The sequence below is a fragment of the Rhizobium sp. A22-96 genome (assembly GCF_053521805.1).
The window spans coordinates 451,359-509,029 of the sequence record NZ_JBNWDQ010000006.1 but is presented as its reverse complement, the minus strand read 5'-3'; the positions used below and the strand labels follow the sequence as shown (position 1 = coordinate 509,029).

The window sequence follows — 57,671 nt, the reverse complement described above, 5'->3', positions numbered from 1 at the left end:
GCAGGCCAGACGGCATTTGTTCGGGATGGCCATGCTCGTCGAGAACGGACCGAACGGTGGCGTTGACGCACGATCTTGCTTCGTCATCGTCAAAGGCCGTCGCCAGATCCAGGAGGATATCAGACAATCCCAGGACACCGTGGCACAGAGTGATATCCGAGCCCTGCGTGGCTCGGCGTTGAACAATGAAGGCTTGCGTCGTCTTCATCGCGATGCGAGCCATGCGCTCGTGATACGCTGCGCGTTCCGGATCAAGTTCCCGGGCATAGAGATGGGCCAATCCAATCCCTGGTGCTCCGTGGCACCACGCACCTCTGAACGTGCCAACGATCTTCCCATCGCGCTTCGAGTGCTCATATCGCGTGTCGATCCAGTTTCCTTCATCCGGGTTGAACAGCGCATCCTCAAAAGAAAAGGCCCCGCGGGCATGCTTGAGAAATGTCTCGTTGCCGGTTGCGCGATAAGCTCTCAATAGACCCAGCGCGAGCCCGGAAGCTCCGTGCGAGAAGCCGCTGAGCGGTGGCAATTCAAGCTCGACGCCATGAACCTTCTCGGGCGCCCAGAGGCAGATTTCATCATCTTTCCACTGCGCTTTGTCGACGATCTCTTGAGCACAATCGGATGCAAGTCCCAGGAATGCGCGTTGCTTCAGCACGTCGGCCAGATAAACGAGTGCGGGGATCGCACCTGCATTGCCGCCGATGACATCGAGGGAGTGATGAACGGACAATCCGCCCATGATCCTGTTTGTCAGGAAGAGGAATTCGTCCATGACGATGGTACGAAACTGCTGTGTATGGGACAGGATCTGTACGCCTGCATAAAGCAGGCCCAAACAGCCGGCATAGAAGGAAATCGGCGATGCGGGAAAATGGTTCTGCCGCATGTAGTTGACCGAACGCAGCCAGGCGGCGACGGCCGTTCTCTCATATCGCGCATCACCCGTCTCGGCGTAAAGCGCATCGAGATAAAGTGCGGTTCCCGCTGAGCCGGAATAGAGCTCCGGGCTCAAGGCTGCAGTTCTGCGCGAGTAACCCGCGATTTCCCTATCCTCGATGTCTCTGCGTCCCAGCCAGTTGCAGGCGAGTTCATCATCGCTCCAGTAGGCGGTGCGAACCAGCTGGTCGCCAATGCGGATCGCCGCATCCAGCAACTGGTCACGCGCAAGCGGCTCTGCCATGACCTTGGCAAATTGATTCATGTCAGTTTCTCCCAGACGGATGTTGCGGAGGCCAATGCTGCTTCGTACTGGGCCAGGTTGTTCTGGCGTGCATAGGGCCGCAGACTATCGAGCCCGGAGCGTTCGAAGCTCGCGTAAACCGATTGAGCCACCTGGTGCGTTTCGACCGGAGACGGGTTATCCAGAAGAGCGCCGGCCAGCAGCGTCGCGCGTGAAATGCCAAAGCTGGAGCCATCATCGGGATCCTCGGCAAAAGCCAGCCCCTTGGCGAGACGCCGTGCAAACAGAGGCACGCCATCCTTGAGGAGGGGGTCTATGACCCCATGCGTTGCCATGATCTCCGGTAGGGCCTCGGCCATTTGACAGGCACGCAAATAGAGCACGCCCGCGTCTGACCTGTTGTAGCCTGCCGGGTCGGCTATGACCTTGGTTCTGAAGTGAATGCGTCTTTGGTTCAGGCGGCGCGTGATTTCTGAGAGATACGGCTCAGCCGCTGTCGGCGTCAAATTGAAGTAGAAGCGAAGGAGCGGACCGCAGTCAGCGGGAATATCCAGGCGCGAGGCGTTGCCAAAAGCCATGTAGAAAGCCGGCATCATTTGGCGCGCTTCCTTGGGGATCCGAACGTAGCAGGATTGATCCTCCGAGCCTGCGGGAAGCCTCGGAACCACATCTTCTGGCCGAACCCAATACAGGATGCCATCCTTTCGAACGATCAGCTTGCTGCTTCCCTGTTCCTGCCCGAGCAGAAACCAGCCCTCCTGGAATGTGCCGGTTCCGTTATTCGCCTTTGAAAGTGAGGGAATGAAGTCGTTGGGGTCTAGGTTGGGACTGACGGGCGAGGGGGATGTCGCGGAATAAAGATTGTTATAAATATCCGTCATCAGGATGGTGCGGAAGCGCTCGATACCGGCATCAGCCGCATCCGGCCCGGCCGTCAGCTCCACTCCACGGGTCGGATCGAATACGCGAAGCTTGCTGATGTCTCGAACGATGCCGTTAAGCTCATATTCGGTGTCGGACAGAACTCGAACCGCGGTCAAAACCCTCAAAATATCGGGATGTACCAACTGGGACGTCATCAATGGATCCTCCCAAGTTCAATGCCGAACAGGCCGGAAGCGGCTTCCGTCGGCTTTTCGAGAATGCTCTTTGCAATGCCGAGTAGAATTCGGGCGATCGGCGGGATCTCATCGAATTTCGCTGCAATTTCGTAGCTCGTCTGAAAGATCCTGATCGCCGAGAAGATCACGACCTTGCCTAGCAACCGGGCTTCTTCGTCAGCGTTCTGGCCGCCATGAGCTATATAGCGATGCCAAAAGGTCTGCAGGCAGGGCTTGAGCCTCGTGATTGGGAAACCAGCGTTTCGGACCATGTCTTCGGGCGTCGCCATATCCGGCATGGAAATGGTCCACCAGAAGATAAAGTCCTGGAAAACCCCGGCAATATCCCAGGCCTTGTCGCCCTGCTGCACCAGTTCCCAATCGACGATGCGGATCTTGTCCGAGCCGATGTCCTCCAGATTGGGATCCGGTTGAACGAGAAAATTGTCCAGCTTCACATCGCCATGAATAACGCTGTTGATTTCCCAGGTTTTGGCCGCCGCTTCCCAGCGAAGCATGACATCGCTCATCGCCTGCAACTCGCGCAGATAGGCGAGGCCACCTGGGCGTATGTAGCCAAGGACATTCGGACTAGGCTTGTTCAGTTTGAAACCGAACGGCAGGTCGGTTGAGAGAAAGGCGATCTTGCCGTTGCCGCTTGTAACAGGCTGTTCAAATTCCCGGTGCAGCTCGGCCAACAGCCTCCCGACCTCTGAAATCGTACGCAGCGGAAGCCTGTCTGCGCCGCGCTGCTTATAGTAGCGCCAGAGAGGGATTGCCTCCCGGTAGAAGTCCAGGACCAGAAGCCCTTGCTCAAGGTTGGTATGGCGCACCGTCGCACAATCGACGCGAAAGGCCGGGCTTTCTCTCTCAAGGAACTCATAGAATCGTATTTCGGCCCTTAAAGTTTCGGCGCTTTCAGAATCTGGATCTGAAGGCTGCTTGATCAGGTAGTTCTCGGCCCTGTTCGTGGTCACCTGGATGTTGCGGTTGCGCCTGGTGAGGGTGGTCGCCTCAAAATCCCCGTACAAAATGGATGCTTTGGATATCAGGCCGAGTGAATCCAGCAGTTTGTCGATGGTATCAATCGAATACATTTGGTTAGGACCTCCAGGAGAGTTCAGGCCGCTTACGAGGCGTTCGCGAAGTAAGGACCCGATCGCGAGCGCAGGTGCCGAGTAGCGGGCAAAGAGCTGGTGGCAGCAAGCGTTGGGCTGGTGGAGAAAGCCCCGCGGCTTTCTCCACCGCAGTTTGGTCGATCAGGTTGAGCAGCCAGTCGTTGCAAGAATGATCCAGCAGCAATCATTGGCCTTGTTCGCCTGAGGTGCCGCGCTATGCAGTTTGGCGGTCGCCGCATCCGTGGAGCAGCCGGTGGTCGCCAGAACGATCCAGCAGCAATCATCGGCGACGCTCTGCCGGAGCGCCGACGAGGATTCGGCGGTCGCCGCGTCCGTCGAGCAACCGGTGGTCGCCAGGATAATCCAGCAGCAGCCGTTCGGCGCAGGCGATTTGGCTGCGGCGAAATCGGCAGTAGAGCATCCTGTGGTGGCCACAAGAATCCAGCAACAATCTTTGGTGGTCATATTGAGCACTCCCTATTGAGTTGTGGAACGATGGAAAGGCCATTGCCTTCACGACAAGACCTCAAGGCGTTTGATGGGCTTCGCGGTGCGGCAGGCTTTGTGATAAGCGGCTGCCATCCCGTGTCCCCATCAGCTCAGCGGCTCCAATGCGGAGGGGCCGCGCCAATCGTCAGTGGTTCTGACGTCAGGTCGAATGATTACCAATTGATTTTACTGGTAAATCGCCGTCGGTCCGATCGTCCTGAACAATGTGCGATCGGATGGAAACACCTGGCCGTGATTGTATCGTGATTTTTTTGTTTCGCGTGGCCCAGCCCCAGCGATCACTTCGCGCTGGGCCAGTTCCTGGCGAAATCAGCAACTGGCCGTTGGATGCTTGACCGCGAGCTCTTGGGCTTAGCGAGTGATCCCGAAATCCCGATCTCGCGCCACGTGAGTGATACTGATAGCGCTTAAGCTCTTCTGAACAAGACCGGCGGAACGATCATGCCAAGTGGGATTTGGCAGTGAGCGCAACCCAAGCTGCTTCAATGATATAGCGATACCAAGGCAGATGTGCTGACCCAGCTCGACGGCATTGGCGTCGAGTGCGGGACATAAGGTTGCCGTCATCGTCGATGGTCCATCGATTATTTTAATGTCGGACGCGTGTTTTGGCAGTCCGGATATCTGGCACGCCCACAAGCTCTCTCAATAGGGATCAGCGTTATAAATCTGTCCGGCAGAAGTATCGGGTTTATGAAATGGACGGGATGTCGCGGTAGCGATTGACAGCCCGGTGATCTGGGTCAGCAGCGAGATCCGTTGCTCGTGGCAAGTCGTCTCGCCGGTAGCTACCCGCAGCCTGTGGATTTACGGACCGGTTAGGGCAAATAGAATGCAAAGGCTGCGATATCTGGTTGCAGTCGGCGGGGTCTAAAAACGGCGGCTGGCGGTCATGAGCGAGCTTCCACGGTCGTAGCCACATCCTCCGTCCGCCTTGAGAAATAATTGGCGATCAGCGCGCCCGAGATATTGTGCCAAACGCTGAATATCGCGCTGGGTACGGCGGCAATGGGCGAGAAGTAGGCCGTCGCAAGGGCGGCGCCGAGACCGCTGTTCTGCATGCCCACCTCGATCGCCAGCGCCTTGCGCTTCGGCAATGAAAGGCCGAAAAGCTTGGCGGCAAAATAGCCGAACAAGTAGCCAAAGCCATTGTGCAGGACGACGATCACGAAGATCAGGAGGCCAGATTGGGCAATCGCGCCCTTGCTGGCGCCGACCACTGCCGCGACGATGAGAACGATACCAACGACGCTGACGATCGGCAGCAACGGCATCGCACCTTTGACAACGCCGGGAATGAGCTTCTGGAAGATGAACCCCAGGGCCAGAGGCAGCAGGATGACCTGCACGATGCTGATGAACATGGATAGCGGATCGACCGGCAGGTATTGGCTTGCAAACATCCAGACCAGGAACGGCGTGACAATCGGCGCAGCGAGCGTGGTGACGCTGGTGCAGGCGACGCTCAATGCCACGTCGCCCTTGGCAAGGTAAGTCATGACGTTACTCGAAGTCCCGCCCGGGCAACATCCGACGAGAATGACGCCGGCGGCGACTTCCGGCGGCATCGGGATAATTCTTGTGAGGATAACCGCGATCGTCGGCATGATCAGAAAATGCGCGAAGACGCCGATGGCCACTTCGAACGGGCGTTTCAGCAGCTCCCGAAAATCGTCGATCGACAATGTCAGGCCCATGCCGAACATGATGATCCCGAGCAGCCAGACGATGTAAGGTGCAACATGCTTGAACACATCAGGCAGGAAGAAGCCGAGAACGGCAAACACGATGACCCAGAGCGCGAAGGTCCTGCCTACGAAGGTGGAAAAAGATGCAAGTGCTTTCATGGTATCCTCACAGTGGTCGTTTCCGCTTTATTCCCGTGAGGCAGGCTGTCAAGCGGCCTGAGACCGGGACCGGTTCCGCGCGCGAAATTTGGATGAGGCGATGCTTTTCTGCATATGCCGGCTAAGTTCCCATTCAAGAGATTCACGGGCCACGTTTCGTTCGGCTTTCGCGGCTTCGTCCGCACGTTGAACTAACGGGTGCAGTCGCTGGCCGAAGCGATGGAGGAAGTTTCCCGTTGCATGTGATCGCATCCAGCGGACTTGGTGCGGTAAAGCGGCAGATCCACGCATCGTGAAGCTTGCCATGATGTCGTTTTTCCAAAGGTCCGGCATAAAAGCCTCTTGAAGAAAATCGTTTTTCTGATACGACTCCCCGACATCAGAGGGAGGCATCATGAGCCGCAATATCATTCTCGTCGATCCGCTGCCGCGGACTGTCGATCTCATTATGGAGCCGAGCGTCAAGGCGAGGCTGCATCAACTCGGTGATGTCGTTATCTCCGAGGATCGGCAGATGCCTGCCGATCAGGTCGATGAACTTCTTCCTGATACCGTGTTGATTTTCGGCCAGACCGACATGCCGAAGGAACGTCTTGATCGCGCGCCGAGACTGAAGGCGATCATCAATGTCGAATCCAACTTCATGCCCAATATCGACTATCAGGCCTGTGTTGAGCGGGGCATCTGGGTCATTACGCCGGCGTCTGCCTTTGCGTCACCCGTTGCGGAATCCTCTCTGGCCATGGCCTTGGATCTGGCTCGCGGCATTACGCAGGCTGATCGGGATTTTCGCCAGGGCATCGAGCAGTATGGTCTTGCGGGCAACACAGATACCTTCCGCTTTGCCGGTGCGTCCGTCGGCATCGTCGGTTTCGGAGATCTTGGGCGCCAGCTGCGAGAACTGATCCGGCCGTTCCGCAATCATGTCCGGGTTTTCGATCCCTGGCTGCCGAATGAGATCATCGAGCGGGCCGACTGCGTTCCGGTCGGACTGGACGAGGTTCTTTCGCAGAGCCAGGTGGTTTTCGTCTTTGCAAGCGTGACGAGCGAGAATGAAGGTTTCATCGGTGCGCGCGAATTTGCCATGATGAAGCCGGGGGCTGCCTTCCTGTTGATGAGCCGCGCCGCTGTCGTCGACTTTCCGGCGATGTTGGCCGCCGCTGCTTCCGGGCATATTCGCGTCGCGACAGACGTGTTTCCCGAGGAGCCCGTTGCGGCTGATGATCCGGTTCGCTCTACGCCGGGACTTCTCTTGTCCGCGCACAGGACGGGCGGCACGCAGGATGCGCTATATGCGCTTGGCTCCATGGCGGTCGCGGATGCCGAGCTGATCATGAAGGGCCTGCCGCCGCAGCTTTGCCGGCGAGCCGATCCCGCCACGGCAGCTCGACTGAAGTCGAAGCCGGTGTCGGTGACCTGAGTAAGGGAATTTATATTTTAGAAAATCGATTTTCTAGATCGGGGAATGGTCCCCAAACCCGGTGTTGGATACCGGGCGCGGCGAAGCCGTGATTTATCGGAGGAGAATGATCATGAACAGGATGAAGCTTTTTGCCGCGGCCGCAATCGCGGCGACCGCACTTTTTAGCAGCGTTCAGGCCCAGGCCGCCGACTATGCCGTCATCTTGAAGACGCTCGCCAATCCCTATTGGCAGGACGTCCAGAAGGGCGTGCAGGCGAAGGCCAAGGAGCTCGGCGTTGAGGTCGACATCTTCGCGTCGCCGTCGGAAGACGATACGCAGGCACAGCTGCAGCTGTTCGAAGATGTCCTGAACCGCAACTACAAGGGCGTCGCGTTCGCGCCGATCTCGTCGGTGAACCTCGTGCAGCCGGCAGCGAAGGCCTACAAGGCCGGAATCGCGCTCGTCAATATCGATGAGCAGATCGACATGGCGGCTCTCAAGCAGGCGGGCGGCAATGTCGAAGCCTTCATCACCACCGACAATGTTGCCGTTGGCAAGAAGGGCGCCGACTTCATCATCGGCAAGCTCGGCTCTGCCGGTGGTGAAGTTGCCATTATCGAAGGCAAGGCGGGTGTCGCCTCGGGTGAAGCCCGCAAGAGCGGGGCCACTCAGGCCTTCCAGAGCGCAAAGGGTGTCAAGCTGGTCGCGAGCCAGCCGGCCGATTGGGACCGCCTCAAGGCCCTCGATGTGGCCAGCAACATCCTGCAGTCTTCGCCGGATCTGAAGGCATTCTATTGCGCCAACGATACGATGGCGCTCGGCGTCGTTCAGGCCGTGCAGAATGCCGGCAAGGCGGGCCAGGTCATTGTTGTTGGAACTGACGGTGCGCCGGAAGCAAGAGATTCCGTCAATGCCGGTCGTCTGACGGCGACGGTTGCCCAGGATCCGCAGAAGCTCGGCGCAGACGGTCTCGAACTTGTCGTCGCAGCCGCCAAGAAGGGTTCGCTGACGCCGGTCGATACGCAGGCAAAGCAGGTCGCCGTCGACTCCGTGCTCGTCACCAAATAACGCCAGGCCGCCGCGGACTAAACCAACCGCGGCGGCATCTCTCCCGTAAGGAGTATGGCCATGGAGAATGGCGAAAAGACCTTGAAAACTTCGATCGTCAGGATGAGAGGGATTGAGAAGTCCTTCGGCGGCATTCGCGCGCTGAAGGGTGTCGATCTCGATATCCATGCAGGAGAAGTTCATGTCGTGCTCGGTGAGAACGGCGCGGGCAAATCCACCCTGATGAAAGTGCTGTCCGGCATCTATCAGCCGACCGCCGGGACGATCGAGATTGACGGTAACCCGTTCTCGCAGTTGACACCGGCGGATGCCTCGGAAGCCGGCATCTCCATCATCTATCAGGAACTAAGCGTCATCAACGAGCTCTCGGCTCTCGAGAACCTGTTCGTCGGGCGCCTTCGCACCAAGCGGCGTTTCGGTTTTCCGATGATCGACTGGAAGAGAATGGAGACGGAAGCCCGGGCCATTCTCTCGCAGCTTGGTCTCGACATAAATCTTCGGCGACCCGTCGCCGAGCTTCCGATCGCTCATCGGCAAATACTCGAGATCGCCAAGTCGCTGATGGGCAAGGTCCGGGTTTTGGTCATGGACGAGCCGACCTCGTCGTTGACCAAAATCGAGGTCGACCGCTTGCTCGATCTCGTTCGCAAGCTTCGGGAGCAGGGCATGGCGATCCTGTTCATTTCGCATAAATTCGATGAAGTACGTGCCATCGGCGATCGCTTCTCGGTCTTGAAAGATGGCAGTTCCAACGGCACCGGCCTGATCGCCGAGCACACGAATGACGACCTGATCCGCATGATGGTGGGTCGCGTCGTACAGCAGAAATTCCTTTCGTCCCATCCAATCGATCGAACCGGGTCGCCGGTGCTTGAGGTGCGCAATGTCACTTCCGCCGATCGCAAACGCGTCAGGGATGTCAGTTTCGACGTCCATCATGGTGAGGTCTTCGGTTTTGCCGGGCTGATCGGGTCCGGTCGGACGGAATTGATGAATTGCCTGTTCGGCGCCGAAAAGCGAGCGTCCGGATCCATCGTTCTCAATGGGCGGGATATCACTCCGCGTAACCCTTTGAGGGCGCTGAAGAGCGGCATGGCCTATATCACCGAAAGCCGCAGGCAGACCGGCTTCATGCCCAACTTCACGATCATGGAAAACACCGTCGTGTCCGCGCGCGTCAAGGCATCTCCGCTGCGCGGCGCTCTGGGGCTTGTCTCGTCGCGGGCCGACAGGGCGCTTGCCGAGCGCGAAAGCAAGCGACTGGCCGTCAAGGCCCGGTCCGTCGACCAGCTCGTAACGGAACTGTCGGGAGGCAACCAGCAAAAGGTGCTGGTTGGCAAGTGGATGGCGACGAACCCCGAGGTCTTCATCTTCGATGAACCGACACGCGGGATCGATGTCGGTGCCAAGGCAGAAATCTACGCGATCATTCGAAAGCTGGCTGACGAGGGCAAGGCCGTCATCGTCGTTTCCTCCGAGCTGCCTGAGATTCTTGCCGTCTGCGACCGGATCGCGGTGTTTCGCGCCGGCTCGATCGGCGGCCTCGTCGAGGGCGCCACCGCCAATGAGGAAATGCTTCTACAATATGCAATCGGAGGAGTTGCCTGATGGGCCGCCTTGAAAAATTCTGGGAGACCTACGGTACTCTCTGCATACTCATCGTCATCCTTGTGCTTTTCAGCATCCTGTCGCCGGCGTACTTCCTGCGCAAGGATAATCTGGTGCAGATCGTTCTCCAGAGCTCGATCACGATCCTTCTTGCCCTGGGTGAGTTTTTCCCGATCCTGATCGCCGGCATCGATCTTTCCGTCGGCTCCATCCTGGCACTTGCGGGTATCGTGACAGGCAAGCTGCTGCTGATGGGTTTCGATCCCTGGCTTGCCGTGCTGATCGGCGGCGCTGGCGTCGGCATTCTGCTTGGAGCCATCAACGGCCTTCTGGTCAATTTTACCGGATTGCATCCTTTCATCATCACGCTCGGCACCAATGCCATCTTCCGTGGCGTCACCTTGATCATCTCAGGTGCAACGCCGGTCTTCGGCTTCCCCTATGCCTTCACGGACGCGCTGACAGGCTCGCTATTCTACGTTCCGGTGCCGATCATCGTTGCGCTCGCAATGGCGCTGATCCTCTGGTGGATGACCCGGCAGACCCGTCTTGGAAGGAACATATACGCGGTCGGTGGAAACAAGGAGGCGGCGTTCTTTTCGGGGATAGACGTCAAGTTCCATACGCTGATGGTTTTCATGATCTCGGGGCTTTGTGCTGGGCTTGCCGGCGTTCTCAGCACCGCACGCCTCGGCGCGGCGGAGCCTGCTGCGGGAACCGGTTTCGAGACCTTCGCCATCGCCTCGGCCATCATCGGCGGAACGAGCTTCTTTGGTGGCAAAGGGAAAATTCCCTCCGTCGTCATCGGCGGCCTCATCATCGGCACGATCAGCAACGGCCTCAATCTTCTGCGTGTTCCGACTTTCTACCAGCTCGTGGTCATGGGTGGCCTGATCATCCTTGCGGTCTCGCTGGACCGGCTGATCGGTACGCGCCGCTGACGCCGTCTTTGATGCCGGGATAGGGATCGTTATGATCGGAGGAATCAACGAGAATGGCGAGAGTGAACATGGCAAATAGCGGCGCGAAGAAGGCTCCGACGATCAAGGACGTGGCGGCTCTTGCCGGCGTCGCTCCTGGCACGGTTTCGAACGTCCTCACCGGAAAGAAGCTGGTGGCGGAGCCTTTGCGCAAAGCTGTGTTCGATGCCATCGCAACTCTCGACTACCGGCCCAATCACCTCGCCTCCAGCCTTCGATTCGGGAAAACGAAAACCATCGGGATCGTCGTCCCGGACCTGACCAACCCGTTCTTTTCCGGGCTGGTCAAGGAGCTTGAACTTCGGGCCCTGAAATCGGGATTTCAAACCCTGTTGATGAGCAGCCACGAAGAGGTCGCGGAAGAGAAGGAGAGGATAAAGGCGCTCGTGTCTCGCCAGGTCGATGGTTTGATCATCTCGTCGAGCGGCGATTCAATCGATCCGTCCCCGAATTCCAGCATCAACGGCGTGCCGACGGTCCTCGTCGACCGCGCTTTTACGGTCGAGGGGTTCGATACTGTGTCCGCGGACAATGAACAGGCTGCATTGACGGGAACACAGCATCTCATCGATCTCGGCCACAAACGCATAACCTTTCTGGCGACGGCACTTGGCCTCGGCAACATGGAGGAGCGTGTATCGGGCTACCGCAAGGCGATGGCTGCGGCAGGTTTACCGGACGCCAATGTCGTCTATGGAGGGCTGACGATCGAGAGCTGCCGGAGTGCGCTGGAGCAGGAGCTGAGGCGCGCGGATCGGCCGACCGCGATCTTCGCCTCCGCCTATGTGGCGACGCTCGGAGCAGCCAAGGCGATCAGGGCGGTCGATCTGGCGTTTCCGAACGACGTATCCTTGCTCGGCTTTGACGACTCCGATTGGATGACCGTTTTGCGACCCTATGTCAGCACGATCGAGCAGCCCTTGGAGGAACTCAGCGAGGCTTGCTGGGAGATGCTGCAACGGCGCATGAAGAAGCGCGACAGTCCGATGGCGCACAAGCGTGTCACCTGCGCCTTGAGAGCGCGTGAATCCACCCGCAGGGTTGTTCGCAAGCCTGTTCAACCTCCACCCGAAAACTAGCTGTACACGCCGATGACCGTGCGCAGCGACGGCCCTTGGCGATCGCCTTCAAAAGGATATGAGATGACAAGAATTCGACTGGGCATGGTCGGTGGTGGCAGGGGTTCATTTATCGGTGGTGTTCATCGCATCGCCGCACGGATGGATGGATTATACGACGTCGTTGCCGGCGTCTTTTCCTCGGATGCCGAACGCAACAAGGGTTCGGCCGAAGATATCGGCGTTGAAGCCTCGCGTGCCTACGGCAGCATCGAGGACATGATCCGCGGCGAGCAGGCAAGGGTTGATGGCATAGAGGCGGTCGTCATCGCGACGCCGAACCATCTCCATTTCGAAGCCGCCAAGGCGTGCCTCGAGGCGGGCCTGCACGTCATCTGCGACAAGCCGGTCACCGCGACGCTCGAAGACGCGATCGAACTTGAAAAGATTGTTGGCCGGACAGGCAAGCACTTCTTCCTGACGCATAATTATACCGGCTACCCGATGGTCCGTCAGATGCGTGACATGGTCGCCGCCGGTGAGTTGGGAGAGATCAGAACCCTTCATGCCGAATATGTTCAGGATTGGCTGACGGAGCCGATGGAGCATCGCGGGGCAAAGGGCGCAGAGTGGCGCACTGACCCTTCGAAATCCGGCGCAGGCGGATCGATCGGCGATATCGGCACCCACGCCTACAATCTATCCAGTTTTGTGCTGGGTCGCCGCCCCTCGCATCTTCTGGCTGATCTCTCGTCCTTCGTTCCCGGACGTCGGCTTGACGATAACGCATCGATCCTTCTGCGCTACGAGAATGGCGCCAAGGGCACGATGTGGGTGAGCCAGGTTGCGGTCGGCAACGAGAACCACTTCACGTTCCGGGTTTACGGCTCCAAGGGCGGCCTCGAATGGGAGCAGGAAGATCCGAACCGGCTCTGGTTTACGCAATATGGCAAGCCGAAGCAGCTCCTCACCCGAGGCGGCGCGCAGGCGACCTCCGGCAATACGGACTCGATCCGGATACCTGCCGGCCATCCCGAAGGTTTCCTTGAGGCCTTCGCCAATCTCTATCGTGACGCGGCGCTGGTGCTTCGTGGCAAGGCGACCGACAGGAAGCTCTCGCTCCCCGGCATAAGAGAAGGCGTGCAGGGGTTGGAGTTTGTTGACGCCTGCGTTCGGTCGTCGTCGGCGAACGGTGCATGGGTGGACGTGCTCGCATGACGCTGCCGGCAGATACGACATCGCGAGCGATCGTTTCGCTCCATGACGCAATACAGGAAAAGAAGATATGACTGTACAGGGGTTTGGCATTCACGCCGCCATGTGGACAATGACCTGGGACCGCGCCGGCGCGGAGCGGGCGATTGTCGGTGCGGCAAAACACAAGGTGGATCTGATCGAGATTCCCCTGCTTGACACGCCTTCCGTCGACGCACGGCATACGCGCGCACTGCTGGATCGGCATGGCATCCGCGCGGCCTGCTCGCTTGTGTTACCACAGCCGGCCTGGGCATCTATTCGCCCGGATGCGGCGATTGCGCATCTCACGGCCGCGATGGACAAGGCAGCTGAAATGGGCGGCGAGGCCCTAACGGGCGTCACCTATGGCGGCACGAACGAGCGCACGGGTTTTCCGCCGACGCAGGGCGAGTACGATAATCTTACGCGTGCGCTGGAAACCGCCGCCAGACATGCGAAGAAGCTCGGTATCCAGTTGGGTGTCGAGGCCGTCAACCGCTATGAAAGCCATCTGATCAATTCGGCCGAGCAGGCCGTTGCGCTGGTCGAGCGTATCGGCATGGACAATGTCTTCGTTCATCTGGACACGTTCCACATGAACATTGAGGAGAAGGGCGCCGCCAACGGCATTATCGTTGCACGCGACCACCTCAAATACATGCATATGTCCGAGAGCGATCGAGGAACGCCGGGTGCCGGCAACGTCCCTTGGGATTCGATCTTCACGGCACTTTCGGCCATCGGCTTCAAGGGCGCGCTGACGCTCGAAAGCTTCGTGAGCATGCCGGCTGAAATGGCGGGCGACATCTCGACCTGGCGTCCGGTAGCCCGCGATGCGGAAGAGGTTTTGGATCATGGTCTTGGGTTCTTGCGCGGCAAGGCTGCGCAATTTGGCTTGAGCTGACAGCGGCAGGATCGGAGTTGCTTTGACCACATTAGAAGAAAATGCCCGCGAGATCGCCGAGATCGCCACGCAACGGTTTACAGCCGGCGGCGGCCGGAGAGTGCTCGTCGCCATCGCCGGTGCGCCGGGTTCCGGTAAGTCTGCGGTTGCCGAGCGCATCGTTGAGCTGATCGCCGGCAATCACGACATCAGCGCGGCTTTGTTCCCGATGGATGGCTATCACTATGACGACGCCGTTCTCAAGCAGATGGGCCGCCTTGCCTATAAGGGCGCCATCGACACGTTCGATGCGCATGGCCTGCGCCACATGCTCAATCGCCTGAAGGCGAATGAAGACGATCTCGTCGCGGTGCCTGTGTTCGATCGATCGATCGAGATTTCCCGGGCCGGCGGCAGGCTCATTCCGAAGTCAACGGATATCATCGTCTGTGAAGGAAACTACTTGCTGGCTCGGCAGGCTCCCTGGGACAGGCTGAAGGACATCTTCGACTTCACCGTCTTCGTCGATGTTGGCGAGGCGGAGCTGCGCGAAAGATTGCAGGCTCGATGGCGCAGCTATGGCCTCGATCCGAGCGAGATCGACCGCAAGGTCGAGGAGAACGATTTGCCGAACGGACGCGCGATCATGCAGGGAAGCGCTGATCCCGACCTCCGTATCGACAACAATTGAGCCATCCGGCTGATCGCAGCTGAGGCGATCCACCGACACATCAACACCGCAACCCGGAAAACGAAGGTTTCCGGGAAGCAAGATCTTTTGTGCAAAAACTAGGAGCATTACCATGAACAAATTGGGTGTACACGCCTTGGTCTGGGAAAAGGGCTGGAGCCACGACGAATGCGAACGGGCGATCGCCAAATCGGCCGAGGTCGGATACGACTTCATCGAAGCACCGGCGCTCGATCCAAGCTCCATCGATATCGACTTCACGCGCCGGGCGCTGGAAAAGCATGGCATCGGCATCAACTTCTCGCTCGGCCTTGATGCCGATACGGATATTTCGAGCGGCGATATCGAGAAGGGCAAGCGCGGCAAGGCAAAGCTTGTGGAAGCGCTGACGCTTGCGCGCGATGCCGGCGCAACGCATGTCTGCGGAATTCTGCACTCCGCATTCCAGAAGAGCAGCGTTCCGACGACGGCGGCCGGCGTTGCCATGTCTGTCGACATTCTGGGACAGGTCGCGGAAATCGCCGCAAAGAGCGGCATCACGCTCGGTCTCGAAGTGGTGAACCGCTACGAATCCAACGTTCTCAACACCGCCTCGCAGGGTGTTGAGCTCTGCAAGCGCATCGGCGCCGATAATGTGAAGGTGCACCTCGACGTCTACCATATGAACATCGAGGAATCCGATGTTCCCTCCGCGATCAAGGATACCGGCAGCTATCTCGGATATTTCCACACTGGTGACTCCCACCGTGGCTATCTCGGCTCCGGCACGATCGACTTGGCCGGCGTATTCCGCGCGCTCGTCGCCTCCGGCTATACCGGTCCGATTACCTTCGAAAGCTTCTCGTCCCGCGTCGTGGGCCAGCCGCTGGAAGGCATTCTCGGCATCTGGCGCAATCTCTGGGAAGACGGCTACGATCTGGCGTCCCACGCGCTCATGTACACGCGCGCCCAGCTGAAGTCTGCGACGGAAACACTTCGCCAAGTAGAACGGAGCCGGCTGCCATAACGGCGCAGACCAATGATTATCCGTTGCGAGGTCGACACTCGCAACGGGCTTTCTTATCGAAACGCGGCGATATCTTAAGGGCGCTAGGCTGAGGGGTGCGCAAGGCGTTGCTATTGGTCAAATGCATTGCCGGACAGGCGTAATCTAGAGGTGACCTCACCATGTTGCCTTGCGTGCTGTACGCGAACGAGCAACATCGACGTCTGTACAGTTTATCCACCTCGCCGGTTGAATTCGGAGCCGATCATGAGCGGCTTCTTGTCGAGCCCCTTTTTCATCAGGACTCCGGTATCCGGGCCGAACATCGCGTAAATCGGCATCAGGCTTGCTCCCAGGGCCGAGCCGCGCGCGCCGAGGACCCCTGCGCTGATAACCGGGGCAATAAGGCCTGGTGGTATCATCTCCGCGAAACAGCGCTTGATCCGTTCGACGGTATCCGCAAGCAGGGCTTGCGGCAGCAATCCGTCAATAACCACGGCTTCGACGTCGACAACCGAGATGCTTCCGATAAGCGCCTGCGCCAATGCATCAGCACAATCCTCTTGCCATTCGGAAACAAGCTTTTGCGCCGCTGCCGGCATGGGATCGAGATCACGGACCCGGGTAATATCGAAACCGTTGAATCTCAGATGATGAACGAGGGTAAAAATAGAAGCGCGGTGGAGCAGGACGTCGAATTTCCCTGGAGGTTTCGGGACGGAATTCAGTGTCGAGTACGTCACCGGAAATGGGCCGAATGCCGCCGTGTTGCCGTTCGGGCCGGTCTGCAAGGTGCCGTCGAGAACAAGGCCGCCGCCGACAAAGGTGCTGAGCGATATGTGCAGGAAATCGGAATATTGCTTGCCCAGGCCATAGACCAGTTCGGCAACCGCTGCCGCAGACGCATCGTTCTCGATCATCACGGGAAGATCCTGGCTTTCGGCGAAATGCGACCTCAGATCGAAGGTACGCCACTCCATCTGCACGTCGGATGGAAAGCCCAGTTCCTCATCCCATCCGCCGATGAAATAGGGCGCCGAGATGCCGATCCCGATGAGGCGCTTCTGACCTTCCCTGCCAAGTTGGGTTCTGAAGCGGGCGATTGCTGCGTCACCAAGTTCCTTGATGCCGACCGGATTGGGGTGATCATATTCGTGTGTCTCGAAGGCAACCGTCTCGCCGGAAAAATCCGTCAGAATCGCATCCATCGCCCGACGCCCGACGTGAAGGCCAATGGAATAGGCTCCGTCTTTCGCAAGCCCATACATCGCAGACGGTTGGCCCTTGCCGCCAAAACGCTTTCCATTTTCAACAAGATAGCCGCCGGCCACGAGGGCATCGACGATCGTCGCGACGGCGGGCGGGGTGAGGTGCGCGAACCTGGCGATTTCTGCTTTCGAGGTTTCGCCAAACCGGCGAACGGCGTCGAGAACGACGCGCTCATTGTAGTGGCGTAACTGAACAGAGTTACTGCCTTTGCCCGCCATTTGCCTGCTCCCACATCTCGAAAACTTGCCCTGATGCGTTCTTTTACGCGCCGCCTGTCGATTGTCAAAAAGACCTTTACGACTGCTCTTGACGGACTTCAACAACAATTATAGTAAACTGCTTTAATAAATACGCCAAAGGGAGCTGGCGTGTCGAAAGAGACTTGGTGAGGACCCACAAATGATTTCCTGCAAGAGCCAGGCCCCGCATTCCCGCAGCGATACCAGCGGTGTTGACCATGCTTGAGGCGGCACCCCTCTCGTCTGTGAGCTCGTTGCCGAACAGCGATGGTGTCGTTGCATCGCTTGCCGGCGTCACGAAGATATTCGGCGGCACGGTCGCCGTGTCCGACGTCACCATCGAGCTTCGGGCGGGGGAAGTCCTTGCTCTGCTTGGAGAGAATGGCGCGGGCAAGAGCACCTGTGTGAAGCTGCTTGCGGGCGTCCACAGGCCTGACACGGGCGCCGTCCTCATTGGTGGCCAGCAAAAGCGGTTTTCGTCGCCGCTTGAAGCGCAGCATTCCGGCGTTGCCGTCATGCACCAGCATCCGGGGCTCTTTCCCGATCTGAGCATTGCCGAAAACCTCTTCATCGGACAGACCGGCACGAAGTGGAAGCTCGACTACAGTGCCATGCAGGCAGAGGCCGCGCGGCTTCTGAGGACTATTGGCCTCGATGCCGACGTTTCCCAGCCTCTTGGCAAGTTGCGGACATCGGAACAGCAGCTGGTGGAAGTCGCCCGCGCCCTGTCGCTCGATGCCCGCGTGCTGATCATGGATGAACCCACAGCCGCCCTGTCGCAGCGCGAGGTCGAGCGTCTATTCGGCGTGGTGGACGGGTTGCGCAAACGCGGCGTCGCCATGATGTTCGTCGGGCACCGGATGGATGAAATCTACCGCGTCGCCGACCGGATTGCCGTTCTGCGCGATGGGCGCCTCGTCGGCACGGAACTGACGGCGGATCTATCCCGCGAGCGTGCCATCCAGATGATGGTCGGGCGGTCGCTTGACGGACTGTATCCGCGCCACACCGCGACACCAGGCAATGTCGTGCTCGAGGTCAACAACCTCACGCGAAAGGGCACCTTCGAAGATATCTCGTTCCAGCTGCGGGCAGGAGAAATCCTCGGCTTTGGCGGCCTCGTCGGAAGCGGTCGCACCGAGATCGCGCGGGTGCTCTTCGGCATTGATCAACCCACGTCAGGCACGATCGCGATCGATGGCAATGCTGTCCGCTTCGGGTCGGCAAGCGCCGCCATGGAGCAAGGTATCGCCTATGTCTCGGAGGATCGTATCGGCCAAAGCCTGGTCATGGATTTCTCGATCCTCAACAATGCCTCGCTGACAGTTCTCGACGAGGCAACCAGCGGCGGGATGATGTCGCGCTCGAAAGAGCTCAAGCTTGCCGAGCCGTTCCTCGATCGGCTGCGTCTTCGTTTCAGCTCCTACGGACAGCCGGTCAGCTCCCTGTCGGGCGGCAATCAGCAGAAGGTCGTCCTGTCAAAATGGCTGGCGACCAAGCCGCGGATCCTCATCCTCGACGAGCCGACACAGGGCATCGATGTCCAGGCCAAGGCGGACGTCCATGCAATGATGGCCGATCTTGCCAGCCAAGGCATGGCGATCATCCTCATCTCGTCGGAGTTGCCCGAATTGCTCGGAATGTCCGACAGGATGATCGTCCTGCGTGAGGGGCACATCTCGGGAAGGTTCGAGCGCGACGAGGCAACGCAGGAAAAGGTCATTGGCGCTGCGACCGACTCCGTCGTTCAGAAGGTCGATGGCGACCTCGTCGCCAAGCCGGTCCATTCGGGCATCGAGCATGTCGAGCTTCAGTCGCAGCAAAGCCTTCTGAGGCAAATATTCTCGCGCCGAGAATTCGGGCTCGTCGCTGCGATGCTTGCGGTGATCATACCCATATCGATCCTGAATATTCGCATGCTGAGCGGCGCGAACCTTTCCGCCTTGGCCATGGATGCCGGTTTGCTGGTGATCGTTGCCATCGCCCAGATGCTGGTGCTGATTACCCGAAGCATCGATCTGTCGGTGGCTGCCATCATCGGCCTTGCCGCCTATGGCGCCGCCTCGACCCTGCATGCCCATCCCGAGATCGGGGTGGCCGGCGGCGTCCTGCTCGCCTGCGGCATCGGCCTGGTCGCAGGCACGGTAAACGGATTGATCATTACCTACGGAAAGGTGCCGGCAATCGTCGTGACGCTGGGGACGATGTCGGTCTTCCGCGGCTTGAACAGCATTTGGGCTGGCGGCACGCAAGTGAGCGCCGATCAGGTTCCGCAATCCTGGCTGGACATGACCAGCGCCAATATCCTCGGTGTCCCGGCGATCCTCCTGATAGCCATCGCCACGCTGCTGGTTGCCGGTTACATCCTCCGCTACACCTCGCTTGGCCGCGAACTTTTTGCGATCGGCTCCAACCCGGATGGTGCCCGGCTGATCGGCATACCCGCCAGGCCGCGAATCCTGCTGGCCTTTGCGGCGGCAGGTCTGCTGGCGGGCTTCGACGGCGCGTTGTGGGCGTCGCGTTACGCCACCGTCGATGCCCGCGTCGCCTATGGCTTCGAACTCACCGTTATCGCAGCCGTCGTCGTCGGCGGTGTCGCGGTGCGCGGCGGTTCGGGGACGGTGCTTGGCGTTGCCGCCGGTGCTCTGCTGCTGCTGGTTATCAATAACGGCCTGACACTGGTGCGCGTCGATCCGCTTTGGCTGCAGGGCGTCTACGGCCTCGTCATTCTTGTCGCCATCGGCATCGACGCCTATGTCGCCCGCCGCGCGTCCCGTGGAGGTGCGCATTCATGACAGACACATCGAAGCACAAGACGGACTTCGTTGCCCGCATCGGCAACTGGGACAATTTCCTTGCCGCCATCACCATCCTTGTCATCCTTTACGCGATTTTTGCCGTGCCGAACTTCGCTTCGACATTCAACATCTCGCAGGCCGTGGCCGGGATTTCCGAACGGGCACTGATCGTCCTGCCGATGGTCTTTCTGATCATTGCCCGTGAGATTGACCTTTCGGTCGGCAGCACGCTTGCGCTCACGAGTGTCGTCTTCGGCTTGCTGACGCAGGCGGAGTTTCCCCTTTACCTGGCTATTCCGCTGACCTTGCTTGCGGGTGCCGCTTGCGGAGCGTTCAACGGAATTCTGGTCACGAAGCTCGGTCTGCCGTCGCTTGTCGTAACCTTGGGTACGATGGCGCTCTTTCGAGGCATCGGCTACATCCTGCTCGGCTCGGACTCGATCAACGATTTCCCGGACAGCTTTCTCGATTTCGGTATCAACACGGTGGGCGATACGCCTGTTCCGTGGACGATCGTGCCCTTCATCTTGCTGGCGCCGCTGTTTGCGATTGCTCTTCAGAAGATGCCGCTCGGACGCCGGATCTACGCCATCGGCGGCAGCCCGGAAGCGGCGCGCTATTCAGGCATCCGCCTAGCCCGCACGGTGCTCGGCCTGTTCATCACCTCCGGTGTCGTCTGTGCAGCAGCGGGCATGGTCTATGCCGCGCGTCTTGCCAATGCCCGCGCCAACAATGCGCTGGGCATCGAGCTTGATGTCATCACCATAGCTCTTCTTGGCGGCATCAGCGTTTTCGGAGGCAAGGGCAAGCTGACGGGTGTGCTCTGGGCGCTCCTGCTGTTTGCCACCATCCGCAATGTGCTAGGCCTGCTGCAGATCGGTGGCGATGCGCAGGGGACCGTCATCGGCCTTCTTCTGATTGTCTCGCTACTCGCCAGCAATGCGGCTGAGCGGATCTTTGCCAGCGTCAGAACCTATTACTTCAAGCCAAAGGCAAACGAGTAGCCTCCGGCGGCTCGTCTGTTCATTCAAGCCGGATTTTAAGAGGAGGAAACCACATGAAATCCAAGATTTTGACATCGATACTTCTTGCCAGCACCCTGATTGCGAGCGTTGCAACGGCAAGCGCGGAGGATTGCGCGAAGGCTCCCGTGACCGTCGGCTTCCTGCCCAAGCTCGACACGGATCCGTACTTCCAGGTCGCGCAGACCGGTGCCGAAGAGGCTGCAGGCGAGATCGGCGGCAAGGCGATCAAGCAGGCGCCTTCGCAGGCAACCGCCGAAGCGCAGATCGACTTCATCAACAATCTGGTGTCACAGAAGGTCGGCGTTATCGCCATCTCAGCCAATGATGCAAATGCCGTTGCCCCTGCTCTTCGCCGCGCCGAAAAGCAGGGCGTCAAGATCGTCTCCTACGATTCTGATGTGGCGACGAACGCACGTACGGTGTTCCTCAATCAGGCCGCCGGCGACAGCCTCGCCGAGATGATGCTGGAGTCTATGGGTCAGCTCATCAACTATGAGGGCGATTTCGCTATCCTGTCCTCCACGCCGACCGCTGCAAACCAGAACGCCTGGATTGCCTTCATGAAGAAGAAGATGGAAGGTGACAAGAAATACGCCAAGATGAAGCTCGTCCAGGTCGCCTACGGCCAGGAGAGCGAGCAGGTCAACCAGCAGCAGGCACTTGGTCTTGCGCAAGCATTCCCCAACCTCAAGGGTATCATCATCCCGGCCGGCATCGGTCTGCCGGCGGCGGCGCGCGCCATGGATCAGGCCGGTCTTCTGGGCAAGATCAAGCTCACCGGCCTTGCACCTGCGACGTTGATCAAAAAGTACATCCAGGATGGCTCCGTCCAGGATATCTGGTGGAACGTCAAGGATCTCGGATATCTGACCTATTATGCGGCTCAGGCCGTCGCGCAATGCAAGGTCACCGGCAAGGAAGGCGAAACATTCACCGCAGGTCGCCTTGGATCGTATAACGTCGGAGCAAAGGGCGAAGTCCTGCTCGGGCCAGCCAAGATCGTGACGCCGGCGAATATCGAAGAATTCAAATTCTGATACGCTTCGGGCAACGCCACTCAGGCGTTGCCCTCTCTTCCATAGAAGGATTTATCATGAAGCCGGTATTGCTCGCGGGCGAGACCTTTCACGTCACGTCGTTTGCCTCTAAGGGCATGGAGGTTGGCGCCTCGTCCCGATACTTAAACGGCGCAACGCGCTATATCGAGGCGCTCGCAGCCCAGGGCATAGATGTCGTTCAGATCGGTGGCGAACGATGCGAGGCAGAATTCCCAAGGTCACTCGAGGCACTCGGTCAATACTCCGCTGTCGTCATCTCGGATGTGGGTGCGCTGTCGCTGCTTTATACGCCAGAAACCAGAACGGGGCAGCGCTCGATCAATCGTCTGGAATTGCTCCGCCACTGGGTGGAGCAGGGAGGGGGCTTGATGATGGCCGGGGGCTACACAGGTTTCCAGGGCATGGATGGTTCCGCAATGTTCCATGGCACGGCCGTTGAAGACTGCATGCCTGTCGAGATCAGCCCCCATCCGGACGGGCTGGAGGCGCCTGAGGGACTTGACCCTTTGATTGTTGACGCCATCCATCCGGTGCTCGCAGGACTGAAGTCTTCAATCCCTTTCGTCCTCGGCATGAACCGTGTTGTTGCAAGGATGAATGTCGAAACGGCGATGCTGATCCATTGCATCAATCGCGGGCGAGAGCTGCCGCTTCTCACCGTACGCGACTATGGCGCCGGACGATCGCTTGCCTGGATGACAGATATCGGTCCTCACTGGCTGTCGGATGAATTCATGCGCTGGGATAGCTATGACATACTGATGGCCAATATGGTTCGTTGGCTCGCCCGCGAAATTTGATCGGGGCACCGATCGTACGGGACGATAACATGCTGGCCAAGAACCGGCGAAGTGCCTTGATAGCTCTCCTGCCATCAGGGTTCTGTACCGTCGCCGCAGGTATTCCCAAGCCTCATTCGGCACTATCGAAAAATTTTTTGGAAATTGTCGGCTCCCGACAATCCCAATCGTCCTGCAGGATAGAGTTGACCGCAATGCGCCGGTGCGGATCTCTGCCCTTATGGAGTCGGTGCGGATGGAGGTACGAATGACTAAAGTAAAGGTTTCTGGGTTCAGTGTCTCGCTTGATGGTTTCGCTGCGGGTATTGACCAGGGTCTGGAGCGCCCGCTTGGTCTGCGAGGCGAGGAGCTTTTTCAGTGGTTTTTCCCGACGCGGGCGTTTCGTCAGATGCTCGGAAAAGGCGACGGAGAAACCGGCCTTGATGACCGGTTCGGCCATCGCGCAATGGAGGGTTTCGGTGCCTTCATCCTCGGCCGCAACATGTTCGGGCCCATTCGCGGCGAATGGCCGGATGATCAATGGAAGGGCTGGTGGGGTGACAATCCGCCTTATCACGCACCGACTTTCATACTGACACACTATCCAAGACCATCAATCGAGATGCTCGGTGGGACGACATTTCACTTTGTCACCGGTGGCATTGAGGAAGCGTTGCAAAAAGCCCGGGAGGCGGCAGGCGCGAAGGACATCAAGATTGGTGGCGGCGCCAACACCGTGAGGCAATATGTTCAGGCCGGCCACGTCGATGAAATTCACCTTGCCTTTTCTCCCGTCGCGCTCGGTCAAGGAGAACCGCTCTTTAGCGGCATTGATCTTCACGCCCTGGGATATCGGACAGTCGAGCATGTTCCGACTGAGCGGGCCACACATATTGTTCTGGCCAAGTAGAAACGGAAATTGATGGGCTGGGCCCTTGTGAGGTGCCGGTTTTTACCGACCATCTCCGGCATCTGCTATTGAGCCGGAGCGGAACCTTGGTGCTCGACCGCTCAAGTCCGGCCCCTACTCCATTCGAATTTGAACACATCAGCCCGCCATACTCTGTTGGGCTGATGTGGAATGCTTGACCTCAATAAACGGATCAGGAGCAGTGCCAAGCGATTGTCTCCCCTTGCTGGTCGGACGTTCGGCATATATATTGGCAAAATGCCTATCAGTTCATCCGAAGCATCTGCACACCAAAACATTCCGATGGATGCACTAAGCGAAGTCTTGCAAGACTTTCGGCTGAGCGGCGTGAACTATGGTCGCTGCGAACTCCGGGATCCTTGGAGCATCGCTTTTCCGCAACAGGCGTTTCTTCGCTTTCACTTTGTCAGCCAGGGCCCGTGCTGGATCCATACCGAAGCAGAGGGTTGGCAGGAATTGCGCAAGGGCGATCTGGTGCTGCTTCCGCAAGGCACCGCTCATCGGCTGGCGAGCGCGCCTGATGTTGTGGGGGATTCGCTCGATGGTTGCCAGGTAACGAACCTTGGGAGCAACGTGTGCGAAGTGGTGCGGGAAGGAACTGGCGCGGCAAGCACCCTTTTCTGCGGCTCCATGGCTTTGGGAGCCTGTGCGCTGAACCCCCTGATCACGCTGATGCCTCCCATCATCAAGGGCTGCGACGTGGCCGGCCATGACCCGATCGTAGGTCCGTTGCTCGCGGCCATGACCGAGGAAGCCGCGCAGCCGCAGATGGGCAGCGCCACGATCCTGTCGCGAATGGCCGACCTGCTGACAGCCCGGCTCATCCGCTGCTGGGTCCATTGCACGGGAGCCTCGACCACAGGCTGGCTTGCCGCCATCCGCGATCCCCATATCGGCCGCGTCCTTGCAGCCATGCACCGAGATCCGGGCCACAACTGGACCCTCGAAAGCCTCGCCGGCTTGGCAGGTCAATCACGTTCGATTTTCGCCGAGCGCTTCAGCGCTGTCCTGGGCGAAGGACCGGCCCGTTATCTCGCGCGTCTTCGCATGCAGCTTGCCGGGGAGCTGTTGGGCCAAAACGGCATGTCGGTCGCCGAGGTCGCGGCTCGTTTGGGCTATGAATCCGAAGCATCCTTCGCTCGCGCGTTCAAACGCATCACCAACGTCTCGCCAGGTGTTGTGCGTCGCACAATTTCCGGACGAACAGACATGAATTTCGGATTTTAAGATACATTTCATCCGGTAAGATTGGTCTATGAAGATATCCAAATCTTGGAGATCTTCGATGACGGATACAACAATACAGCTTGATGGCGCGGCGGAAGACCTTGATGCCATCGCGCCGGTCGCGTGGAGCGCGAAGACATGGTTCGCCGTCCTTTCACTGGCGGCCACCAGTTTTGCGCTGGTGTCTGCGGAATTCTTGCCGGCAGGCCTGCTGACACCGATGGCGCGCGATCTCGGCATCAGCGAGGGAACCGCCGGGCAGGTCGTCACCGCGACGGCTTCCGTCGGCGCCGTGACCGCCTTGTTGAGCAATGTTCTTATCGGCAAATTGAATCGCAAGACGGTGCTGGTCGCCCTCAGCGCCCTGGCAATCGGTTCCAATATCCTGGCAACGGTGGCGACCGATTTCTGGTTGCTATTGTTGGCCCGGGCAGGGCTCGGTATCGCCATCAGCTCCTTCTGGGCACTTTCAGTTGCAGTCGTCGCGAGACTGGTGGGCGCCAATGCAACGGGCCGGGGCATGGCAATCGTCACCCTCGGCGTCTCGCTCGCCACCATCGCTGCGCCGTCGATGGGTGCGTTGATCAGTGACTGGTTGGGCTGGCGCAGCGCCATGGCGATTACTGCGGGACTGGCTGCGATCGCCATGCTGCTGCAACTCCTCAGCCTGCCGACCTTGCCTGCAACGACAAGCAACAGTCTTGCCGATGTCTTCAGACTAACGCGGCGTCGTGGGATTCAGCTCGGTATGCTTGCCATCCTTGTGCTGATGACGGGGCATTTCGCCGGCTCGGTCTATGTCCGCCCCTTCCTCGAGCACGTGACGCTCCTGACGACTGGCCCGATTGCTCTGGCATTGCTCGGATTCGGCATCGCTGCCGTCATCGGCAACATCGCCGGTGGTCGCATGGCCGATACCAATATCCACATGGCCCTCGCAGTCACGTCAGCATTGATGGCACTTGCGGCGCTCGCTCTGGTGCTTTGGGGCGCCCATATCGGCGTTGCGTTCGGCTTCGCTACGCTTTGGGGCTTTGCCTTCGGCATGGCACCTGTGGTGCTGCCGACCAACTTGTCCCGCGCGGCGACAGATGCGCTGGAAGCAGCAGGCAGTCTGATGGTCGTTTCCTTCCAGGTCGCCATCACCATCGGCGCGGTTGTCGGCGGCTATGTCGTGGACACCTATGGCCCAACCGGACCCTTGGCTCTGACCGCCGTGCTCGCCGCAGCGACCCTCGCGCTGGCGCTGGTGCAACCTCGCAGCTGATCTCCGCCTCTGGCGGGGAAACCAGCGTCATCGCAGATTGGACGGTGGCGTCGCCTTAACCGCCTGTTTGAATTGACTTGGTATCGGGCTTTCATGACCGAAACCCCACTTGCCCACTTCAGACGCCACCGGTTTCCCGCTGAGATCATCGCCCATGCCGTATGGCTCTATTATCGGTTCCCGCTCAGCTTCCGTGACATCGAGGATCTGTTGGCGGAGCGCGGCATCAACGTCTCATTCCAGACCGTCTCGGAATGGGCGGTGAAATTCGGCTTGAAATTTGCTCATCAGCTCCGGCGCCGCTCACAAGGCCACTTTTCCGACAAGTGGCATCTCGATGAGATGGTGTGATGATCAAGAGGAAGAAATACTGGCTGTGGCGCGCCGTCGATGCAAATGGTTAGGTCCTCGACGCCCTGCTGCAAAGCCGAAGGAACAAGACAGCCGCCCTGCGTTTGATGCGCAAGCTGCTCAAGGACCAGGGTACCGCCCCGTGCGTGACGGTGACCGACAAGCTGCGTTCCTATTCGGCCGCAAAGTCCCAGTTGATGCCTGGGGTCGAACATCGCTCGCACAAAGGATTGAACAACCGAGCTGAGAATTCTCATCTTGCCGTGCGACGACGCGAGCGACGCATGTTGCGCTTCAAGTCCGCGCGACAATGTCAGCGTTTTGTCTCAACTCATGGCCAGATCGCCAATCTTTTCCTTCTTCACCGGAAATTCTTGTCCGCCGCAGATCATCGCCAGCTTCTCACTCACGCCATCTCGATCTGGCGTGAAATCGCTGGCTCGATCGCCGCCTGAAACACGATACAAATCCTCACCACCCGCTCCAAACCGTTAAGGCGACGCCACCTATTGGCCAATGGGCCAGCGCAAACGGCATTGAGCTTGTTCGGGGTTCTTGAGAGCTTTCGTCTCCTCCAGGTGATTTGATCGGAGCAATGACTCGGCGGTGCACCTCGCACGTTGGGCAAATCGCTCGAATGTTGAGCTGCCCAGTTATCCGGCTCTGCTCCGCTCCCTTTTTTAGTGATGCCCATCAACGATGAGCGCAAACGGCCTGGATCGGCGGGCCTTTGGCCGAAATCGACGGAACTGCGTCGTTGTAGACAATTCCATGGGAACCTATTCTGAGACAACAGGAAGCCAATCATGGAAGAAGACAATGTATCAACTTCACTATTTCCCTGCGAATGCCAATGCAGCTCCGCATATGATTCTCGAAGAGATCGGGAAAGAGTATCAACTTCTCCTGGTCGACAGAGCAGTTGATGCCCAGAAATCCAAGGAATACCTGAAGATAAATCCGAATGGGCGCATTCCCGCGCTGGTGGATGGTGATCTTGTCTTGTTCGAATCCGCTGCGATTGTGCTCTATCTTGCCGATCAGCATCCGGAAGCTGGTCTGGCCCCGGCGATTGGAACTGCGGAGCGGGCCAAATTCTATCAGTGGCTCACTTTCCTGACGAACTCGCTGCAGGAAGAACTGATGATCTGGCAGTATCCGGATCGTCTGGCCGGGACGGATGTGGCCGCTGTCGAAATCGTGACGCGGGGAGCGGAAGCGCGCGCAAGCACCTATCTCGACGTCATCGAACAGCATCTGAAGACGAACGGGCCGTTCTTCCTTTGTGACACATTGAGCGCGGCCGACTTCTATCTCGTCATGCTCTCGCGCTGGGCGCGCCCGATGGCCAAGCCGCCGCGCAGCCGGCCGTCGATTGCCAGGTTGCTTGACAAGCTCACGGCTCTCGCTTCCGTCCGCCGCGCCTATGAGCGTGAAGGCATTACCGACGAAATCTGCTGAAGACCCACAGCACCAACCTGCCGAGTGCGGGCGTCCGTCGCCTGCTCGGGAAAGGATTTGACATGACCGACCAGTTTCATAGCCGCAACATGCCTGAGCGCATGGATCTTCCCTTTGTCGGACTTGCGACATTTGCGGGCCAGCCGGCCTGTACCGATTGGGACAAGCTCGACGGCGCCGATGTTGCCATCCTCGGCGTGCCGATCGACACCGCCTCCAGTTACCGTGTCGGCACGCGCTTCGGGCCGCGCGCCATTCGTGAGATGTCGATGTTCCACGGCTTCGGACCGGACGGTGTCTTCGACTTCGAGGATGAGGTCACCTATGTGACGGCCGACGAGGTCAAGGTCGTCGATGCCGGCGACAGCGATGTCATCTATGCTGACACCCGGCGCAGCCTTGCCAATGCGGAACAGGCGGTGCGTGCGCTGCTCGACGCCAAGACAATGCCCTATATTCTCGGCGGCGATCACGCGATCACCATGGCGACTATTGCCGCCTATTCGAATGAGAAGCCGATCCATATCGTCCATCTCGACGCCCATTTCGACTTTATCGATGGCCGCAACGGCATCACCTGGGGCCACGGCAGCCCGATGCGCCGGGCCTCGGAGATGGCGCATGTGAAGGGCATCACCACGCTCGGCCCGCACAATATGGCTGCGGTCAGCAAGAAGGATTACGAGGCGGCCAAGGCCTATGGCACGAATGTCGTGTCGCTCCGCAAGTTCAGGAACATCGGCGCCGCTGCGGCGCTTGCCCATATTGCCGATGGCGAACGCGTCTATGTCTCGATCGATATCGATAGCTTCGACCCATCGATCGCGCCCGGCACGGCAACCATCAGCCATGGCGGTTTCACCTATTATGAGGCGAAGGATCTGCTGCGCGAGGTTGCCCGGCGCTTCGAGGTCGTCGGCGTCGATTTCGTCGAAGTCTCACCGCCTTATGACCCTTCGGGCATCACCTCGCTTCTGGCGGCCCGCACCAGCCTCGATTTCATCGGCTCGATCTTCCACGAGCGCGCAAAGAGGCGCGGCTGAGCTCGGCTTGCGTCTGGACATCGGCTGCGATTAACCCAGTATGGGCGAGGAGCCGACGTCTGATGCGGGCTGCAAGGAGGATAAAGAATGGTTGTCGAGGCAAGGACGATTGTCATCGTGGTGCCTGACAATGCGCAGTCCCTCGACGTTTCGGGGCCGTTCGACGTGTTTCTCGAGGCTAATCGGCAGGCGCCCGAGAAAGCGAATTATCACATCAGGACCTTGTCTGCGCAACGCGAGCGGACAGTTCGCGCCGGCGGCATATCCCTGGTCACGGACGGATCGATCCATGATGACGATAGCGGGATCGACACACTCCTCATTGCCGGCACGCCCGACTACCAGCAGGCCTATCAAGGCAACGACCTGCACCAATGGCTGAGGCGGCGCATCCCATCGACGCGCCGTCACGGCTCTGTCTGCACTGGCGCGTTCTTCCTCGCGGCGGCTGGGCTGCTGGACGGACATACGGCGACGACGCATTGGCAGCATGCCGCCGACCTTGCCGAGCGTTTCCCAGACGTAAACGTTGTTCCCGATCAGATCTACGTCGAGGACGGCCCGCTATGGACCTCGGCGGGCGTGACGGCGGGGATCGACTTGGCGCTGAAATTGATCGAGGACGATTATGGCCGAGAGCTTGCGTTGAGGGTGGCGAAACGTCTCGTCGTGTTCCTGAAGCGGCCGGGCGGGCAGTCGCAATTCAGCGTCCATCTTGCCGCGCAGATTGCGACCGAGGGCCGGATACAGTCGATCCAGCATTGGATCCTCGATCATCTGTCGCTTGATCTCACGCTGGATGTGCTTGCGTCACGCACCGCGATGAGCGTCCGCAATTTCTCGCGCGTCTTCTTGCAGGAGACCGGCGCCACGCCGGCCGATTTCGTCGAAATGGCCCGCGTCGATTCGGCGCGCAGATTGCTGGAAGACACGGAAATGCCGCTGCAAAGGGTGGCGTCCAGCTGCGGCTTTGCCAATCCCGATACGATGCGAAAAGCGTTTCTTCGGCGCATCGGCACCGGCCCGAGTGAGTATCGCGAGCGTTTCCGGCGCTAATCTTATGCGGCTGACGTTTCGGTTTTAAGAAATCTCAGAAAAAGCTGCCCGAGCGAACTGTCGATATCCCCCATATCGCGGACGATCGACATATGGTCTGAACCGGCAATTGAGAGTGGCGGCGATTTGGGTGAAACCATCTCAGCAAGCAATGCGGCCTGCTCGCGAAAGGGCGGTGTCTCCCGCTCTCCAACGACAATCGTCATCGGCGTTCCCGGTTCGGGTGCGGAGGTGAGGGGCGACCATGCCAATACCTCATCATCGCGAAGATCAATCTCTGCCTGGAGGAAGCTGAAGGGGATTGGCTGGAGGTTGTAGACGCCGCTGACAAGGAAAAGCGACGTGGCGGTCGCCGGCGGCAGCAATGTCTCGGACGGTCCGCGCGCGGCGAGATAGAATGCGAGATGCGCGCCGGCCGAGTGGCCGCTTGCCGATATGGCGTCTGCGTCCCCGCCAAAACTTGCGGCATTCTGCTTGAGCCAGAGAGCGCCACGGCGAACCTGGTCGACGAGAGATTCCATCCTGAGTGCCGGAAGGCGTCCATATTCCATTATGGCGGCGATCGACCCTGCGGCGCAGATCGTGTTCGCCACGAAGGCATAGTCCTCCTTCACGTTGGCGCGCCAGTAGCCGCCATGGATGAAGATATGGATCGGGCGGTTCTTACTGTCCCCATCTGGAAAGAAGAGGTCGAGCCGCTCTTGTGGGCCAGGTCCATAGGCAACGTCAGTCATCGCAGACCAACGCACCCGCGCCATGTCGCTGGTTTCTCGATATCCCTGGGAAATGAGGTCGAACTCCGGAACATGTGCCCGGATGCGGAAAGGGTCGATTTCAGACATTGGCATCCATTTGAGATGAGCTTGTGTTTGTTCATCGCATAGCAGCGACCGCCTCCGGTCAATTCCTCTGTCTCAAATGGGCGACTCGGGGAACCTAATCGCGGTGGCCTGTTCGAAACCCCGCACCTATCCTTCCGGCAACGATCGCCCACAGGGCTGACGGCCATATTTGGAGGATAAAATGGGCTCGTATCTGTTTCGAAACGTCACTGTCTGGGATGGCATCAATGATGAGGCCTATGACGGCGAGGTGCTTGTCGAAGGCAACCGGATCAAGACTGTTGCCCGCGGCGCGAACCAGATCAGCAGCGAGAATGCCGCAGAAGTTATTGATGGTCATGGAAGGTTTCTGATGCCGGGTCTGGTGGAGGGCCACTGCCATCTCTCCTTCGTCGGCCCGACGCGCAACCAGGACCTCGGCGAGATACCGCCGGAAGAGCATCTTCTGAAGACATGCCGAAACGCCACCATGATCCTCAATCATGGCTTCACATCCTGCTATTCAGCGGCTTCGGCGAAGCTGCGTATCGACGTGGTGGTGCGCCAGGAGATCGAGGACGGATATCTCGCCGGTCCGCGCTACCGCGCCGCCGGACCGGAGATCACCGTTACCGGCGGTCTCGGCGACGAGCGCAAGGCCCATATGCACGCCGAAAGCTTCGGTATGCTCGCCGATGGCCCAGATGAGATCAGAAAAGCGGTGCGCCTCTGCTGCAGGGAAAATGTCGATAACGTCAAGTTCAACGTATCGGGCGATGAGTTCGTCGGGCACGCGAGAGCAGAGATCGTCTCGCTGTCGGAAGAAGAGCTGCGGGTGGGCGTGGAGACGGCCCATGATTGGGGCAAGCGCGTCGCCTGCCATAGCCGCGCGGCGGAGTCGGTGAAGCGGGCGGTGCGTGCTGGCGTCGACTGCATCTATCATTGCGATTTTGCCGATGAAGAGGCGCTCGACATGCTCGAAAGCGTCAAACATCGCGTCATCGTCGGCCCGGCCTTTGGTCTGGTGCATAACTCCGTTTTCGAGGGAGATGTCGTCGGACTAACCAAGGATGTGGTGGAGAGGATGGGCTTGCCGAGGAAGCTCGAGCACACCGTCGCCACTTATCATGAGATGCGCAAGCGGGGCATGCGTGTGGTGGTCGGAGGCGACTATGGCTTCACCATTACGCCGATGGGGCAGAACGCCAGGGATATCGGCCATTTCGTCAAATTCTTCGGCTATACGCCGGCGGAAGCGCTGAAATGCGCCACCGCCGTCGGCGGCGATCTGATGGGGCATAAGGGCGAACTGGGCGTCATCACCGCAGGCGCGCTTGCGGATATCCTGCTTGTCGATGGAAACCCGTTGCTCGATCAGTCGGTGCTGGTCGGGCCGTCAAAGTTCGACATGATCATGAAGGATGGCGGCATGCATCGCGATCCGCGTGGCTCGCAGGCTTGGCGGTCTCATTGATCGCCGCCAAGCCCATCGATCAGCCGCGTAAATAGGCCTGGAGCTCTCTGGCTGTGGCCACGGCGAGTTCCTCGCATTTATCAGTCTCTTCGGTGCTTGCGCCGGGAGGCAGGGCAACGCGTAGACGGGCGACTTCGGCATTGTGCGCCTTGATCGGCATGATCAGGGGCGCACCGACCGACTTGCCCCGGTCCCATTTGGCCGGGTAGTTCAACAGCGTTGTCAGGCTTGCGCCATCGGATGCGAGCAGCGCGATCGACGCATTCGTCTTTTCGCGCAACCAGGGGAGAAGGGTTTGTGCCGGGCCGAACAGCGGCCCGAGATGCACGCCTGCAAAGGCGAACACGCCTGCCGCCGCACCCGGGATGAGGCGACCATCCGTCTGCCTTGCAATCAGCCCGGCGGCTTCCATGCGCTTGACCACATCGAAGGCCGTCGAGCGGACGATGCCCTGGCTCTCGATCAGGCTGGCGACGTTCTGGACGTCTCCCTCTGCGACGGATGAGAAAATGCGGGAGAATGCCGCGATCCCGGCGGTTTCCTTGCTCATGCGCCCAACCCACGCTCAGCCGAAGAACGGTTGTGCCGGTTTCCCGGATAATTGACGCGGAAGGCGGTCGGATTATAGGCCGCACCCAGCCCCGAGCCGAGAATGAGATCGTCGGGCATGTCCCAACGCACCCGTTGTTCTGCCCAGAGATGCGGCTTGGCCGGGTTCGTCTTGCTCCCCCGCGAGGTGACGAAGGGCGAGGCGACATCGAGATATTGCGGAATCCATGAGCCCTGCAGTGCAGAAAGCAGAATCTCGAACGCGCGGATCCCCATCGCCGGCGGGTAGTCGAACGATGCGAGCGGCACGTTCGCCCCGACGGCCAGCTTGTAGGAAAGATTGAGGTCTCCGCCCGTATGCGGCGGGATATGGCCTGGTCTGTAGCCGGCATCGAGAAATGCCTGGATGGAGCCGGCGGAGTTCAGGCCGCTGTCGCACCAGACGCCGGCAATGCGGTCTCCGTGATGCGCAATCACCTCCATTGCCGTGCTATAGGCCTTCTGCCTGTTGAAATTCGTGGAGTTGGCGACGACAGTCTGAATGTTCGGATATTGCGCCAGGATTTGCATGGCCGCCATCTGCCGGCTCTGGGTCAATTCGGGGTCGGCATGGCCGAAGAGCATCATCACCAGGCCGCTGCCATCGAGCGTATGGGCCAGCCACTGTGCTGTCAGTTTTCCTATTGCGGTGTTGTCCGAGGTCACGAAACTCGCGCAGGAAAGGTTCGGCGTTCCCCCGCGTTCGACGAACACGACCGGAACACCCTGCCGCATCAAATGCGCCGAAACCGGAGCCAGCTTTCGCGGCGAAACGGCGCTGACCAGAAGACCGTCGATACCGCTCCTGGCCAGAGAGAGGATGTCCTCGGTCTGCTTTTCCGCATCGCCATTTGCATGGACGACCGTCACGTATTCCAGCACGTCCTGCAGTCTTGATGCAGCAAATTCAATGCTGTGGACCAGGGCGACCTGCCATGGATTGTCGGTGGCGCCGTTGGAGAAGCCAATGCGGAAACGCTTGCGCCTTGGCATGATCGCCGGCCTCGACAGGGCAGGCGGGGTCGATGATGGCATTTCAGGGAGGAGGGCGACGGGACGAACGGCCTCACCCAGAAGGTGGTCCCGTTTTCTGTCGTCTGCTTGCGCGGCGGCACACAGGGTGGAAATGAGTTTGCGGGCAATCGGCCCGACACTGATCTTGCCCCTGGAACAGACGACGATGCCATGCTGGGCGAGCACCCTGGTCATACGGTGAAAGCTGGCGCGAGGTATTCCAAGCTCCATCGCCAAGGCCGTGCTTGGGCCGTTGCCGCCCCGGCGGGCGAGCGCCGTGACGATATCGATTGCGGCGTCGACGCCGTTGCGTTGCCTACCAGCCATATCGTCTCCTCCTACGACACTGCCAGGAAGAAGACGCGCCGGAAAACGATGGGAGTCAACAGGAATGTCTCAAATGCTGGACTGGTATCCGAGATCATCTCGACGCTGTCATATGGTGAGAGACATTCCGCTTTGATCGAAGGCGTGAATGCGGTCCAGCTGGAACTGCATGCCGATCCGATCACCCATGGCGGCGGAGGAATCCCGGGGTGCGCGGACAGTGACCAGACTGCCGTCTGCCAGGGCGACATAGGCAAAAGTGTCCGATCCCAACCGCTCGACAACATCGATCCGCCCATCGAGATGACCTTCTCCTGGTGCGGAGAGGGATATGTCCTCAGGCCGGATGCCGATATGCGCAGCGGTGGCCGGTATGGCAGGCAGAGATGTGCCCGCGACCTGCGCGGGAAGCACGTTCATTTTCGGAGAGCCTATGAACTGGGCGACGAAGAGGTTAGCAGGGCGTTCGTAGAGTTCGAGCGGGCTTCCCGTCTGCTGAATGATACCCTTGTCGAGCACGACGATGCGGTCGGCGAGCGTCATCGCCTCCGTCTGGTCGTGCGTGACGTAGATCATCGTCGCGCCAAGGCGCTGATGCAGCTTGGCGATCTCAAGTCGCATCTCGATGCGCAGGGCCGCATCGAGGTTGGAAAGCGGCTCGTCGAACATGAAGGCTACGGGTTCGCGGACGATCGCGCGCCCGATCGCCACCCGCTGGCGTTGGCCGCCCGACAGTTCGCGCGGTTTCCTTTCCAGCAGGTTCGTCAGCTGCAGAAGGGCCGCGACCTTGTCGACCTGCTCCTTGATTTCCTCACGCGGCACTTTGGCCACTTCCAGCCCGAAGGACATGTTGGCGCGAACGGTCTTGTGCGGATAGAGCGCGTAGGACTGAAAGACCATCGCCAGCTCGCGCTCCGCCGGCCCAAGCGCCGTCACCTCGCGGCCATCGATCAGGATGGCCCCGCCTGTGGCTTCTTCCAGCCCGGCCACGAGGCGCAGCAGGGTCGACTTGCCGCTGCCGGACGGCCCGACAAAGACGACGAATTCTCCATGCTCGACCTTGAGATCGACGCCGGGAATGATGTTGACCGCGCCGAATGATTTCCGGACGGACTTGAGTTCGATGACTGCCATGGGATCTGCTCCGAATTGTTGAAAGGCCGCTAGGCCTTGACGCCGCCCGAACCGAGGCCACCCTGCCAGTAGCGCTGCATGAGCAGAAAGGCTGCAATGACCGGCAGGATGCTCACCAAGGCTCCCGTCATGACGACGGAGAAGAGCACGGACCCGCCGCTGCCGGCCGTTGCGAGCTGGTACCATTGCGACAGGCCCACCGTGACCGGGAAGTTTTCGGAGGAGCTGAGCATGACGAGCGGAAGGAAATAGTTGTTCCAAGTCGAGACGAACGCCAGGATCAGCACCGTCGCAAAGCCGGGTGTCAAAAGGCGAAAGGCGATGCTGGAGAAGATATGGAATTCGCCGGCGCCATCGACGCGGCCTGCCTCGATGAGCTCATTGGACAGAGCATCCTGCGCATAGACACGCATCAGGAAGACGCCTGGCGGGAAGACGAGCGAGGGCAGGATCATCGCCAGCGGCGTATTGACCAGGCCCACCTTCGACAGCAGCAGGAAGATCGGAATAACCAAAGCTGTTTGCGGGATCATCACGGCGCCAAGCACGAGCGCGAACATCAGGCGCTTGCCGGCGAATTCGTATTTCGCAAAGGCATAGCCGGCGAAGGTGGCGAAGAACGCAGCTCCAATTCCGGAAATACCCGCATAGACCACTGTGTTGAGAAGCCAACGAGAAAAGATGCCGTCCTGAAAGGTGAAGAGGTCGCGAAGGTTCTGAAGCAGCTGGAAGTCGCTCGAGAACCACAACCCGAAGGTACCAAAAAGATCGGCATTCGACTTGGTTGAGGAGACGATCACGTAAAGCAGGGGTATGAATGTGTAGATGAAATAGAGGACCAGGAAGCCGGTCAGCAGCCGCCGGCTGCGCCGGAACGAAGGTGAGTTTGCGGTCTTTGAAACAATGGTCATCGTGCCGTTCTCCGGTTCGCGACGAGCATGAAGCTGTAGGAGGCGATTGCGACAATGCCGCCGAGCACGAAGGAGATCGCAGCCGAATAATTATATTGCTGATTGGTGAAGGCGAGGGTGTAGGCGTAGTAGTTCGGCGTGTAGTGGCTGTTGATGAGCCCGGGCGCGAGCGTGCGGATCAGATAGGGCTCGGTGAAGAGCTGAAGCGTGCCGATGATCGAGAACATGATCGTGACGATGACCGTCGGCATGATCAGCGGCAGCTTGATGCTGAGCGCATGCCTGAGGCCGCTGGCGCCATCCACGGCCGAGGCCTCTTCGAGATCCTGCGGAACCGCCTGAAGCGCGGAATAGTAGATGATCATGTTATAGCCCATGTATTCCCAGACGGCGATGTTGGCGATCGACGGCAGGATCGTGGATTCGGACAGAAAGTTCGGAACGGGAAGCCCTAGAAGCGTGGCCAATTGCGCAAAGGGACCGAAGGATGGGCCATAGAGATACCCCCAGAGCAGCGCCGCGATCACCGCAGGCACCGCATAGGGGATAAAGAAGCTTATGCGAAAGAAGCTACGGCCAAAGACGCGGCCGCTATCGAGGATCAGCGCATAGACAAGCGCCAGCCCCAGCATGACGGGGATCTGCATCGCTCCAAACTTGAAGAGCACAAGTACGCCCTCCCAGAAGGACTTGTCGGCCAGCGCGCGCAAATAGTTTTCCGCCCCGACGAAACGGTTCCCCGCGGCCAGCGTTTGCCGGAAGAGGCTGAGCCAGAATGCATAGGCGAGAGGCGCGATAAGGAATGCCGCAAAGAGCAGCATGAAGGGAAAGACAAAGAGATAGGGGGCGACGGATTTGCTGACATAGATCCGGCCGCGCCGCTTCGCTCCATGAGCATCGGGCATGGGTACTTCCTGAAAATATCGTGTCGTAAGGCGGGGAGGGGCCGGGAGGACGGCCACCTCCCCCATCGGGATCAGGAAACCGTGAAGCCCTGATCCTGAGCGTAGCTCACGACCTTGTCCTGCAGCCTGTCGAAGGCATCCGGCAATGTGCCCTTGCCCGCAATCGCCGCCGAGAATTCATCCAGGATCACCTGGTTGACATAGTCCTGGAACGGAGCGAATTCGAAGCTGGGATCGACCTGGTTTTCGGACACCGCAAAGATCTCGTTCACGGCCTGGCCGCCGTAGAAATCGTACTTGTGGCCCATGAGTTCCTTGTCATCGATGAGTTCCTTGAGAACAGGGAACAGGAACTGCTTGGTATTCCACAGGCGGGCCGCCTCTGGATCGCTTCCCATAAACGCGGCAAACATGGCCGCTTCCTTGGGATGCTTGCATGAGGTCATCACCGCGATGGTCGAGCCACCGAGGTTTGCCGTAATCTTATCGCCGGCCTTCCATTGCGGCAGCGACGCGGCTTTCCATTTGCCAAAGCTCTTCTTCATCGATTGCTGCATGAGGATCGGCGCCCAGGCGGCGGTGACCCAGGTCGCATAGGTGCCGTTGTCCAGTCCCGCGAACCACTCCGTCGTCCAGACCGGCTTGGTATCGATGGCCTTCGCATCGAGCAGCTTCTGCCAGTAGGCTCCCCATTTCTTGGCGATGTCGTCGTTGAGCTTGATCCGGATATTCGTCCCTTCGGTATGGAACGGGCGCCAGCCCGCCTGCCATAGCAGCGCGACGACCCAGCCGGGATCGGCGGCGCCGAAATCGGTGAGATATGTCCCCGGCGCATCCTTTGCCAGTTTCATTGCGGATTCCGCGAAGGCATCCCACGTGTCGGGCGGGGTGATCTTGTGCGTGTCGAAGATGTCGCCGCGGTAGAGGACGCCCATGGGGCCGCTGTCCCACGGAACACCATAGACCTTGTCGCCGTCGCTGACGGCTTTCCATGTCCAATCGATGAATTTGTCTTTCGAGGAATTCACGCCGGCGCCGATATCAGCAAGCGCACCAAGCTGCCTGAAGCTCAGGACCGAGTTGAATTCCATCTGTGCGAGATCAGGCAGGCCGCTTCCCGCCTGCAGAGCATTGCGCAGTTTCACATAATGCGGCGCGCCCTGGCCGACATTTTCGACCTTGACCGTTATGTTTGGAAATTTCTTGGTGAACATGTCGGCCTGGACTTGGGTGTCCGGTGTCCATGCCCACATGGTGAGCTCGACCTTCTCCTGCGCATTTGCAAAGTCCGGCAGTCCCATCAGCATCGGAGCGGCAAGCCCAAGGCCCGTCGCTTGAAGGAAATCGCGCCGTCCCAACGCGCCTCCCAGAAGTCCTTTTCCAATCTTTGTCATTTTTGTTCCTCCTCAGACGTCGGGCTTCATGGCATGGCGTGATGAACAGGATTGCTGTGCCTCCGCGACCGGCAGCATGGCCTCGACGCCCAAGACGCACCAGAAAAGCGGATGGCTGTCAAAGCACCAGAGGACCCCGCGAGGCCGATTGTCGCAAACTGCGGACTCGCGGCGAAGCTTTGGTCCCGACCTCGATCGGGACGGCTGAATCACCCCGAAACCATGCGGTCGACGGTGTTGTTACGGATGACGTGGATTTCCCAAATGCCGGACTCGGAAAGCGGAAACGGCATGGCCGCAATCGGCATCCGCTACTAGGTCTTGTCGGCAGTTCGCTGCGATATCCATCCGGATGCAGCGCCAATGAACATCAGGCGGGACGAGGCATGGCAGGAAAAAAATGGAATGTCGGCATCATCGGATGCGGCCACATATTCGACGCGTATGCGCGTCTCTCAAGCGTCTTCGAGCCGATCAATCTCGTCGCATGCTCCGATGTCGACATGGCGATCGCGCAGAGGAGGGCGCAGCAATATGGCCTCTCGGCTCTCGCCGTTGACGACCTTCTTGCGCGTCAGGACATCGAGGTGGTCATCAACCTGACCAATCCCGCCAGTCACGCCGCCATTACCGAGGCGATCCTGAAGGCCGGCAAGCACGCCTATACCGAGAAGCCTCTGGCTCTCACAATGGTGGATGCGAACAGGCTGCTCGAGGTTGCCGAAAAACACGGGCGTCTCATCGGTTCCGCGCCCGATACCTTCCTTGGCGGTGCCCATCAGGCGGCACGACGCCTGGTCGACGAGGGGCGGCTGGGTGAGGTGAAGAGCGGAAGCGCGCACTTCATGAACCATGGCATGGAGCACTGGCATCCAAATCCTTTTCCCTATTTCCAGGTCGGAGCTGGTCCGGTCCTCGATATGGGACCTTATTACGTCACCGCCCTCGTCGCTCTTCTCGGTCCCGTGCGGCGCGTAATCGCCATGGCGACGAAATTCTACGAAGAACGCTATGTCACGGCGGACGGGCCGGCAAAGAATACGGTGGTCCCCGTCACCACGCCGACCACGAGCCAGGCGCTGATCGAGTTTCGCTCTGGCGCGCAGATCCACTTCTCGGTGAGCTACGACAATTGGGGGCATGGACACAGTAATCCGATCGAGCTGCATGGTACCAAGGCCTCTCTCATGGTTCCCGACCCCAACTATTTCGGCGGAGCGCTTACGCTCATCGACGCCGGCGGGCGCCAGCGGATCGACACCGCAACCACGGTCTTCGGAAATCTCAACTGGCAGGAGCCGGCGGGCGCGACGATCAGCAACTATCGAGGTCTGGGGCTTGCCGACCTTCTTGCTGCGGCCGAAAATGGCCGCACGGCAAGAGCCTCCGGCCAGCTTTCACGCCATGTTCTGGAGATCCTGCTTGCCATCATCAAGTCGGCGGAGATCAATGATTTCGTGGTAATCGAAAGCACGGTCGCGCGGCCGGAGCCACTTGGCGAAGACGATGCCGCCCTGTTGAAGGCGGCAGACGCTCCATCCACATTTGCAGCGTAAACGAGGCCCGCTCATGTCCCGCTATTCAATCTCCTTCCAGCTCTATTCCTCCCGGCTCTTTCCGCCGATCGAGTCTCATCTCGAATACCTTGCCGAGGTTGGCTACGATGCGCTCGAGCTCTGGCTGCCTGCCTACGAAACCAACACGGCCGATTTCCGCAGGCGGATGGACGGTGCCGGCCTGGCGTGCTCCGGCATCCACATGCCGCTGGTCGGGCTGATCAACGAACCGAAGAAATTCTTCGACTATGCGCACGCGCTTGGGACCAAGACATTGATCCCGCCCTACATCCCGGCGGCCGACAGAAGCGCGACGGCCGATGGATGGCGGCGGGTGGGCGAAAGCCTGCGCGTCGGAGCGGAGGCGGCCAAGAAGGAAGGCCTCAAGGTCGCCTGGCACAATCATGACTTCGAGTACCATCGTCTGGAAGATCGCAGCCGGCCGATCGATATTCTGCTGGAGGCGGCTGGACCTGATGTCGATTTCGAGATCGATATCGGATGGGTCACGCGCGGCTGGGCGGACCCTGCGCAGGAGCTGCAGAAATATGCCGATCGGATCACCACCATTCAGCTCAAGGATACCGCACCTCCCGGAACCGCCGTCGACGAAGGTTGGGTGCCGACGGGTGACGGCATCATCGACTGGAAGGCGCTCTATCCGCTGTTTGCCAAGACGCGCGCGGATGTTCTCGTCGTCGAGCACGACAATCCGACCGACTGGAAGGTGCTTGCAAAGCGGTCCGTCGACTATATCAAGGCGTTGATCGCCTGATCCGAGGTCGTCGGTCGGTTAGTACACGCCATCATTGTCGCTTCCCGAGCATCCAGACGAGATAGGGTGCGCCGGCGAAAGCGGCAAAGAGCCCCAGCGGTAGCTCATAGGGGAATGTCAGGGCGCGTGCGCCGAGGTCGGCGACCACCATCAGCGTGGCGCCGATCAGAACGGAAGCGATAAGCCTGCTATCGGCCCGCTCGAACCCGGCTCGCTGGGCAATATGCGGTGCCATCAATCCGACGAAGCTCAGAGGCCCGACAAGGAGCGAAGCGGCCGCCGTTGCGACACCGGCCGTGATCACCATCAGCGTGCGCGCATTGGAAAGCGGCATGCCGAGCGCAAGCGAGGTTGCTGATCCGAGCGGCAGGATCGTCAGCCATCGCGTGAAGAACAACCCAGCTATCAATACCGCAACCGTGAGGCCGGCCAGGAACAGAGCGGTTGCGGGCGTTACGGCGGCGGCCGAGCCGCCGAGCCAGGCGAGGATCTGCCATGACCGCTGATCGCCGACGGCGAGCAGCGCGCTCAAGATGGCCGAGCTGAAAGCGCTGATCGATATGCCGGCGAGGAGCAGCCGCTCCGGCGGGAGATCCCTGCGGTTGGCAAAGAGCGAGACAACGAAGAGGACGAGAGTTGTGCCGCAGCCGGCACCGAGGAAGAGTTCCGGCGTGTCGGGGTTTGCAAAAACGCTGACGGCCGCGGCAAAACCGACACCGGCGCCGCCGCTGACGCCCAGAACCTCCGGGCTCGCCATCGGATTTGCAGTCAGGCGCTGGAGGATCGCACCTGCCATGGCAAGCAGGCCACCGGCCGAAGCGGAGGCGACCAGACGCGGCCATCGGGCCGGCAGCAGCTCCCAGAAGAGGCCGCCATGCAGCAGCATCCATCCATCAGGCAGCCTGGCAACGACCAGGGCGATTGCGGCAAGCAGGGGCAGAAGGCTTGCAAGCACGATCAGGCGCGGCAAGGACGCGTTGCGCATGACGATGTTGTCTGACTGCTGGTGTAGTTCGGTGGTGCGCACCTGGGGAAGCAGCCACAGCAGTAGCGGGCCGCCGATCAACGCTGTCACCGATCCCGTCGGGAAGGTCTCGCCGGCAGACGAGGCCAGCAATTGAACGATGCCGTCGCACAGCCAGAGCAGGAGGCCGCCGGCCACGGGGGACAAGAGGAGAATATTGCGAGCGGTCCTGACGCCGAGCAATCGTACGAGCGCCGGGGCGGCAAGGCCGATGAAGCTGACGAGGCCGACGGCGGCGGCAACGCCGGCGCTGAGCGCGACTGCGAGGCTAGCGATGGCAATGCGCATGCTCGTCAGGGTGATACCCAGCGATCGCGCGCTGGTATCGCCGAGGCCGAGCAATATGAGGGGGCGCAGGAGCAGGGCTGTGATCACCAGGCCAAGCAGCAGCTCGATGCCGAGGGTGAGGGATGTCGACCAGTCCTGTTGGCTGAGCGAACCGCCGTTCCAGGTGACCAGCGACATTAGATATTCGCCCTGGGACAGGGTCATGGCTGCTGCCAGTGCGCTGCAGGTGATGCCGACGAGCATGCCGGAAACCACCATCGTCACCGGTTCGAAGCCCCGTCGCCAGCCGAGAAGGAAGACGATCGCCGTCGCGACCGCGGCTCCCAGAAGTGCAACCAGCGCCCTATAGCCGTCGAGCACCGAGGGCAAGAACAGGGTCGCGGTGACGATGGCAAGCTGTGCGCCGGAGGAAACGCCGAGCGTCGATGGGTCCGCGATCGGGTTTCTGAGCAGGCGCTGGAGGAGCGCACCGGCCAGCCCGAGGGCAGCGCCGGCCAGAATGGCGACGACCGCGCGCGGCAGGATCGCGTAGGCGAGGATGACCTGCTCCATCGTCATCCGCGTGGAGTCGAAGGGCAGGGAGGGCCAATCGGCAAGCGGCAGGTGGCCGAGCGCTACCGCCAGAAAGAGCCAGGTCGAGATTGCGAGCGCCAGAAGTGGAATGGAGAGGGTAGTCGGCCTGATCACAGCGTCTCTCCGCTGGACGCCAGCATCGCCTGTTTGAGAAGCCGCATGAACCGCGCCGCGGCGACGATGCCGCCATAGGGATTGATATTATCGAGCATGAGCACACGGCCCGCCCTGACCGGCGGCAGCGACTGCCAGATGATGCTGTCCTTCAGGCTGTTCCGCGCTTCCACAGGTATTTCCGAGATGACGACGATCCGCGCCTCCGGCTCGGCGGCCAGGTTTTCGATCGGCACGGGCGCCGCGAAGGTGTAGCGGGACCGATCCTTCCAGGCATTGCGCAATCCGAGCCGCACAAGGATGTCACCGAACATGCTGTCGGCGCCGAAGACCCTGACATGCCTGCTATCGCCGACATTCACGAGATAGGTCGGGCGTGCGGTAAAGGCCTGCAGACTGCGGGCGGTGTCCTCGACGAGCATTGCCTGTGTCTGAAGGACATCGCGCCCCCTGTCGCCAAGGCCGAGCTCGGCCGCAAGCGTGGTCACGGCGTCGAGGGCCTTCTGATAGGGCGGTTCTCCCCGCACATAGAAGGGGAGCGACAGAACCGGCGCGATCGAGCGATAGATCGCCTCGTAGCGGGTATAGAACGGCGAAATGAGAATGAGTTCGGGCCGCAGCAGGCGAAGCAGCTCGAAATTCGGCGATCCCCGCAGGCCGAGGTCGGCGACCTTGTCATCCAGCGCGGGCTCGATGGCATCCTTGCGAAACTGCACGAGTTCGGTAGCAGCGATCGGCATGACGCCGAGTGCGACCAACGTCTCCAGCATGGCCCAGTCGATCGCCACAACACGCCGCGGCGTCGAGGCCCACACGATACCCGGAACGGAAAAGGCCGCCAGCAGGGCAAGTGCCTGCCGGCGGCTGATATGCGAAGCAAAAGGGCCGCCTCGTGCCGGATCGTCAATTACCATTGAAAAGTCAGCTTACCCATGACCGTCCTGCCATCGCCATAGGTGCAGCCGAAAGAGCTGCAGCTTGCAACATAACTCTTGTCGGCGATGTTCTTGACGTTGAGCGAGGCCGTCATGTTGTTCTTCTTGTAGTGGATCGCCGCATCGAGAAGCGTGACGCCATCAAGATCAAACGTGTTCTTTGTATCTCCGTAGCGCTGCCCGACGTAGCGCACGCCGCCGCCGATGCCAAAACCTTCCAGTGCGGTATCCTGGGCAAAGCTATAGTCGAGCCAGAGACTGGTGGACTGTTTGGGAACATTGTCGGGGCGATTGCCATCGTCGTTGCCACCAACGATTTCGGCCTTCATGTAGGTGTAGGCGGCGCGCAGGTTGAGCCCTTCAGCAAGGCTGGTCACGCCTTCCAGTTCGATACCCTTCACCCGCACTTCGCCGATCTGCTCGGTCGTCGTGCCGCCGCTCGGCAGCGCAACCGTGGTCGGGACATTTCTCTGGCGCAGATCATAGGCCGCGATCGAGAAGAAGCCGTCCCAGCCGGTGGGCTGGTACTTGACGCCGATTTCCACCTGCTTGCCGGTCGTCGGGTCGAGAAGCTGGCCGGTCGAAGGCACCGGCACCGGTTCGAAGGATGTCGCATAGCTGATGTAGGGGGCGATGCCGTTGTCGAAGAGATAACTGAGGCCGGCGCGTCCCGTCAGCTTCTGGTCGTCCTTGTCGAGCGAGCGGGCCACGCCGCTCAAACGATTGGTGGATGTTCCCGACGTATCCGCCCAGTCCTGCCGGAGTGCTGCCGTTGCGCGCCAATTATCGTAGGCAAGCTCGTCCTGGGCGTAGATCCCGACCTGCGTCATGGTGGAATCGACATAGGTGCTCAGGGTCGGCGAGATCAGACGGACGGACCCGTAGACGGGATTGAAGGCATCTAGCGGCGTCGCGCGCCAGAACTGCGTGCCGACTTTGTTATCGTAATATCGATAATCCAGACCGAAGAGCGCTTTGTGTTCGACCTCGCCGGTATTGAACTCGGCGATGAGGTTGTTGTCGACGTTGAATGTGTTCAGCGACTCGTCCTGGATGGTGGCGTTGCGGTTGATGGTACGCCCATTTGCGGCAAGCCCCGCCGTCGACATGCCGAGCGCCTGGTAGCGCCAGTCCAGGTTCTGGTAGCGAAGGTTCTGCTGGAAAGTCCAGGTGTCGTTGAGACGGTGCTCCAGCTCGTAACCCAGATTTGTCAGCGTCCGGTTGGACCTGTCGAAACTGTCGTCGCCGACGAAGAAATCCCGTGACAGGCGCTTGGCGCCCGTTCCGTAAAGGGTAAGGGCGGCCGGCAGGCTTGACGGCGTACTCGGATTGTCGTGCTGAACGCTCGTCAGTATCGTCAGCTTCGTGTCTTCATCGGGCTTCCAGGTCACTGCCGGGGCGATGAAATAGCGGTCGTTATTGAGGTTATCCGTCTGCGCACCGGCGGTTCTGACCAATCCGGTCAATCGATAGGCGACGTCGGAGTCCTTTCCGAGCGGTCCGCCAACATCGAAAAAGGTTCCGTATGTATCGTAGCTGCCGGCCTGCACGCCGAATTCGCCGAAGCTTTCGAAGACCGGCCGCTTGCTCACCAGATTGATGATGCCGCCGGGATTGCCTTGACCATACATGACGGAAGCTGGCCCGCGCAGCACTTCGATGCGTTCCAGCATATAGGGATCGATCGGAGGCGCGCCGGCGGTGCGCATCAGTCGCAGCCCGTTCAGGAATTGAGCCTGGCGACCGTCAAAGCCGCGGATGCGCGGTGAATCGAATCTCGGATCGGAGCCAAAGGGTTCGCCGCTGACACCGGGAATGTAATCAAGGGCCTGGCCGAGCGTTTCGGCATCCTGCGATTTCAGCTGATCCGTGGTGATGACGGAAATGGATTGCTGCGTCTCGATCAGCGGCGTTCCGGTCTTGGTGGCGGTGGCGCTCGTCTTGGCGACGAAACCCTTGACCGGCGCGGTCGGGTCTTCGTTCTGATTGGACTGAATGACGATCGGGGCAAGTGCTGTCGTGTCCGCATCCTGAGCGGCTGCCGTCAAAAAGGGTGCGCTCAGGACCGTAGCCAGCGCCGTGGTCGAAATAAGGTTGCAGAAACGAAGAGAACCGATCATCGGAGGTCCATATACATTAAAAACTGGACCTTTTTAATCATGTTATTTTCAGAATTCCAATAAATGGCACTCGAATTTTTCATAACTACCAATTATGAAAATGACGAGCCCTCACAGCCCTCAATTTCTCCACGGGAGATGGTATTGGCACGCCCGGAAGCAGGTTTCGAACTCAGACATCTCAGATATTTCGTGACCCTGGTCGAGGAACGGAATTTCGACCGGGCCGCGGTGCGCCTCGGCATTGCCCAGCCGGGCCTCAGCCAGCAGATCATCAGCCTCGAAAAGATCGTCGGAATGCCGCTTCTCGACAGGAGCCGCAGGGCCGTCAAGCTCACCCATTCAGGCGAGATCCTCTTTCAGGAGGCCAAGAAGGTTCTTGCGCAAACCGAGGCAACCGTTGCCGCCATTCATAGGGCCGGGCGTGGGGAGAGCGGGCGTATTTCGATCGGCTATGTGGCATCGGCCGCCTATTCCGGCGCGGTCGTCCATGCCATTCGCAACTTCAAGCGCGATCATCCCCATGTCGAGATCGAGCTGCAGGAGATGGAACTGCGCCAGCAGTTGCAGAGGATCGCGGATGGGCTCCTCGATTTCGGCTATATCCGATCTCCGGCGCCAATACCGAGCGGAGTTGCCGTTCAGGTCATTCTTCGCGAGCCGTTGATCGCAATGCTTCCCCGCGACCATGAGTTCGCCGGGCATGCCATTGACGACCTTTCGGAGTTTCGCGCCGAGACATTCATCACGCCGCGCCAACCGCCGGAAATCGGATTTCACCGAAGCACGCTGCAGGCATGTCGGGAAGCGGGCTTCGAGCCCATAGTCAAGGCTAGCGCCCATGATTTTACCGAGATAGCGGCTCTGGTCGGGATAGGCGCCGGCATAGCGCTGGTGCCGCAATCCATGCGTTGCGCCGATCTTCCCAACATCAGTTATCAACCCGTAGAAGGGGTGGCGGCGACGTCGGACGTTGCCATTGCCTATCGAAAGGGCGAGGGTGCGCCTGCCGTAAAGGCCTTCATCGCCAAGCATCGCGCCCAGGTTCGATCAGGCGCCGCATAGAGCGGGTTGCTGGCCTGTGGATGGGTGTGATTGTCTGCGACAACTTAGCGGCTTTCTGGGATATCTTTGCGACATATCCAGTCTATAATGTGGATCTTGGTTGAACCACTTGAAGGCGTTCGATTTGTGCGAGGAAGTTCCCATGCAGCCGAGCAAAAGCGTATCCATCGACGAATTGCCTGAGAATACGGCTCTGGCGGTCTATGAGCTGATCGCCCGCACATTTCGGGAATATTCCGAAGTTCTCTACATCAGCGTGTCGGATATTACGGATGAGGGCGTCCGCATCGGTGGCGTCGAAATCACCATCCGCAAGACCGCCGAAGACATCATTCCCCAGGTCGCCGTGTTGCCTGAACCCGGCCAGCAGCCCCTTCATCTCGATTGAAGGCCAGCGCTCGCCGGCTGTGCTTCGATGCGTCGATGAAATCAGACATTGTCAAATGTATCAAATTATAGCGGAAACCGCTGGATGCCTCTGATCTGCCAAGGCACCTGAATACAATCTGATACATTTTCCTCATTTGCCGGCAAAGCTATGCGACAAAGCCGACGTAGCCTCCCCTCGTGAGCAAACAGCTTGAAGAGGAACAGAGGCCATGATCGCCAATCCAGTGTCCGGCTCCTACAGATCCGGCCGAAGCTTGCTGGTGCGTCATAGCGCCAAGCTTGGCTTGACCCCTCCCTCGTCTCAAGTCGGTTGCCAACGGAATTTTCCGCGCAATCCGCGCAGCGCTGCGCGGTCATACAATCGCGCTCGATAAGTTGCCGAGCGGCCGCCCAGGCAAAACCGCCTGCGATTTCAACCGCGCAAATTCGCGCGGCACGGCGCCGAAACAACGGCCGCTCCATCCTTCAATCGGATTTAGGTCTGAACCCAATGAGGACTACATGAGAGAATATCTACTGCGAGCAATTGCTTCCGGCACTCTGGCGATAGTATTGGCCGGCTGCAACGAGCAACCGGCACAGCAGGCCAATCGTGCGGCCGCAAAGCCCGAGATCAGCGCGGTGACATTGCGCCCGCAGTCGGTCGCGATTACGGCAGAACTGCCCGGCCGCATCAGCGCCAATCTCGTTGCCGAAGTCCGTCCGCAGGTCGGTGGCATCATCCGCAACCGCAACTTCAAGGAAGGCAGCGAGGTCAAGGCCGGTGACGTGCTCTATGAGATCGATCCGGCCTCCTACCAGGCCTCCTATGACAGCGCTGCCGCCGCGCTGCAAAGGGCGCAAGGCGCAATACCGAGTGCCCAGGCCCGGCTTGATCGCTACAAGGGCCTGAGCGCTCAGAGTGCCGTTAGCCAACAGAACACCGACGATGCGCAGGCAACGCTCGTTCAGGCCCAGGCGGATGTGGCCTCCGCCAAGGCGGCTCTGGAAACGGCGCGGATCAATCTCGACTATACCAAAATTCGCGCACCGATTTCCGGGCGCGTCGATGCATCCACCGTTACCGTGGGCGCGCTCGTCACGGCCGAGCAAACCACCGCGCTGACCACCATCCGCCAGCTAGACCCGATCAATGTCGATGTCACCCAATCGAGCACAAATCTGCTGAAATTCCGCCGCGCGGTCGAAGAGGGCCGTCTGAAGACCAGCGGCGACAATGTCTCGGTTCACCTCACACTCGAAGACGGCAGCCAATACCAGCAGACCGGCCGGCTCGAATTCTCCGAAGCAGCGGTTGCCGAGACTGTCGGGACGATCAATGTGCGGGCTATCTTCCCGAACCCCGGGCGGGTGCTTCTGCCCGGCATGTATGTGCGGGCGACCATCCAGGAAGGAGTTGCCGAAAACAGCTTCCTCGTGCCGCAGCGCGCCGTTTTTCGTAACAGCAAGGGCGAGCCTACCGCCTTCTTCGTCAACACGGACGGAAAGATCCAGCAACGTGCGCTGACCATCCAGCGCAGCATTGGTAATAGCTGGCTTGTGGCCGAGGGGATAGCGGAGGGGGATCGCGTCGTCGTCGAAGGCAGCCAACGCGTGCGCGATGGCCAGGAGGTCAATGTCGCATCGGTCACCGTTGACGATGCAACGGGGAATCTCGAGCAGCTGGCTGCAGCCAACACTCCCGCCTCCGGACAACAGAACAAGGCCGACGTCGCGGATAGAACCGCCGTTACCGGCTCGACGAACTGAGGGAAGCCGATGTCTCGTTTCTTCATCGACCGGCCGATCTTTGCCTGGGTTATTTCCATCGTCATCATGCTGGCGGGTGCGCTGTCCATCCTGACGCTCTCGGTCTCGCAATATCCGCAGATCGCGCCGACGACGGTTCGCATCACCGCCACCTATTCCGGCGCCGATGCAGCCACTGTCGAAAACTCGGTGACCAAGGTCATCGAGCAGGGCATGACCGGCATCGACAATCTCGACTATATGACGTCGACCTCTACCGCGACGGGTCAGGCATCGATCTCGCTGACCTTCACCAACAAGGCCGATCCTGACGTCGCGCAGATGCAGGTGCAGAACAAGCTGCAGCTGGTCACCGCGCAATTGCCGCAAACCGTGCAGAATACCGGCATCACCGTCTCCAAATCGACGACCAGCTTTTTCCTGGTCGCGGCCTTTGTCTCGACCGACGGAAAGCTCGCACCGACCGATCTTGCCGACTATATCGACAGCACGTTCAACGACACCCTGAAGCGCGTGCCGGGTGTTGGCGATACCACGCTCTTCGGCGCGCGCTATGCCATGCGCATCTGGGTGGATCCGGACAAGCTCGCCAAATATCAGCTGATGACATCGGATGTCATTGCGGCGATCACGGCGCAAAACGTTCAGGTCTCGGCCGGCCAGCTTGGTGCGTTGCCGCAACTCGGCGGCCAGCAGCTCAATGCGACGGTCACCGCCGGCAGCCGTTTCCAGACGACGCAGGAATTCGAGAATATCATTTTGAAGAGCCTGCCCGACGGCTCGCTGGTGCGCATCAACGATGTCGGCACGGTGCAGCTCGGCGCCGACAGCTACGTGACGTCAGGCGTCTATAACGGTCTGCCTGCAGCCGGTATTGGCCTCAGCCTGGCGACCGGTGCGAATGCGATTGATACGGCTGCGGCGGTTGAAGCGACGATCGACAGCTTGCGCAGCACGTTGCCGGCTAATGTCGAGATCAATTACCCCTATGACACGACGCCGTTCGTCAAACTGTCGATCGAGGACGTGGTCAAGACGCTGCTCGAAGCGATCGTGCTCGTTTTCATCGTCATGTTCGTCTTCCTGCAGAACCTCCGCGCAACGCTGATCCCGACGCTCGCCGTCCCGGTCGTCCTGCTCGGCACCTTCGGGGTGCTGTCTCTGTTCGGATACTCGATCAATACATTGACGATGTTCGGCATGGTGCTGGCCATCGGCCTATTGGTCGACGACGCCATCGTCGTGGTCGAAAACGTCGAGCGTGTGATGGAGGAAGAAGGATTGTCGCCGCGAGAGGCGACGATCAAATCGATGCAGGAAATCACCGGTGCCTTGATCGGCATCGCGACGGTTCTCTCGGCCGTGTTCATCCCGATGGCGTTCTTCTCGGGTTCGGTCGGTATCATCTACCGCCAGTTCTCGGTGACGATCGTCTCGGCGATGGTGCTCTCGGTCATCGTCGCCCTGATCCTGACACCGGCTCTTTGCGCCACCATCCTCAAAAAGCCTAAGCATGGGGCCAGGGAGCGTGGTCTGTTCGGCTGGTTCAACCGCAATTTCGAGCGGGGTACGCGAGGCTATCAGCGAACCATCCACGGCATGATCCGCCGCACGGCGGTCTTCCTGGTGATCTTCGTACTGATCGGCGGCGCTGTCGCCTATCTGTTCAATCGCCTCCCGAGCTCCTTCCTGCCCGAGGAAGATCAGGGTCGTTTGCTGACCAGCATACAGCTTCCTCCAGGCGCCACGGCCGATCGCACCAGAAAGGTGCTCGATCAGGTGATGAATTACTATCTCACCAACGAGAAGGACTATGTCGACGGTGTCTTCGGAAGCGTCGGCTTCAACTTCAGCGGACAGGGGCAGAACGTGGCCATCGCCTTCGTCGACCTGAAGGATTTCGACAAGCGCACGACCCCACAGTCGACGGCTTCGGCCATCGCCAAGCGGGCCATGGCGGCGTTTTCCAAGATCAAGGACGGTAACGTCTTCGCACTGGCGCCGCCGGCCATCCCCGGCTTCGGCAGCTCGAGCGGCTTCGACTTCTTCATCAAGGATATCGATGGTGCCGGCCATGCTGCGCTGATGCAGGCCCGCAACCAGCTGCTCGGTGCCGCTTCGACAAACCAGCGACTGAGTGGAACACGTCCGAACGGACTGGATGATACGCCGCAATATTCCGTCCATATCGATCAGGAAAAAGCGCGGGCCCTGAATGTCGATCTCGGCGATATCAACTCGACGCTGTCGACCGCCTGGGGCGGCACCTACGTCAACGACTTCATCGATCGCGGCCGCGTCAAGAGAGTCTATGTCCAGGGTGATCGCAAGTACCGCATGCAGCCGGAGGATTTCGATCGCTGGTATGTGCGCAATTCCGGCGGCGATATGGTGCCTTTCTCGGCTTTTGCGACAGGTATCTGGACCAGCGGCTCGCCGCGTCTGGAACGCTATAACGGTTCGTCGGCCGTGGAAGTGCTGGGCTCGGCAGCACCGGGTGTCTCGTCAGGCGATGCTATGAACGAGATCGACAAGATCATGGCGACCCTGCCACCCGGCTTCAGCCATGAATGGACCAGCCTGTCCGCCCAGGAAAAACTCTCCGGCAACCAGGCGACCCAGCTCTATGCCATCTCCATCCTCGTGGTGTTCCTGGCGCTCGCAGCCCTCTACGAAAGCTGGTCGATCCCGCTCGCCGTCATGCTGTCGGTGCCGATCGGCATCTTCGGCGCGCTGCTGGCCGCGACCATCTTCGGGCAGTCGAACGACGTCTACTTCAAGGTGGGCCTGCTGACGACCATCGGGCTTGCGGCCAAGAACGCCATCCTGATCGTCGAATTCGCCATCGAGCAGCAGAACCAGGGCAAGGGGCTGATCGATGCGACGCTTGAAGCGGCAAGACAGCGCCTGCGGCCGATCCTGATGACGTCGCTCGCCTTCATCCTCGGCGTTCTGCCGCTGGCGATCGCCAATGGGGCGGGATCGGGCAGCCAGAACTCGATCGGCATCGGCGTCATGGGCGGCATGATCTCCGCCACCGTCCTCGGTGTCTTCTTCATCCCGCTGCTCTTCGTCTCCGTGCGCCGCATCTTCAAGGGAAAGAAGACGACAGAAGCTGCAAACCAACTGTCGGAGATTGTTGCTGCGACCCCCGATATCGCGCAGTGACAATTCGTTCGCCGGCGCAGCAACATCGCTGCGCCGGCGCGAAGAATATGGATGGCGTCCGGTGGATTACGGCGCTGCTTCATACGTCAGGCCGAGACAGCCTTCGACCGATAATGAAACAAACTGCTGCCGTGCTCCAGTCTTTGGTCAGCATATGTCCCGGCAATCATTGGCTAAAAAACATCCGATAATATATTCGCTTAAAGCAGCTGCCACGTTCTGGTAAGTTATGCCTTGCGCCTGCACGCTTGATGAGATTGCAACGAGTGAGATGCAACTCCCGATGCGGATAGGCCCAGTTCAAGCTGGACAACCGCCAGACACTCGCGTGGCTGGTTTGGAGGGACTAGGCCATATGCCAGAAAACCGAGTGGATCGGTCGCAGCGAGTTCCACAGGGGTTCGAACCTGACAGTCGTCTCGAGCCGGCGATTTCGCTTTGGGACGCAGATCTCAAACTGATCGATTCCTCCCGCGAATTTGAAGAGCGTATCGGACTTGCATCTCGCAACGGCATCACTTTGTGGGAAGCCTATCCGCTGCTGGTAAAACCTGCCCTTGCCGCGATTGTGCAGCAAGTGATTGATACAGGCGAGCCCCAGACTATCGAGCTTGGCGTTTCGAGCCATGAGAAGCGGAGTCTGTTGCTCTCCCATATCCGGGCGGGTCTTTTCGCGGTCGATACCAGCGGGACAAATGCCGAGCAGAGCCTATGGTCGCAGAACAACGAGAGAGAGCGGCTTATCCATCAGGCAACGCACGATGTTCTGACCGGATTGCCCAATCGCCGTCAATTCAGCGCCGAATTGGCGCAGCTGCTTCCGGCCAATGGAAAAATGGCGCCCGCACTGATGCAGCTCGATCTCGACGATTTCAAACCCGTCAATGACACGCTGGGGCATGGTGCCGGCGATATCCTGCTTCAGTTGGCGGCGGAGAGGATAAAGGCAGCGCTCGGTCGAAACGGGACGGTCTACCGCCTCGCCGGAGATGAATTCGCGATCATTCAGGTTGGATCCCAACAAGCCTTCGAAGCGGAGAGATTGGCCGAAGAGCTGGTTGCGGAATTCAAGAAGCCTTTCACCGTCAACGGCATATCGCTGTTCGTCGGCGTCAGTGTCGGGATTGCCATCGCGCCGCGAGACGGCAATGAGGGTGAGCAGCTGATGAAGGCGGCCGACGTTGCCCTCTATGCGGCCAAGAAGGAAGGGCGCCGTCGGGCTCGAACTTTCGATCCGAGCATGTTGATTGTGGTCGAGCAGAGGGAATTGCTGCGGCGCAGCCTGCGTGTAGCGCTCCAGCGCGACGAGTTCTTCATCGAGTATCAGCCGCTGGTCGAACTGCCCTCCAACGTCGCGGGCTTTGAGGCGCTGCTGCGCTGGCGGCACCCGACTTTGGGCATCATTCCGCCGGCTGCCTTTATTCCCATGGCGGAAGCCGATGGTCTGATGAGCGAAATCGGCCAGTGGATGCTTGAGGAAGCCTGCCGGGAAGCCTTGACCTGGCCGGTGCACTACACGCTCGCGGTCAATCTCTCTCCGGCCGAATTTTTGACGCCGGGTTTCACCGATCGTGTCTCGCAAACACTCGACATTGTCGGGTTTCCCGCCGAGCGCCTGGAGCTGGAGATCACCGAAGGGGTTCTGCTCGAACGCACCACCAACAATCTCGATACGCTGAACACGCTCAACGTGCTCGGTATTCAGATCTCGCTCGACGATTTCGGCACCGAATATTCATCTCTCAGCTATCTCAAGAACTTCCCCTTCGATACGATCAAGATCGACAGGTATTTCATCAGGGACCTTTTGCAGGATGCGAAAAGCCAGGCGATTGTGCGCTCTGTGATCAGCCTTGCGCATGGCCTGGATATGCGGGTAACGGCAGAGGGTGTCGAGACGGCGCAGCAGGCCGCTTGGTTGCGCAACGAAGGTTGTGATCGATTGCAGGGATATTGCATCAGTCCGCCGCTTGCCGCAGACAGGCTTGAAGATTTTATAAGGCAAGGGGCGCGTATCCAAACGGCGACAGCTTCGGATGAGCTTCGCGCCGGACTTTAATTTTTGAAACGCATTTGATCCGGGAGTTTCTTAAGTGGATAGCATGGAGACCCAGGCTGACGCGGCGTTTGAGCCGCTGCTTGAACTGGAAATGGAGATGGCGAGCTTTGCGGCCGACTGGCTCTACTGCGACCAATGCTCGACTTACATTGCTCGTATGGTCAGCCACGACCGGCACGATCCGATCCGCCATGCCAATCTGCTTTCGGCGGCGCTGAATGAACTCTTCGAGATGTCGTTTCATGCCCGAGAGCACAATGGCGCTCTGACCTGCCGCTTCTGCCGCAGCGGTGATGTCGAACGGATAGAGCTGACTTTTCCTTGTCCGCTCGAAAAACGCGGCTTCTACGGCGCAATTATCGACCGCATAAAAGGTGGCCACGCGCTTACAAATTATCTGGACGTCATCACCAACGACGCGGCGCGCGCCGAGCATGCGATCCTTCTTGGCCTGGCCGTCAACTACGAGGCCAAAATCGAGCTGTGGGAGGCAGACACCGGGCTCTTGACGTTCGTGGTGGATCTCAAGTTCGAAAGGCTCCTCAATTGAGCACCTATTCGTCCCATCGGTTCACCGCGCAATTCGACGCCAACAACCAGGAATTCTCCTTATCCGGCGTGCTGAGACCGCACTCGGTCGCGGAGCTTGCCGATGATTTGGCATTGCTACGGGGCGGCATCGAAACGGTGAATGGCGTCTGCTACATCAACCTGAAGCGCGTCATCCACATGAACAACACGGCGTTCCGCGCCCTAACGCATGTTCTCGTCGATGCGGCCCGGTCGAGACCGGATCTCAAAATTGTTGTCATTGCGTCGAGCGTCGTTGCCTGGGCGTCACGATTGTTTCACCACCTGAGCGATATCTCGCCCAATATCACCGTCGACATCTACGATTCCGCCTTTTATCCGGGCCAGACATTCGTCGAGGACCAGAGTTTCATCCCGATCCTCAGAACGCAGACGAAGATGACCTGGCGACATGAGCGCGAGATATTGCCGCGTCATGGCCTACGCGAAGGCATGCACATTGCGGATATCTGCTGCGGTATCGGCGATTTCGCCATGCTTGTGCGAAAGGATTTCAAACCGGCCCGGATCGTCGCCCTCGATCATTCGATGGCCAGCCTCGATTACGCCCGCGCGGTGGCCAGGGATTTCAATGTCGAGGATATCGAATATACCTATGGCGACGCGTCGGAAATGTTGTTCGAGAGCAATCAGTTCGATTTTGTGACCTGCCGCCACTCGCTGCAGATCTTCGACCGCCCGAGTGTCCTGTTGCGGGAACTCTATCGCATATGCAAGCCGGGTGGCAGGGTCTACATCACCAACGAGAAGAACTCCCATTGCCTTGGCGAGCCGCGGGCCGAAACGATCCAGTGGACCTACAACGAAGTAGCGAAGCTGTTTGCATATTTTGATATGGATGTTGAGATGGGCCCGAAGGGCCGCCGCATGTTGCTGGATGCCGGTTTCATGGACGTGAAGATGGAAAGTTTCATGGTAACCAATCTCGATGGCGACCCGCAGGATTTCGCCGATGTCATCACGGCATGGCAGAATGTCTATGCTGATGAGATGGCTGTCAGGAGAGGCGATCCGCCCGACTTCATCGAACGGTTCAAACAGGGTTTCCAGGATCACATTTTTGCAGCCCTCCATCCCAGAGGTTATGCCGGCTGGCCCATCTGGGCTTCATCGGGGCAGAAGCCGCTATGACGGGCACCTCGGCCGCCAAGCCCTGGCTCGGGCTGCGCTCCTTCCGCGCCAAGTTTCTGGTCGTCGTCGGCGGCGCCGTGCTTTTCGACCTGCTGGTCAGCGGCGGCCTGGCGCTTTGGAATGTGCAGCGCCTCTCGCGCAACGCCACGACCGAGGTGGGGCTGGGCCTTGAAAAGGCGAGCCAGGATTATATTCGCTCCTATACCGATTCCACGGCCACGCAAGTTGGTCTCCTGATCGATCAGGTCCACTCCGACGTGAAGGCGCTGTCGGGCGTGCTCCAGGGGCAGATCGACAATCCGGCGAGAAACGGCGATGTGGGTGTGGCCATAGCCAAGGCATCTCCGGACGCCGTAACCGTGACGTATGACCAGGTCGGCCAATGGGCGCAAAACCCTCCCGGAGCGCCCTCGGTCGTCAGTGTCTGGGGCTATCTGCTGGACAAGGATCATCATCCGTTGCCGCAGGTACAGGCCGACATAGAATGGAGCGCCGTCCTTGATCTCGTCGCCCCCTCGTTGCTGCACAACGGCGCATCGAAGCTGCAGATGTATTATATCGGCCCGAGGGAACGTCCGATCTTTCGTACCGCGCCCTATACGGAGCAGGCACAGACTTTCGATCGGCTCTATCCCGGGCATAACAGCTCCGATTTCTGGACCTTCTTCTTTCCAGGGCTTTATGAATCCTGGCAGCAATGGGCGTCTCTTCCATCGTCCCGACCGGTTGCCGACTACATCACCCAGACGGCCCCCTATACGGATGCGATCACCGGAAAGCTGATCGTCAGCTTCTTTCATCCGCTTTGGACCCCGGACAGGCACGGCGTGGCCGGTGCGGCCGGCGCCGACATCACACTTACCCAGCTCGCCGAGATCGTCGAGAACGTGAAGGTTGCCCAGAGCGGCTTCGGCTTCCTGACCATGTCGAATGGAAATGTCGTCGCGATCAATCCGGTCGGGGAGAAGATCATCGGTCTGCGCGCATCGAACGATGCGGCCAACAAGGGTGTCACCGGCCTTGATCGATCGCTGCGCAACAGCACGCAGAAGGCGATCGCAAACCTGCCGCTCGATGCCGACGGCGCGATCCAGCATATTTCGCTCAACGAGCAAGGCGAGGACGTGCCTTATCTTGTCGTCGTCAAGCAGCTGCATCCGACCAATCTGTGGGTAAGCGGTCCCGTGCAGCGTGAGGTCATGTCGCTTGGAATCGTCGTGCCCGAACGTGAGATCTACGCGTCGCTCATTGCGGCGAAAGCGGAAATATCGCGGGCAACCGACCGGATCCTGCTCTATCAGATCCTTGCCGTCCTGGTGTCGTTGATGATCGTCACGATTGCCGTCTTCGCTGCATCGAAGCGCATCACCGGTGGTATCAGCGCGCTGGCAGGC

General features: G+C 59.6%; 46 protein-coding genes and 1 pseudogene (2 of these 47 cut by a window edge). 31 read left to right on the top strand and 16 right to left on the bottom strand.

Annotation, left to right across the window (positions count from 1 at the left end):
• The 5 genes from ACQZ6F_RS27085 to ACQZ6F_RS27065 form a co-directional block, all read right to left on the bottom strand.
• Positions 1-1,201 carry the 5' portion of a lanthionine synthetase LanC family protein gene (locus ACQZ6F_RS27085; protein WP_449094787.1) on the bottom strand. It extends 164 nt beyond the left edge of the window, so only the first 1,201 of its 1,365 coding nucleotides appear in the window; its start codon is at positions 1,199-1,201; the stop codon falls past the left edge of the window.
• A complete protein-coding gene (locus tag ACQZ6F_RS27080) occupies positions 1,198-2,124 on the bottom strand; it encodes a T3SS effector HopA1 family protein (protein WP_449094786.1) in 927 nt (308 codons plus the stop codon). The genes ACQZ6F_RS27085 and ACQZ6F_RS27080 overlap by 4 nt, the downstream gene beginning before the upstream one ends.
• 134 nt (positions 2,125-2,258) lie before the next feature.
• Positions 2,259-3,377, bottom strand: a complete 1,119-nt coding sequence (locus tag ACQZ6F_RS27075; RefSeq protein WP_449094785.1) for an aminoglycoside phosphotransferase family protein — start codon at positions 3,375-3,377, stop codon at positions 2,259-2,261.
• A 162-nt stretch (positions 3,378-3,539) separates the two neighbouring features.
• Positions 3,540-3,863: a hypothetical protein gene (locus tag ACQZ6F_RS27070; RefSeq protein WP_068396662.1), complete on the bottom strand. Its 324-nt coding sequence runs from the start codon at positions 3,861-3,863 to the stop codon at positions 3,540-3,542.
• A 935-nt stretch (positions 3,864-4,798) separates the two neighbouring features.
• Positions 4,799-5,755, bottom strand: coding sequence for a bile acid:sodium symporter family protein (locus tag ACQZ6F_RS27065; protein ID WP_449094784.1), 957 nt, complete (start codon positions 5,753-5,755; stop codon positions 4,799-4,801).
• 394 nt (positions 5,756-6,149) lie between these two features.
• On the opposite strand from ACQZ6F_RS27065, the gene ACQZ6F_RS27060 reads away from it, so the two are divergent.
• From ACQZ6F_RS27060 to ACQZ6F_RS27020, 9 genes are all read left to right on the top strand, one after another.
• Positions 6,150-7,175 (top strand): hydroxyacid dehydrogenase, encoded by a 1,026-nt coding sequence (locus tag ACQZ6F_RS27060; protein WP_068394903.1) that lies wholly within the window; start codon positions 6,150-6,152, stop codon positions 7,173-7,175.
• A gap of 112 nt (positions 7,176-7,287) precedes the next feature.
• Positions 7,288-8,226 carry a D-allose transporter substrate-binding protein gene (alsB, locus tag ACQZ6F_RS27055; RefSeq protein WP_068394943.1) on the top strand — a complete coding sequence of 313 codons (939 nt, stop codon included), beginning with the start codon at positions 7,288-7,290 and terminating at the stop codon, positions 8,224-8,226.
• A gap of 60 nt (positions 8,227-8,286) precedes the next feature.
• The gene (locus ACQZ6F_RS27050) at positions 8,287-9,834 is read left to right on the top strand and encodes a sugar ABC transporter ATP-binding protein (protein WP_449094783.1); all 1,548 of its coding nucleotides are present in this window, start codon (positions 8,287-8,289) and stop codon (positions 9,832-9,834) included.
• The gene (gene alsC, locus ACQZ6F_RS27045; protein ID WP_449094782.1) at positions 9,834-10,775 is read left to right on the top strand and encodes a D-allose ABC transporter permease; all 942 of its coding nucleotides are present in this window, start codon (positions 9,834-9,836) and stop codon (positions 10,773-10,775) included. Before ACQZ6F_RS27050 ends, alsC begins: the two co-directional genes overlap by 1 nt.
• 53 nt (positions 10,776-10,828) lie before the next feature.
• Positions 10,829-11,893, top strand: coding sequence for a LacI family DNA-binding transcriptional regulator (locus ACQZ6F_RS27040; RefSeq protein WP_449094781.1), 1,065 nt, complete (start codon positions 10,829-10,831; stop codon positions 11,891-11,893).
• A gap of 63 nt (positions 11,894-11,956) precedes the next feature.
• A complete protein-coding gene (locus tag ACQZ6F_RS27035; protein WP_449094780.1) occupies positions 11,957-13,090 on the top strand; it encodes a Gfo/Idh/MocA family protein in 1,134 nt (377 codons plus the stop codon).
• 67 nt (positions 13,091-13,157) lie between these two features.
• The gene (locus ACQZ6F_RS27030) at positions 13,158-14,012 is read left to right on the top strand and encodes a sugar phosphate isomerase/epimerase family protein (protein ID WP_449094779.1); all 855 of its coding nucleotides are present in this window, start codon (positions 13,158-13,160) and stop codon (positions 14,010-14,012) included.
• A gap of 22 nt (positions 14,013-14,034) precedes the next feature.
• On the top strand, positions 14,035-14,682 hold the full coding sequence (locus ACQZ6F_RS27025; protein WP_449094778.1) for a nucleoside/nucleotide kinase family protein: 648 nt from the start codon (positions 14,035-14,037) through the stop codon (positions 14,680-14,682).
• A 112-nt stretch (positions 14,683-14,794) separates the two neighbouring features.
• Complete coding sequence (locus tag ACQZ6F_RS27020) at positions 14,795-15,688, top strand: sugar phosphate isomerase/epimerase family protein (RefSeq protein ID WP_449094777.1); 894 nt, start codon at positions 14,795-14,797, stop codon at positions 15,686-15,688.
• Positions 15,689-15,900: 212 nt separating this feature from the next.
• Here the strand turns inward: ACQZ6F_RS27020 and ACQZ6F_RS27015 are convergent, their stop codons facing one another.
• Entirely contained in the window at positions 15,901-17,154 is a 1,254-nt protein-coding gene (locus tag ACQZ6F_RS27015; protein ID WP_077467628.1) for an ROK family transcriptional regulator, read from the bottom strand.
• Between the two features lie 239 nt (positions 17,155-17,393).
• Between ACQZ6F_RS27015 and ACQZ6F_RS27010 the strand changes: the two genes are divergently transcribed.
• The 11 genes and pseudogenes from ACQZ6F_RS27010 to ACQZ6F_RS26960 all read left to right on the top strand — a co-directional run bounded on the left by ACQZ6F_RS27010 (position 17,394) and on the right by ACQZ6F_RS26960 (position 30,171).
• Positions 17,394-19,970: an ATP-binding cassette domain-containing protein gene (locus ACQZ6F_RS27010; protein ID WP_449094809.1), complete on the top strand. Its 2,577-nt coding sequence runs from the start codon at positions 17,394-17,396 to the stop codon at positions 19,968-19,970.
• Positions 19,967-20,977 carry an ABC transporter permease gene (locus ACQZ6F_RS27005; protein WP_077467626.1) on the top strand — a complete coding sequence of 337 codons (1,011 nt, stop codon included), beginning with the start codon at positions 19,967-19,969 and terminating at the stop codon, positions 20,975-20,977. Before ACQZ6F_RS27010 ends, ACQZ6F_RS27005 begins: the two co-directional genes overlap by 4 nt.
• A gap of 53 nt (positions 20,978-21,030) precedes the next feature.
• Positions 21,031-22,035, top strand: coding sequence for a rhamnose ABC transporter substrate-binding protein (locus ACQZ6F_RS27000; RefSeq protein WP_449094776.1), 1,005 nt, complete (start codon positions 21,031-21,033; stop codon positions 22,033-22,035).
• 56 nt (positions 22,036-22,091) lie between these two features.
• Positions 22,092-22,856, top strand: coding sequence for a glutamine amidotransferase (locus tag ACQZ6F_RS26995; protein WP_449094775.1), 765 nt, complete (start codon positions 22,092-22,094; stop codon positions 22,854-22,856).
• Positions 22,857-23,103: 247 nt separating this feature from the next.
• Positions 23,104-23,745, top strand: coding sequence for a dihydrofolate reductase family protein (locus ACQZ6F_RS26990; protein WP_449094774.1), 642 nt, complete (start codon positions 23,104-23,106; stop codon positions 23,743-23,745).
• Between the two features lie 258 nt (positions 23,746-24,003).
• Positions 24,004-24,993 (top strand): AraC family transcriptional regulator, encoded by a 990-nt coding sequence (locus tag ACQZ6F_RS26985; protein WP_449094808.1) that lies wholly within the window; start codon positions 24,004-24,006, stop codon positions 24,991-24,993.
• 58 nt (positions 24,994-25,051) lie between these two features.
• Positions 25,052-26,260 carry an MFS transporter gene (locus ACQZ6F_RS26980; protein ID WP_449094773.1) on the top strand — a complete coding sequence of 403 codons (1,209 nt, stop codon included), beginning with the start codon at positions 25,052-25,054 and terminating at the stop codon, positions 26,258-26,260.
• 93 nt (positions 26,261-26,353) lie between these two features.
• Positions 26,354-27,066 (top strand): annotated as a pseudogene (locus tag ACQZ6F_RS26975) (IS6 family transposase).
• A 364-nt stretch (positions 27,067-27,430) separates the two neighbouring features.
• Positions 27,431-28,072, top strand: coding sequence for a glutathione S-transferase family protein (locus ACQZ6F_RS26970; RefSeq protein ID WP_449094772.1), 642 nt, complete (start codon positions 27,431-27,433; stop codon positions 28,070-28,072).
• 62 nt (positions 28,073-28,134) lie between these two features.
• Positions 28,135-29,115 (top strand): arginase family protein, encoded by a 981-nt coding sequence (locus ACQZ6F_RS26965; protein ID WP_449094771.1) that lies wholly within the window; start codon positions 28,135-28,137, stop codon positions 29,113-29,115.
• Positions 29,116-29,202: 87 nt separating this feature from the next.
• Entirely contained in the window at positions 29,203-30,171 is a 969-nt protein-coding gene (locus tag ACQZ6F_RS26960; RefSeq protein WP_449094770.1) for a GlxA family transcriptional regulator, read from the top strand.
• A 2-nt stretch (positions 30,172-30,173) separates the two neighbouring features.
• Here ACQZ6F_RS26960 and ACQZ6F_RS26955 read toward each other — a convergent pair whose 3' ends face one another.
• Positions 30,174-31,013, bottom strand: coding sequence for an alpha/beta hydrolase (locus ACQZ6F_RS26955; RefSeq protein ID WP_449094769.1), 840 nt, complete (start codon positions 31,011-31,013; stop codon positions 30,174-30,176).
• 181 nt (positions 31,014-31,194) lie between these two features.
• Between ACQZ6F_RS26955 and ACQZ6F_RS26950 the strand changes: the two genes are divergently transcribed.
• On the top strand, positions 31,195-32,466 hold the full coding sequence (locus ACQZ6F_RS26950) for an amidohydrolase family protein (protein ID WP_449094768.1): 1,272 nt from the start codon (positions 31,195-31,197) through the stop codon (positions 32,464-32,466).
• A 19-nt stretch (positions 32,467-32,485) separates the two neighbouring features.
• On the opposite strand, the gene ACQZ6F_RS26945 is transcribed toward ACQZ6F_RS26950, so the two are convergent.
• From ACQZ6F_RS26945 to ACQZ6F_RS26920, 6 genes are all read right to left on the bottom strand, one after another.
• Complete coding sequence (locus ACQZ6F_RS26945) at positions 32,486-33,016, bottom strand: MarR family transcriptional regulator (protein ID WP_449094767.1); 531 nt, start codon at positions 33,014-33,016, stop codon at positions 32,486-32,488.
• The gene (locus ACQZ6F_RS26940) at positions 33,013-34,395 is read right to left on the bottom strand and encodes a substrate-binding domain-containing protein (protein ID WP_449094766.1); all 1,383 of its coding nucleotides are present in this window, start codon (positions 34,393-34,395) and stop codon (positions 33,013-33,015) included. Before ACQZ6F_RS26940 ends, ACQZ6F_RS26945 begins: the two co-directional genes overlap by 4 nt.
• Before the next feature lie 108 nt (positions 34,396-34,503).
• Positions 34,504-35,529 carry an ABC transporter ATP-binding protein gene (locus ACQZ6F_RS26935; RefSeq protein WP_449094765.1) on the bottom strand — a complete coding sequence of 342 codons (1,026 nt, stop codon included), beginning with the start codon at positions 35,527-35,529 and terminating at the stop codon, positions 34,504-34,506.
• A gap of 29 nt (positions 35,530-35,558) precedes the next feature.
• Positions 35,559-36,440 (bottom strand): carbohydrate ABC transporter permease, encoded by an 882-nt coding sequence (locus tag ACQZ6F_RS26930; protein WP_068394932.1) that lies wholly within the window; start codon positions 36,438-36,440, stop codon positions 35,559-35,561.
• The gene (locus ACQZ6F_RS26925) at positions 36,437-37,345 is read right to left on the bottom strand and encodes a carbohydrate ABC transporter permease (RefSeq protein ID WP_449094764.1); all 909 of its coding nucleotides are present in this window, start codon (positions 37,343-37,345) and stop codon (positions 36,437-36,439) included. The genes ACQZ6F_RS26930 and ACQZ6F_RS26925 overlap by 4 nt, the downstream gene beginning before the upstream one ends.
• Before the next feature lie 71 nt (positions 37,346-37,416).
• Entirely contained in the window at positions 37,417-38,739 is a 1,323-nt protein-coding gene (locus ACQZ6F_RS26920) for an ABC transporter substrate-binding protein (protein ID WP_449094763.1), read from the bottom strand.
• A gap of 386 nt (positions 38,740-39,125) precedes the next feature.
• On the opposite strand from ACQZ6F_RS26920, the gene ACQZ6F_RS26915 reads away from it, so the two are divergent.
• Entirely contained in the window at positions 39,126-40,295 is a 1,170-nt protein-coding gene (locus ACQZ6F_RS26915) for a Gfo/Idh/MocA family protein (RefSeq protein WP_449094762.1), read from the top strand.
• A gap of 13 nt (positions 40,296-40,308) precedes the next feature.
• Positions 40,309-41,070 (top strand): sugar phosphate isomerase/epimerase family protein, encoded by a 762-nt coding sequence (locus tag ACQZ6F_RS26910; RefSeq protein WP_449094761.1) that lies wholly within the window; start codon positions 40,309-40,311, stop codon positions 41,068-41,070.
• 31 nt (positions 41,071-41,101) lie between these two features.
• Here the strand turns inward: ACQZ6F_RS26910 and fhuB are convergent, their stop codons facing one another.
• Genes fhuB through ACQZ6F_RS26895 form a run of 3 tightly spaced genes read right to left on the bottom strand, consistent with a single transcriptional unit; the run spans position 41,102 to position 46,124 of the window.
• A complete protein-coding gene (fhuB, locus tag ACQZ6F_RS26905; protein WP_449094760.1) occupies positions 41,102-43,069 on the bottom strand; it encodes a Fe(3+)-hydroxamate ABC transporter permease FhuB in 1,968 nt (655 codons plus the stop codon).
• Positions 43,066-43,983, bottom strand: coding sequence for an iron-siderophore ABC transporter substrate-binding protein (locus tag ACQZ6F_RS26900; protein ID WP_449094759.1), 918 nt, complete (start codon positions 43,981-43,983; stop codon positions 43,066-43,068). The genes fhuB and ACQZ6F_RS26900 overlap by 4 nt, the downstream gene beginning before the upstream one ends.
• A complete protein-coding gene (locus ACQZ6F_RS26895) occupies positions 43,977-46,124 on the bottom strand; it encodes a TonB-dependent siderophore receptor (protein WP_449094758.1) in 2,148 nt (715 codons plus the stop codon). The genes ACQZ6F_RS26900 and ACQZ6F_RS26895 overlap by 7 nt, the downstream gene beginning before the upstream one ends.
• Positions 46,125-46,268: 144 nt before the next feature.
• Between ACQZ6F_RS26895 and ACQZ6F_RS26890 the strand changes: the two genes are divergently transcribed.
• From ACQZ6F_RS26890 to ACQZ6F_RS26855, 8 genes are all read left to right on the top strand, one after another.
• Positions 46,269-47,189: a LysR substrate-binding domain-containing protein gene (locus ACQZ6F_RS26890; RefSeq protein ID WP_449094757.1), complete on the top strand. Its 921-nt coding sequence runs from the start codon at positions 46,269-46,271 to the stop codon at positions 47,187-47,189.
• A 142-nt stretch (positions 47,190-47,331) separates the two neighbouring features.
• Entirely contained in the window at positions 47,332-47,577 is a 246-nt protein-coding gene (locus tag ACQZ6F_RS26885; protein WP_449094756.1) for a hypothetical protein, read from the top strand.
• A gap of 503 nt (positions 47,578-48,080) precedes the next feature.
• Positions 48,081-49,328 carry an efflux RND transporter periplasmic adaptor subunit gene (locus tag ACQZ6F_RS26880; protein ID WP_449094755.1) on the top strand — a complete coding sequence of 416 codons (1,248 nt, stop codon included), beginning with the start codon at positions 48,081-48,083 and terminating at the stop codon, positions 49,326-49,328.
• A 9-nt stretch (positions 49,329-49,337) separates the two neighbouring features.
• Complete coding sequence (locus ACQZ6F_RS26875; protein ID WP_449094754.1) at positions 49,338-52,496, top strand: efflux RND transporter permease subunit; 3,159 nt, start codon at positions 49,338-49,340, stop codon at positions 52,494-52,496.
• 355 nt (positions 52,497-52,851) lie between these two features.
• Positions 52,852-54,555, top strand: a complete 1,704-nt coding sequence (locus ACQZ6F_RS26870) for a putative bifunctional diguanylate cyclase/phosphodiesterase (RefSeq protein ID WP_449094753.1) — start codon at positions 52,852-52,854, stop codon at positions 54,553-54,555.
• 43 nt (positions 54,556-54,598) lie between these two features.
• Positions 54,599-55,105, top strand: coding sequence for a ubiquinone biosynthesis methyltransferase UbiE (locus ACQZ6F_RS26865; protein ID WP_449094807.1), 507 nt, complete (start codon positions 54,599-54,601; stop codon positions 55,103-55,105).
• Positions 55,102-56,277: a methyltransferase domain-containing protein gene (locus ACQZ6F_RS26860; RefSeq protein WP_449094752.1), complete on the top strand. Its 1,176-nt coding sequence runs from the start codon at positions 55,102-55,104 to the stop codon at positions 56,275-56,277. The genes ACQZ6F_RS26865 and ACQZ6F_RS26860 overlap by 4 nt, the downstream gene beginning before the upstream one ends.
• Positions 56,274-57,671, top strand: partial view of a SpoIIE family protein phosphatase gene (locus ACQZ6F_RS26855; protein WP_077467605.1) — the 5' portion only. It continues 963 nt past the right edge of the window; the window shows 1,398 of its 2,361 coding nt (coding positions 1-1,398); its start codon is at positions 56,274-56,276; its stop codon lies beyond the right edge, outside the window. The genes ACQZ6F_RS26860 and ACQZ6F_RS26855 overlap by 4 nt, the downstream gene beginning before the upstream one ends.

What these genes read in the sequence shown, in the direction of transcription:
- ACQZ6F_RS27040 (WP_449094781.1), top strand. Translation starts at nt 10,829, where the DNA reads ATGGCGAGAGTGAACATGGCAAATAGCGGCGCGAAGAAGGCTCCGACG.
- ACQZ6F_RS26985 (WP_449094808.1), top strand. Translation starts at nt 24,004, where the DNA reads ATGCCTATCAGTTCATCCGAAGCATCTGCACACCAAAACATTCCGATG.
- ACQZ6F_RS26930 (WP_068394932.1), bottom strand. Translation starts at nt 36,440, where the DNA reads ATGACCATTGTTTCAAAGACCGCAAACTCACCTTCGTTCCGGCGCAGC.
- ACQZ6F_RS27035 (WP_449094780.1), top strand. Translation starts at nt 11,957, where the DNA reads ATGACAAGAATTCGACTGGGCATGGTCGGTGGTGGCAGGGGTTCATTT.
- ACQZ6F_RS26980 (WP_449094773.1), top strand. Translation starts at nt 25,052, where the DNA reads ATGACGGATACAACAATACAGCTTGATGGCGCGGCGGAAGACCTTGAT.
- ACQZ6F_RS26875 (WP_449094754.1), top strand. Translation starts at nt 49,338, where the DNA reads ATGTCTCGTTTCTTCATCGACCGGCCGATCTTTGCCTGGGTTATTTCC.
- ACQZ6F_RS26925 (WP_449094764.1), bottom strand. Translation starts at nt 37,345, where the DNA reads ATGCCCGATGCTCATGGAGCGAAGCGGCGCGGCCGGATCTATGTCAGC.
- ACQZ6F_RS26940 (WP_449094766.1), bottom strand. Translation starts at nt 34,395, where the DNA reads ATGGCTGGTAGGCAACGCAACGGCGTCGACGCCGCAATCGATATCGTC.
- ACQZ6F_RS26965 (WP_449094771.1), top strand. Translation starts at nt 28,135, where the DNA reads ATGACCGACCAGTTTCATAGCCGCAACATGCCTGAGCGCATGGATCTT.
- ACQZ6F_RS27075 (WP_449094785.1), bottom strand. Translation starts at nt 3,377, where the DNA reads ATGTATTCGATTGATACCATCGACAAACTGCTGGATTCACTCGGCCTG.
- ACQZ6F_RS26900 (WP_449094759.1), bottom strand. Translation starts at nt 43,983, where the DNA reads ATGGTAATTGACGATCCGGCACGAGGCGGCCCTTTTGCTTCGCATATC.
- ACQZ6F_RS26935 (WP_449094765.1), bottom strand. Translation starts at nt 35,529, where the DNA reads ATGGCAGTCATCGAACTCAAGTCCGTCCGGAAATCATTCGGCGCGGTC.
- ACQZ6F_RS26910 (WP_449094761.1), top strand. Translation starts at nt 40,309, where the DNA reads ATGTCCCGCTATTCAATCTCCTTCCAGCTCTATTCCTCCCGGCTCTTT.
- ACQZ6F_RS26885 (WP_449094756.1), top strand. Translation starts at nt 47,332, where the DNA reads ATGCAGCCGAGCAAAAGCGTATCCATCGACGAATTGCCTGAGAATACG.
- alsC (WP_449094782.1), top strand. Translation starts at nt 9,834, where the DNA reads ATGGGCCGCCTTGAAAAATTCTGGGAGACCTACGGTACTCTCTGCATA.
- ACQZ6F_RS26920 (WP_449094763.1), bottom strand. Translation starts at nt 38,739, where the DNA reads ATGACAAAGATTGGAAAAGGACTTCTGGGAGGCGCGTTGGGACGGCGC.
- ACQZ6F_RS27050 (WP_449094783.1), top strand. Translation starts at nt 8,287, where the DNA reads ATGGAGAATGGCGAAAAGACCTTGAAAACTTCGATCGTCAGGATGAGA.
- ACQZ6F_RS27015 (WP_077467628.1), bottom strand. Translation starts at nt 17,154, where the DNA reads ATGGCGGGCAAAGGCAGTAACTCTGTTCAGTTACGCCACTACAATGAG.
- ACQZ6F_RS27020 (WP_449094777.1), top strand. Translation starts at nt 14,795, where the DNA reads ATGAACAAATTGGGTGTACACGCCTTGGTCTGGGAAAAGGGCTGGAGC.
- ACQZ6F_RS26960 (WP_449094770.1), top strand. Translation starts at nt 29,203, where the DNA reads ATGGTTGTCGAGGCAAGGACGATTGTCATCGTGGTGCCTGACAATGCG.
- ACQZ6F_RS26870 (WP_449094753.1), top strand. Translation starts at nt 52,852, where the DNA reads ATGCCAGAAAACCGAGTGGATCGGTCGCAGCGAGTTCCACAGGGGTTC.
- ACQZ6F_RS26895 (WP_449094758.1), bottom strand. Translation starts at nt 46,124, where the DNA reads ATGATCGGTTCTCTTCGTTTCTGCAACCTTATTTCGACCACGGCGCTG.
- ACQZ6F_RS27005 (WP_077467626.1), top strand. Translation starts at nt 19,967, where the DNA reads ATGACAGACACATCGAAGCACAAGACGGACTTCGTTGCCCGCATCGGC.
- ACQZ6F_RS27030 (WP_449094779.1), top strand. Translation starts at nt 13,158, where the DNA reads ATGACTGTACAGGGGTTTGGCATTCACGCCGCCATGTGGACAATGACC.
- ACQZ6F_RS27000 (WP_449094776.1), top strand. Translation starts at nt 21,031, where the DNA reads ATGAAATCCAAGATTTTGACATCGATACTTCTTGCCAGCACCCTGATT.
- ACQZ6F_RS27065 (WP_449094784.1), bottom strand. Translation starts at nt 5,755, where the DNA reads ATGAAAGCACTTGCATCTTTTTCCACCTTCGTAGGCAGGACCTTCGCG.
- ACQZ6F_RS26865 (WP_449094807.1), top strand. Translation starts at nt 54,599, where the DNA reads ATGGAGACCCAGGCTGACGCGGCGTTTGAGCCGCTGCTTGAACTGGAA.
- ACQZ6F_RS26950 (WP_449094768.1), top strand. Translation starts at nt 31,195, where the DNA reads ATGGGCTCGTATCTGTTTCGAAACGTCACTGTCTGGGATGGCATCAAT.
- ACQZ6F_RS26915 (WP_449094762.1), top strand. Translation starts at nt 39,126, where the DNA reads ATGGCAGGAAAAAAATGGAATGTCGGCATCATCGGATGCGGCCACATA.
- ACQZ6F_RS26955 (WP_449094769.1), bottom strand. Translation starts at nt 31,013, where the DNA reads ATGTCTGAAATCGACCCTTTCCGCATCCGGGCACATGTTCCGGAGTTC.
- ACQZ6F_RS27070 (WP_068396662.1), bottom strand. Translation starts at nt 3,863, where the DNA reads ATGACCACCAAAGATTGTTGCTGGATTCTTGTGGCCACCACAGGATGC.
- alsB (WP_068394943.1), top strand. Translation starts at nt 7,288, where the DNA reads ATGAACAGGATGAAGCTTTTTGCCGCGGCCGCAATCGCGGCGACCGCA.
- ACQZ6F_RS26970 (WP_449094772.1), top strand. Translation starts at nt 27,431, where the DNA reads ATGTATCAACTTCACTATTTCCCTGCGAATGCCAATGCAGCTCCGCAT.
- ACQZ6F_RS26880 (WP_449094755.1), top strand. Translation starts at nt 48,081, where the DNA reads ATGAGAGAATATCTACTGCGAGCAATTGCTTCCGGCACTCTGGCGATA.
- ACQZ6F_RS27060 (WP_068394903.1), top strand. Translation starts at nt 6,150, where the DNA reads ATGAGCCGCAATATCATTCTCGTCGATCCGCTGCCGCGGACTGTCGAT.
- ACQZ6F_RS26945 (WP_449094767.1), bottom strand. Translation starts at nt 33,016, where the DNA reads ATGAGCAAGGAAACCGCCGGGATCGCGGCATTCTCCCGCATTTTCTCA.
- ACQZ6F_RS27010 (WP_449094809.1), top strand. Translation starts at nt 17,394, where the DNA reads ATGCTTGAGGCGGCACCCCTCTCGTCTGTGAGCTCGTTGCCGAACAGC.
- ACQZ6F_RS26990 (WP_449094774.1), top strand. Translation starts at nt 23,104, where the DNA reads ATGACTAAAGTAAAGGTTTCTGGGTTCAGTGTCTCGCTTGATGGTTTC.
- ACQZ6F_RS26995 (WP_449094775.1), top strand. Translation starts at nt 22,092, where the DNA reads ATGAAGCCGGTATTGCTCGCGGGCGAGACCTTTCACGTCACGTCGTTT.